The sequence below is a fragment of the Treponema sp. J25 genome (assembly GCF_004343725.1).
GTDB lineage: Bacteria > Spirochaetota > Spirochaetia > Treponematales > Breznakiellaceae > J25.
This window is the reverse complement of the sequence record NZ_PTQW01000020.1, coordinates 1-57,671: the sequence shown is the minus strand read 5'-3', so window position 1 is coordinate 57,671 and position 57,671 is coordinate 1. Positions and strand designations below refer to the sequence as shown.

45 protein-coding genes (1 of these 45 running past the window's edge) are annotated in these 57,671 nt (G+C 48.2%); 34 read left to right on the top strand and 11 right to left on the bottom strand.

Annotation, left to right across the window (positions count from 1 at the left end; translation table 11 throughout):
• From C5O22_RS07460 to C5O22_RS07430, 7 genes are all read left to right on the top strand, one after another.
• A protein-coding gene (locus tag C5O22_RS07460; RefSeq protein ID WP_132780589.1) for a hypothetical protein crosses the window boundary here: on the top strand, positions 1 to 703 show its 3' portion. 146 nt of this gene lie to the left of the window's left edge; the window shows 703 of its 849 coding nt (coding positions 147-849); the start codon falls outside the window, past its left edge; it ends in the stop codon at positions 701 to 703.
• A 241-nt stretch (positions 704 to 944) separates the two neighbouring features.
• A complete protein-coding gene (locus tag C5O22_RS07455; protein ID WP_132780588.1) occupies positions 945 to 1,943 on the top strand; it encodes a metallophosphoesterase in 999 nt (332 codons plus the stop codon).
• On the top strand, positions 1,936 to 2,853 hold the full coding sequence (locus tag C5O22_RS07450) for a hypothetical protein (protein WP_132780587.1): 918 nt from the start codon (positions 1,936 to 1,938) through the stop codon (positions 2,851 to 2,853). The genes C5O22_RS07455 and C5O22_RS07450 overlap by 8 nt, the downstream gene beginning before the upstream one ends.
• Before the next feature lie 100 nt (positions 2,854 to 2,953).
• On the top strand, positions 2,954 to 3,652 hold the full coding sequence (locus C5O22_RS07445; protein WP_132780586.1) for a hypothetical protein: 699 nt from the start codon (positions 2,954 to 2,956) through the stop codon (positions 3,650 to 3,652).
• Positions 3,653 to 3,667: 15 nt separating this feature from the next.
• Entirely contained in the window at positions 3,668 to 4,414 is a 747-nt protein-coding gene (locus C5O22_RS07440) for a hypothetical protein (RefSeq protein ID WP_243692905.1), read from the top strand.
• Positions 4,415 to 4,505: 91 nt separating this feature from the next.
• On the top strand, positions 4,506 to 5,207 hold the full coding sequence (locus tag C5O22_RS07435; RefSeq protein ID WP_132780585.1) for a hypothetical protein: 702 nt from the start codon (positions 4,506 to 4,508) through the stop codon (positions 5,205 to 5,207).
• A gap of 36 nt (positions 5,208 to 5,243) precedes the next feature.
• Positions 5,244 to 7,163 (top strand): serine/threonine-protein kinase, encoded by a 1,920-nt coding sequence (locus C5O22_RS07430; RefSeq protein ID WP_132780584.1) that lies wholly within the window; start codon positions 5,244 to 5,246, stop codon positions 7,161 to 7,163.
• Here C5O22_RS07430 and C5O22_RS07425 read toward each other — a convergent pair.
• Positions 7,141 to 7,899 carry a GGDEF domain-containing protein gene (locus C5O22_RS07425; protein WP_132780583.1) on the bottom strand — a complete coding sequence of 253 codons (759 nt, stop codon included), beginning with the start codon at positions 7,897 to 7,899 and terminating at the stop codon, positions 7,141 to 7,143. The two genes, C5O22_RS07430 and C5O22_RS07425, sit on opposite strands and share 23 nt — an antisense overlap.
• A 169-nt stretch (positions 7,900 to 8,068) precedes the next feature.
• On the opposite strand from C5O22_RS07425, the gene hflX reads away from it, so the two are divergent.
• On the top strand, positions 8,069 to 9,340 hold the full coding sequence (gene hflX / locus C5O22_RS07420) for a GTPase HflX (protein WP_132780582.1): 1,272 nt from the start codon (positions 8,069 to 8,071) through the stop codon (positions 9,338 to 9,340).
• A 4-nt stretch (positions 9,341 to 9,344) separates the two neighbouring features.
• Here the strand turns inward: hflX and C5O22_RS07415 are convergent, their stop codons facing one another.
• The 3 genes from C5O22_RS07415 to C5O22_RS07405 form a co-directional block, all read right to left on the bottom strand.
• Positions 9,345 to 10,319 carry a peptidoglycan DD-metalloendopeptidase family protein gene (locus tag C5O22_RS07415; RefSeq protein WP_243692904.1) on the bottom strand — a complete coding sequence of 325 codons (975 nt, stop codon included), beginning with the start codon at positions 10,317 to 10,319 and terminating at the stop codon, positions 9,345 to 9,347.
• Between the two features lie 194 nt (positions 10,320 to 10,513).
• A complete protein-coding gene (locus C5O22_RS07410) occupies positions 10,514 to 11,149 on the bottom strand; it encodes a bifunctional nuclease family protein (protein ID WP_132780581.1) in 636 nt (211 codons plus the stop codon).
• 18 nt (positions 11,150 to 11,167) lie between these two features.
• A complete protein-coding gene (locus C5O22_RS07405; RefSeq protein ID WP_132780580.1) occupies positions 11,168 to 12,241 on the bottom strand; it encodes a polyprenyl synthetase family protein in 1,074 nt (357 codons plus the stop codon).
• A gap of 191 nt (positions 12,242 to 12,432) precedes the next feature.
• Here C5O22_RS07405 and C5O22_RS07400 point away from each other — a divergent pair, with 191 nt between their 5' ends.
• Complete coding sequence (locus tag C5O22_RS07400) at positions 12,433 to 13,071, top strand: SAM-dependent methyltransferase (RefSeq protein ID WP_132780579.1); 639 nt, start codon at positions 12,433 to 12,435, stop codon at positions 13,069 to 13,071.
• A gap of 101 nt (positions 13,072 to 13,172) precedes the next feature.
• Here C5O22_RS07400 and C5O22_RS07395 read toward each other — a convergent pair whose 3' ends face one another.
• Positions 13,173 to 14,804: a methyl-accepting chemotaxis protein gene (locus C5O22_RS07395; RefSeq protein WP_132780578.1), complete on the bottom strand. Its 1,632-nt coding sequence runs from the start codon at positions 14,802 to 14,804 to the stop codon at positions 13,173 to 13,175.
• Positions 14,805 to 14,846: 42 nt separating this feature from the next.
• Positions 14,847 to 16,010, bottom strand: a complete 1,164-nt coding sequence (locus tag C5O22_RS07390; protein WP_207895361.1) for a glycoside hydrolase family 5 protein — start codon at positions 16,008 to 16,010, stop codon at positions 14,847 to 14,849.
• A gap of 232 nt (positions 16,011 to 16,242) precedes the next feature.
• Here C5O22_RS07390 and C5O22_RS07385 point away from each other — a divergent pair, with 232 nt between their 5' ends.
• Both C5O22_RS07385 and C5O22_RS07380 read left to right on the top strand, forming a co-directional pair.
• The gene (locus C5O22_RS07385; RefSeq protein WP_165910450.1) at positions 16,243 to 17,391 is read left to right on the top strand and encodes an SGNH/GDSL hydrolase family protein; all 1,149 of its coding nucleotides are present in this window, start codon (positions 16,243 to 16,245) and stop codon (positions 17,389 to 17,391) included.
• Positions 17,388 to 18,545, top strand: a complete 1,158-nt coding sequence (locus C5O22_RS07380) for an SGNH/GDSL hydrolase family protein (protein WP_165910449.1) — start codon at positions 17,388 to 17,390, stop codon at positions 18,543 to 18,545. Before C5O22_RS07385 ends, C5O22_RS07380 begins: the two co-directional genes overlap by 4 nt.
• 37 nt (positions 18,546 to 18,582) lie before the next feature.
• Here the strand turns inward: C5O22_RS07380 and C5O22_RS07375 are convergent, their stop codons facing one another.
• From C5O22_RS07375 to C5O22_RS07365, 3 genes are all read right to left on the bottom strand, one after another.
• Positions 18,583 to 19,587: an LCCL domain-containing protein gene (locus tag C5O22_RS07375; RefSeq protein ID WP_132780575.1), complete on the bottom strand. Its 1,005-nt coding sequence runs from the start codon at positions 19,585 to 19,587 to the stop codon at positions 18,583 to 18,585.
• Positions 19,588 to 19,793: 206 nt separating this feature from the next.
• Positions 19,794 to 20,507, bottom strand: coding sequence for a hypothetical protein (locus C5O22_RS07370; RefSeq protein ID WP_132780574.1), 714 nt, complete (start codon positions 20,505 to 20,507; stop codon positions 19,794 to 19,796).
• 220 nt (positions 20,508 to 20,727) lie between these two features.
• Positions 20,728 to 21,555, bottom strand: a complete 828-nt coding sequence (locus C5O22_RS07365; protein WP_132780573.1) for an AraC family transcriptional regulator — start codon at positions 21,553 to 21,555, stop codon at positions 20,728 to 20,730.
• Between the two features lie 63 nt (positions 21,556 to 21,618).
• Between C5O22_RS07365 and C5O22_RS07360 the strand changes: the two genes are divergently transcribed.
• From C5O22_RS07360 to C5O22_RS07295, 14 genes are all read left to right on the top strand, one after another.
• On the top strand, positions 21,619 to 22,785 hold the full coding sequence (locus C5O22_RS07360; RefSeq protein WP_132780572.1) for a glycoside hydrolase family 27 protein: 1,167 nt from the start codon (positions 21,619 to 21,621) through the stop codon (positions 22,783 to 22,785).
• 52 nt (positions 22,786 to 22,837) lie between these two features.
• Positions 22,838 to 25,774: an extracellular solute-binding protein gene (locus C5O22_RS07355; RefSeq protein ID WP_165910448.1), complete on the top strand. Its 2,937-nt coding sequence runs from the start codon at positions 22,838 to 22,840 to the stop codon at positions 25,772 to 25,774.
• The gene (locus tag C5O22_RS07350; protein WP_132780570.1) at positions 25,767 to 26,711 is read left to right on the top strand and encodes a carbohydrate ABC transporter permease; all 945 of its coding nucleotides are present in this window, start codon (positions 25,767 to 25,769) and stop codon (positions 26,709 to 26,711) included. Before C5O22_RS07355 ends, C5O22_RS07350 begins: the two co-directional genes overlap by 8 nt.
• Positions 26,708 to 27,580, top strand: a complete 873-nt coding sequence (locus C5O22_RS07345) for a carbohydrate ABC transporter permease (RefSeq protein WP_132780569.1) — start codon at positions 26,708 to 26,710, stop codon at positions 27,578 to 27,580. Before C5O22_RS07350 ends, C5O22_RS07345 begins: the two co-directional genes overlap by 4 nt.
• A 3-nt stretch (positions 27,581 to 27,583) precedes the next feature.
• On the top strand, positions 27,584 to 29,683 hold the full coding sequence (locus C5O22_RS07340) for a YIP1 family protein (RefSeq protein WP_132780568.1): 2,100 nt from the start codon (positions 27,584 to 27,586) through the stop codon (positions 29,681 to 29,683).
• Positions 29,680 to 32,007, top strand: a complete 2,328-nt coding sequence (locus C5O22_RS07335; RefSeq protein ID WP_132780567.1) for a DUF5696 domain-containing protein — start codon at positions 29,680 to 29,682, stop codon at positions 32,005 to 32,007. The genes C5O22_RS07340 and C5O22_RS07335 overlap by 4 nt, the downstream gene beginning before the upstream one ends.
• 5 nt (positions 32,008 to 32,012) lie before the next feature.
• Complete coding sequence (locus C5O22_RS07330; RefSeq protein WP_132780566.1) at positions 32,013 to 32,930, top strand: carbohydrate ABC transporter permease; 918 nt, start codon at positions 32,013 to 32,015, stop codon at positions 32,928 to 32,930.
• A gap of 8 nt (positions 32,931 to 32,938) precedes the next feature.
• The gene (locus tag C5O22_RS07325; protein ID WP_132780565.1) at positions 32,939 to 33,913 is read left to right on the top strand and encodes a carbohydrate ABC transporter permease; all 975 of its coding nucleotides are present in this window, start codon (positions 32,939 to 32,941) and stop codon (positions 33,911 to 33,913) included.
• A gap of 287 nt (positions 33,914 to 34,200) precedes the next feature.
• Positions 34,201 to 35,916: an ABC transporter substrate-binding protein gene (locus C5O22_RS07320; protein WP_132780564.1), complete on the top strand. Its 1,716-nt coding sequence runs from the start codon at positions 34,201 to 34,203 to the stop codon at positions 35,914 to 35,916.
• Positions 35,917 to 36,026: 110 nt separating this feature from the next.
• The gene (locus tag C5O22_RS07315) at positions 36,027 to 37,532 is read left to right on the top strand and encodes a glycosyl hydrolase (RefSeq protein WP_165910447.1); all 1,506 of its coding nucleotides are present in this window, start codon (positions 36,027 to 36,029) and stop codon (positions 37,530 to 37,532) included.
• Positions 37,533 to 37,935: 403 nt separating this feature from the next.
• On the top strand, positions 37,936 to 38,475 hold the full coding sequence (locus C5O22_RS07310) for a hypothetical protein (protein ID WP_132780562.1): 540 nt from the start codon (positions 37,936 to 37,938) through the stop codon (positions 38,473 to 38,475).
• Between the two features lie 12 nt (positions 38,476 to 38,487).
• Positions 38,488 to 39,975: a hypothetical protein gene (locus C5O22_RS07305; RefSeq protein WP_132780561.1), complete on the top strand. Its 1,488-nt coding sequence runs from the start codon at positions 38,488 to 38,490 to the stop codon at positions 39,973 to 39,975.
• Positions 39,976 to 40,296: 321 nt separating this feature from the next.
• Entirely contained in the window at positions 40,297 to 40,917 is a 621-nt protein-coding gene (locus C5O22_RS07300) for a hypothetical protein (protein WP_132780560.1), read from the top strand.
• 164 nt (positions 40,918 to 41,081) lie between these two features.
• Positions 41,082 to 41,915 carry a hypothetical protein gene (locus C5O22_RS07295; RefSeq protein ID WP_132780559.1) on the top strand — a complete coding sequence of 278 codons (834 nt, stop codon included), beginning with the start codon at positions 41,082 to 41,084 and terminating at the stop codon, positions 41,913 to 41,915.
• Between the two features lie 124 nt (positions 41,916 to 42,039).
• Here C5O22_RS07295 and C5O22_RS07290 read toward each other — a convergent pair whose 3' ends face one another.
• Complete coding sequence (locus C5O22_RS07290) at positions 42,040 to 44,673, bottom strand: beta-mannosidase (RefSeq protein WP_132780558.1); 2,634 nt, start codon at positions 44,671 to 44,673, stop codon at positions 42,040 to 42,042.
• A 43-nt stretch (positions 44,674 to 44,716) separates the two neighbouring features.
• Positions 44,717 to 44,932, bottom strand: coding sequence for a ferredoxin (locus tag C5O22_RS07285; protein WP_347812558.1), 216 nt, complete (start codon positions 44,930 to 44,932; stop codon positions 44,717 to 44,719).
• A 190-nt stretch (positions 44,933 to 45,122) separates the two neighbouring features.
• On the opposite strand from C5O22_RS07285, the gene C5O22_RS07280 reads away from it, so the two are divergent.
• The 9 genes from C5O22_RS07280 to C5O22_RS07245 all read left to right on the top strand — a co-directional run bounded on the left by C5O22_RS07280 (position 45,123) and on the right by C5O22_RS07245 (position 57,208).
• Positions 45,123 to 46,289 carry an ROK family transcriptional regulator gene (locus C5O22_RS07280; protein WP_132780556.1) on the top strand — a complete coding sequence of 389 codons (1,167 nt, stop codon included), beginning with the start codon at positions 45,123 to 45,125 and terminating at the stop codon, positions 46,287 to 46,289.
• Positions 46,290 to 46,389: 100 nt separating this feature from the next.
• A complete protein-coding gene (locus C5O22_RS07275) occupies positions 46,390 to 47,685 on the top strand; it encodes an ABC transporter substrate-binding protein (protein ID WP_132780555.1) in 1,296 nt (431 codons plus the stop codon).
• Positions 47,686 to 47,766: 81 nt separating this feature from the next.
• Complete coding sequence (locus tag C5O22_RS07270) at positions 47,767 to 48,681, top strand: carbohydrate ABC transporter permease (RefSeq protein WP_132780554.1); 915 nt, start codon at positions 47,767 to 47,769, stop codon at positions 48,679 to 48,681.
• 1 nt (position 48,682) lies between these two features.
• Positions 48,683 to 49,792: a carbohydrate ABC transporter permease gene (locus C5O22_RS07265; protein ID WP_132780553.1), complete on the top strand. Its 1,110-nt coding sequence runs from the start codon at positions 48,683 to 48,685 to the stop codon at positions 49,790 to 49,792.
• A 3-nt stretch (positions 49,793 to 49,795) separates the two neighbouring features.
• Entirely contained in the window at positions 49,796 to 52,261 is a 2,466-nt protein-coding gene (locus tag C5O22_RS07260) for a glycoside hydrolase family 94 protein (RefSeq protein WP_132780552.1), read from the top strand.
• A 346-nt stretch (positions 52,262 to 52,607) separates the two neighbouring features.
• Entirely contained in the window at positions 52,608 to 53,078 is a 471-nt protein-coding gene (locus tag C5O22_RS13680; RefSeq protein ID WP_243692903.1) for a glycogen-binding domain-containing protein, read from the top strand.
• Positions 53,079 to 53,446: 368 nt separating this feature from the next.
• Positions 53,447 to 54,703, top strand: coding sequence for a hypothetical protein (locus tag C5O22_RS13675; RefSeq protein WP_243692902.1), 1,257 nt, complete (start codon positions 53,447 to 53,449; stop codon positions 54,701 to 54,703).
• A gap of 21 nt (positions 54,704 to 54,724) precedes the next feature.
• Positions 54,725 to 55,297 carry a hypothetical protein gene (locus C5O22_RS07250; RefSeq protein WP_132780551.1) on the top strand — a complete coding sequence of 191 codons (573 nt, stop codon included), beginning with the start codon at positions 54,725 to 54,727 and terminating at the stop codon, positions 55,295 to 55,297.
• Between the two features lie 615 nt (positions 55,298 to 55,912).
• The gene (locus C5O22_RS07245) at positions 55,913 to 57,208 is read left to right on the top strand and encodes an endonuclease/exonuclease/phosphatase family protein (protein WP_165910446.1); all 1,296 of its coding nucleotides are present in this window, start codon (positions 55,913 to 55,915) and stop codon (positions 57,206 to 57,208) included.
• The last annotated feature ends 463 nt before the right edge of the window (positions 57,209 to 57,671 follow it).

Sequence of the window (57,671 nt, the reverse complement as noted above, 5' to 3'; positions counted from 1 at the left end):
GGAACATGCCATTCAAATTCGCGATGCCCTCTTTGGCTGTACTACCGAGGTTCAGGTAGAAGCCTCCGCTGCCTTTGCCCGCTACCTGAGCAAGGTGGGGATAAACCAGGATAATTACTGGCTTTTTATGCGTCTCCTCATGACCAATAATCCCTGGGTCGTGGATGAATTGCTCCACGATCGGGAACCCCGGCTCCTGTTTTCCACCATTTTACCCACCAAAGAATTGATAGATGCGGCTTTCGAAGCCCTGTTTTCCCGTCACCCCGACGAAATCTATGTCCCCGCCCTGTTAGCCTTTCTTGGAATTATCCAGAACGCCTATTTTGATCCCGATGATGGTTATCGCCTCAGGCGTATCACCATTATGGACATCAATGCACTGGGTAAATTCCTTTTAAAAAATGAAGGCCAGGACCATCCCCTCAACGCCTTGATTCTTGATATTCTTGATAGGTTAAGTCAAATAGGTCGCTATTACCCTGAGCCGGACAAAAACATCCTTTCTCAGCAGGCCTTTAGTGTCCGCTACGCCTATTTTGATAAAACCCGGGACCTGGTCGATGCTATTCCGGAACCCCTCCTGGTGCGGGTTCCCGATAGGCTGGGGGTCCCCCCTGAAGAGGATTATCAAGAACTGGCAAAGAAACGAAAAGAACGACGTCGGGATGCCCGGGGAAGGTTTGTGAAAGAAAAGCCCTAAAAACGAGGAAAGAACGAGCCAGTCCTCTGGGAGAGGGGGAATCTCAGGGGGGACAAAGGGAAAAGGCGGGGACGCCGAAGACCTATCCTATTGAATGAGGGGACTGTAAAGAAGTCGGCTTCTCCCCACCTTTTTACTGTACCGAAGGGGCGGGGAAATCCGGGGGACGTTGAAAAGAAAGGGAAAAAAGCCTTTCTTCCGGACCGAATAGATACTTAGGTACCCCCAGGAGGATAATTCGATGCCTAAAAAAAAGAATCTTGGAATGGAAGCTCCTCTTACCACTACAAAAACCAAGGAAAACCGGAAAGGGACCAGTAGTACCATCGAAGGTGTCCCACTGTCTGGAGTGCCCCTTGTTCGTTATGTGATTGATTGTATCAATAACCTGTCAGGACGGCTTCTTGATGAGGAAGGTAAGCCGGGAGGTCTGGTTCTTTTCCCACAGAATAAGAAACCTATTATTATTGGGGACCTTCATGCAAATCTAGAAAACCTTCAAAAAATTCTGGACCATGGTACGAATCGCGAGGATTTAAAAAAAGGAGAAGCCGCATGTGTTTTTCTTGGAGACATTCTGCATGATGACCGAACCGGATATATGAAGGACATGAAAAGCTCGGTGGCTATTCTGGATGCCCTCTTTGAACTTTTTGTACAGTATCCTGGTCAGATTTATTATATTCGAGGGAACCATGATTCTTTTGATGAACGATTACGAAAAAGTGGTATTTCCCAGGGGGTAGAATTTAAAAATGAGCTCATTGCCCAAAAGGGCGAGGCCTATGCGGAAGCGGTGGGGGAATTCTTCGAATGTCTGCCGGTTTTTATTATTGGAGAAGGTTTCGTTATTACCCATGCGGGCCCCCCCCGGGGTGGTGTTGTTCGGGAGGAGCTTATCAATATCAAGAAATATCCTGAAAAATTACACCAGCTTTTGTGGAATAGGGTAAACGAATTCCATGGGAATCCGAGCCTTAAGGAATATGGCGAAAAGGATATTCGTCTCTGTCTTGAATTATTAGGATTGCCCCTGGATACCCACTTTATCGTGGGGCATAATCCTCTGTGGAACGATGGTAACGAGACAGGGGTGTGGATGAATGTGATAGGTATTAAAAACCATCACATTTTGTATTCGGGATCAGGGAGCAGGGCCCCCTATTTTACTTTTGAAGAAGGGAAATTGGTGGTCCATTTTGCGATTCCTAAACCGGCGGAGGTGTATTACTATGGATAGTAGGGAACAACTGAGCCAGGAAATTGGTGATCCATCACTTATTCGATATTATTATTTGGATAGAACCACAAAAGAACTGGGGTTTTTTTTAAACAACCTGCATCTTACCCTCTTATCTGCCCAAGATGAGGTTCCTTTTAATGCCCAGGTAAAAAGTTACCTTGCTGCCCGGGACGAAGAGAATCACCTGTGGCTTATTAAGCCGGTTCTTTCAAAAGAAGAGATGCTCTTTCATCGATCTTGTGAACTGGCCTACCTCCTGGATCACCGAACGGGAACGCTGGCGGCCCCCACTACTGCCCTTTACATTGAAGGGAAGCCCTATCGGGCGACTAAGGCGGTTCAGAAATTCATGCAAATCAGTTCCTACGATTATCTGGAAGAGCCCTTTATCGGTATCCTGCGGCTCGATTTGATTAACCGCTGGATCTATTTTGATGAAGACCGGAATCCCAATAATTATCTTGTTATTACCAATACTAAAAATCGTCCGTTTATTGTAGCCATCGATTATGATAAGGCGGATATGCTGGCGGAATACATGAAAATTACCGGTACTCCCGAAAAATTCGGCTGGATCCGGACCGAAAAAACCCGTTTTCTAACCCTTCTCCGGCCCGATAACTTTGAACGCCTTTCCATAGAAGATTTTTCCAGTCGTCTTAGCGCTTTTGAATCCATTACCCTGGAAGAGCTTCGGGAGCTTGCACTCATCGTATTTGATGGTTTTTGTGATGAACCAGTAAATCGGGCAGAAACGGTAGCCCGTCATCTGATTGAACGCCGAGACTATGTGCTTTCCTATTTTCGAAGCATGTTTAAACCACGGTGCGAGACCCCTTCTTGCCAGGATGATGAATACGCAGCCCTAGGAAAGAGTTTTCTGGATATGCATAAAAGAAAGCTTTAAAAACTCAGAAAATTTATGATTTTCCTCTTGACAGGTCGTTTTGCTGTTTTAGACTTTAAATGGATGTGCCATCACTTCTAGATGAAACAAGGAGGTTGTAATGGACAAACAAACTGAACGGGTTATCGAGCGGACCTGGTCAAAAGAAACCATCATGCAGGTAGAACTCGGGATCCTGCAAAACATGCTGGCATCCCGGACGGAGGAGGCGGTGGAGGGGGCCATCAGCTTTGCCCGGTTCTTAAGTCTTTCGGGGCTCAATAACGATAATTATCCGGTGTTCCTAAAGATGCTTGAGATTGAAAACCACTGGGTAATTGATACCCTGGTAGGTAAGAAAGATCCCTTCCTGCTCTTAAGTCCCATCCAGCCGAACAGTTATCTTTCTTTCACGGCCTTTAAGCTCCTTACCAACTGGCATCCGGGCGGTATCTACCCCATAACCCTTTCTATTGTACTGGGTATCCTTCAGGCGGCCTATGCATCTCCCAAGGATGGGTACAAGATTTATGCGGTATCTATCAACGATGTAAATAACCTGGGGAAGCATCTGAATAAAGAGCTTGGTCAGGATGATCCTAACAATCGGTGTATTCTGGATATTCTAGATAAGCTTGGATCTCTCGCGGGAACCTCCAACGATCCCGACAAAGAGCAAATGGCCCGACAGGCGAATAATATCCGAACCTACTACTTCGATAAGCGGAAAAAGATGGAAGATATTATTCCGCAGGTCTTACTGGTTAAGTCCGACTATGTGGCGAAGGAAACGGCGCCACGGATGCTCTATGTGGACTAAAAAAGGAGGTGAAGGATGAAAGAATTATTTGAAAAGAAACAGGACTGGACCGAGGCGGAGGTTCAGCAGATTGAATATAATATGCTCAAGGGAATTTTAGGTTGCCGGAGTGTGGAGGCCGTAGAAGCCGCTATTACCTACGCAAGCTATCTTAATTTTACGGGTATTACCAATGGCAATTATCCCGTTTTCTTGAATATCCTGACGGTGCGAAACCATGCGGTCATAGACGCCCTTCTGGGAACCCGGGATCCCTTCCTCTTTATGAGTTCTATCCAGCCGAATTACTTTATTGTGGCTACCTGTTTTTCTATTCTTACTAAATACCGGAAAGCCGAGATATATCCTAAAACCCTGGGGATTATCCTGGGTGTGTTCCAAACCACCTACAATTCACCGCTGGATGGATACAAAATTTATCCCCCCACAGTGGCGGATGTGAATGCCCTGGGTAAGCATCTAAACGAAGAAAAGGGGCAGGACGATCTTCTGAATCGCAGCATTCTGGATATTCTCGACAAACTTGCTTCTCTGGAGGGTCAGAACGTGGATGAAGACATGGAAGATCTGGCAGTGCATGCCCATAACATCAGGAATAACTTCTTCGATTCAAAGAAACGTCTGGTGGATATCATTCCCGAAGTACTCCTCCGTTTGGAGCCGAATCTTGAAAAGGATGTAATGCCCCGGCAGCGGAAACCCCTGGCGGAGGTTGAAGGGGCTGCCCGGGCTGCAGGGAGTGGGGCCGAAACAAACGGCTAAACCTTTTACCAGAGGCTGAACCAATGGGGGGAGGGTGAGAAGTATGGACAATTTCTCTCCTCCCCTTTTTTTAGTAATCAAGGAGGTGAACATGGCAAAAGCAGCGTGGCCCCTGTGGTCCGATACTGAAATAGATGCCCTCGAGCTTTCTTATTTAAACGATATTATCCAGTGTAGGGATGGATACAGTACCTTTGCAGCGATGGGCTTTGCGTATTACCTGGTAAATCGCCAGGGCCTTACCCCTGACAATTATCCCGTGTTTTTCAGACTTATTGAATCGGGGAATCCCTGGGTAATCGATGCCCTTGTGGGAGATAAAGAGCCCGCTAAATTTTTGGGGAGTATTCAGCCAAACACCTTTATGTTGCGGGAATGTTTCCGGATGCTTACTACCTGGAAGGCCGGCGAAATATATCCCAAGGCCCTGGAAATAATCTATGGACTCATTACCCTCTGTTATCAGGTGCCCGAAGAAGGGTATCGCCTGTATCCTTTAACGGTCACCGATGTGAACAACATGGGTAAGCACCTGGATAAATCGAAGAATCAGATGGATCCCCTTAACCGAACGATTCTTACTACCCTGGATCGAATTGCCTCTCTGGTGGAACCCCAGAAACCCATGCCCTCTGAGGAAATCAAGGATGTGGCCCTGCAGGCGAACAACATCCGGGGTAAATTCCTCGATATGACCAAGCAACTCAACGAGGCCATTCCGGATATACTCCTTGAGCGGGGGAATTACGAAGATCGGGCGGTAAAGCCTATCGTGCCAGAAATCAGAGTTTAGTAATGTAAAGGGCGGTAAGGAGGGGGCCGCCCGCCCATGGAAAATGATATGTGGCACGCACATGATGAAATTCTGGGAACCTATATCCTCCAGGAAAAATTATCCGATACATCCTGTTTTGAACAGTGGGTTGCCCTGGCGATGTATTCGCCCCATCGTTTTTTGCTGCGGTTCTTAAAAAAAGATGTCCCTGATCATTGCACTGGAGCGTTAAAAAACGAAATTTTCTCCCTCTATCACTATTCGGCAGAAGGAATTATTCCTATTGTAGAGGTAGAAACCGTAGAAACCCAACTGGTGATTTCCAGTGAATATCGGGATGAACTTCCCTTAAGAGATGTGGTCCCCTCGGACCTTCCTCTTGATGAGAAATTTCTCTTTGCCCTTGCTCTGCGGCTTGCCCGGACCCTCTCTTTTTTTCATAGCCACGGGCTGTACTGGGGGGGGCTTTTGCCAGAGGGCCTGTGGGTGCGAAAGAAAGTCCCCCGGCCAGAGGATTTCTTTTTCCTTCCCCCGGGCTATGCGGTGCTTCTCCCATTTTTACTACAAAAAAATCTGATAGGATCTGAGGATTTACCCTTATTGGCGCCGGAAATCCGGGAAGGCAAAGCAGTTTCGGTGGAGGGGGATATCTATTCCTTGGGGGCTCTCTTGCGCCTCTTTGGACTGACTGAATACCTCCATCCAGAATTGTTTGCCATTCTTTCTCGCTGTAGCGAACCTAACCCTTCTCAACGGTATCGTTCCCTGGAAGATATGATCCGGGATCTGGAAGCTTGGGGCGAAAAGCAAGGAATAGTGCAACCATATGGTTCCTTCAATAGCTATCAAAAGGAAAGGGATGGGGGTGATAAAAAGGAAAGAGGAGGGACCACCCTAGTGCAAGAGGGGGGATATCCTCTGCCCCAATCGGAACCCCGAACAGAGGTGCTCCACTATTTTCAGGCCCTTTCAGAGACCTATCGTTCCCGTTATGGATATGAAGGGGAGGAAAAAAATGTCTTGCCCACAGCGCCAATCCAGAATAGGGCGTTAAAATCCCTTCCCCCCAGGGCCCCGCAGAACGTGGTCCTGTCCCATCAAGAAAAGGGGCCCCATCCGAAGGAGGAGCCCCCTCCTTCCGGCTGGGAAGACCCTGAAATAGCCGATACGAGGACCATGGAGAAAGGGGGTATAAACGGCGGGACTTTGCTGCCCTCCGCGGAAAACCCCTCTTCTCGGGAAGGGACCACAGATGGTGTAGTTTTCTCAGCCAGCGAACGGGTCTCTTTTGTAGAGCAAGGGGGAATGCCTTTTGCGCATCCTTCGTCAGAGGGAGAGTTCATCGCATTTCGCTGGGAGCGGAATCGGGTACTTCTGCAGGAGATAGAAAAGGTTCTCGAGGGGGTAGTACGCCGGGCCCGTTCTGGGCGGGGAGATCTACGATTCATCGTTACGTCCGATGTTCTTTTTCTTAAACAAACTATAGAGGCGTCCGATTTTTGGTCTCAGTTTCGGCAAAAGGTAAGGCTTATTGTGATAGAACCTGCCTCGCCCTCTGAAAATACCCTTACGGTACCTGATTTTGTTCGTTCCCTCGTAGGGGGTATAGAAAGATTTCTTGCCCAGGAATCCTCTCGACAACGAAAACATCTTGCAAAGGTTCTCAGAGAAGCCTGTGAAAACTCTGAGATAGAAACACAGGAGACAACGGCGAAAGTTGCCTCTCCTCTTGTTTCTTCGAATGGTTCATTTTCTTTGCAACGATGCTCAGAAATTTTTCAGGATCCCCGCTGGGTGGCTTCCTGTCTAGTTCCCCTTTCCACTCCGAGAAAACCCCTCTTTTTGATGTGGTGGTGCCCTATCGCATGGGATAGCTCCCTGGCCTCTTATATACAAAAGCTCATTCCTTTTGTTCTCGAGCGACCTCTTTGTTTCTGGGTATGGACCGAAACTACCCCTTCTGGGATCCCGTAAAATCTGCAACCACGTAGTGACCAGCTCCTTCTTTTTTTGCCTCTTCAAGGGCTTTCCGGGCCTTTTCAAGAATGGCTGGCCCTTCTAAGGCTCCCCCACGGGCTGCCCCTACCGACCCTCCAATCCAGATTACCGAACCGCCATATTCGATGGGACGCTGCAGGACTTCCGTCAGTTTACCTGCCTGCTCAGCCACCAGTTCCAGAGAATCCCGGGGAAGTATGGTGGCCACCACCGCAAATTCATTGCTACCCGTACGGGCGGCAATACCTTCGGCCCCCGCAAAGGTTGCAATTCGGCTTGCCACTTCTTTTAGGATGGCGTCTGCCTGGCTTTGTCCCCTGCTTCGCACAAGATCCTGGTAGTTTGCCAGGTCCGCCGCAAGAATCATCAGGGCCCGGTTATTCTCGGCAAGTTTTTTCCCCCTTTCGGAAAACCATGCCATGAGCCCATTGGTGTTAGCCAGGCCGGTAACGGGATCAATCCGATCGGGGGGAATTTCCTGTGGTTGTCCCGGATGCTCTTCCACAAAGTTTTCTGGGTTGGATACGGACTTTTTGCGGTAGCGGTACAGTGCATATCCATAGGTTACAATAGCGATAAGACCTGTTATACTTACCACACCCCATACCCCCGCAATAAGACCCGCGAGGCCTCCGAGGAGACTGACGAAGGGCATGCCCAGCACTAAGAAAGGAGCAGCCCTTTCAGTTTTAAGGAAATCAAGCCATTTCATATTAATTACTATCGGAGATATGGAATGAAAAATCTAGAGGGCCCCTCTATATCACACAAAACTAATGGTCCGTCCCTACTGTTATAAAAAGACAGGGGACCTTTTGTTTAAAAGTTGAGTAAAAACTCCCCCATTGACGAAAAAAGTATCCCATCGCATAGTGGATGGGATGTCTGATACTTTAAACACAACCGATCTTGAAAAGCGGGCCTTTCTGGTAGGAATCAGGGATAATGGGGTGAGCGAAGAGGAAGCTCAATCCTTAACGCGGGAACTTTCGGAACTCGCCCGTACCCTGGGGCTCCAGATAGTGGATCAGGAATTGGTCCGAATTCGAGAATCCCATCCACGGTATGGAATTGGGAAAGGCAAGGCTGAGGAAATCGCCCGTCGGGTTGCGGAACAGCCCGTGGATTGTCTTATTTTTGATACGGATTTAACTCCTTCCCAACAGCGAAACTGGGAAGAACTCTGTGGGGTAAGTGCCATTGATCGACAGGAGTTGATAATTCAAATCTTTGCATCCCGGGCTCAGACAAAGGAAGCAGAACTTCAGGTGGAGTTGGCCCGGTTAAAACATCGTTTACCACGCCTTAGCCATACGGAACTCGATCTTTCTCAGCAACGGGGTGGACGCTACAGCACCCGCGGGGCAGGCGAAAAAAAGCTGGAACTCGACCGTCGGGCTATTCTTCGAAGAATTCATCAGCTTGAAAAAGAAATAGAAGCAATTCGCCAGCATCGGGCTACCCAGCGTAAGCGTCGGGATCGGGTGCCTATTCCCTCCTGTGTCCTCGTGGGCTATACCAATGCGGGAAAATCATCGCTGCTGAATGCGCTGACCAATGCCCGGGTGCTGGTGGAGGATAAGCTCTTTGCCACATTGGATCCCACAACCCGTCGCATAGAGCTTCGGCGGGGACGTCCCTTACTTTTAACCGATACGGTAGGGTTTATTCGCCGTCTTCCCCATCATCTGGTAGATGCCTTTCAGGCTACCCTCGAAGAGGCCGCCCGGGCAGATCTGTTATTGGTTGTCCTGGATGCCTCCGATTCAGAGCGGGATCGACACTATCACACTACCTTGGACGTCTTGTCCCAATTAGGGGCCCACGATATTCCGCGGCTGGTGGTTTTAAATAAAATTGATCTTCTGGAGAATCGGCGAGAGCGACAGGAATTACAACAACAGTATGGCGAGGCCATTGCTGTCTCTGCTCAAACAGGGGAAGGGCTCGAGGATCTACTGAGCCGAATAGAGGAACTCCTTGGGGGAAGCCTTTGTGAGGTGCGTATCCCCATACATCGCTACGATCTCGTGGCTCGCTTACATCAAGAGGGATGTATCCTAGAGGAACACCACGAAGAAAAGACGATTTTTCTGCGGGTCCGCCTTGATAAGCGGACCGCAGGACAACTCCGGGAGTGGATTGTGGGTTAAGGGGTTATCGCAGGAGAGATCGGGGATTTACCGTTACCCCATTTTTATACACCGTAAAATGGAGGTGGCTTCCCGTGCTTAAGCCGGTGCTCCCCACATCACCGATCCGATCCCCTAATTTTACGTATTCTCCCACTTTTACGCGGATAACACTTAAGTGGGCGTATAAGGTTTTATATCCCCCGTGATGGGCTATAACAATGTAGTTTCCTGAATTAGCATCGTAACCTGTGGCCTGGACTCTCCCTGCCATTGGGGCTCGGACAGGGGTTCCTTCTGGAGCAGAGATATCCAATCCTGAATGGAATTGCCGGCTCCCCGTAAAGGGACTGGTCCTCCATCCGTAATAGGAAGAAATATATCCCCGCACCGGCCAGGAAAAGAGGTCCCCATTTATTTCCTGGATGGTGGTCGAAGACAAACGCGCCCCCGGAATAAAAAGCCGTTCTCCCACCTGTAATTCATCCGAAGAATGCCCATTTACTATTTTCAGGGCTTCTTCGGTTACCGAATACTCTTTTGCAAGAGAAGAAAGGCTGTCTCCTTTTTTTACCGTATGGAGAATCCCATCCTGATTGGGTATTTTTATAAATTGACCGATCTGTAAAAGCCGGGAATTTTTAATTTCGTTAAATGAAAGAAGGGTATCCTGATTTAAACCAAACCGCTGGGCAATTTCGCTGATAGTATCTCCCTTTTCGATCTGGTAGGCTAAATAGGTGACCAGTTGAGGGCGAGAAAAAGCCGCCGGTTCTTTTGTTTCTTCTTCCATGAGGATTTCCGGAGACGTTTCCTCATCCCCTGGCGACTCCACACTTACCATCCCCATGCCCAACTCCTCAGGGTTATTCTCCGAAGGGGGAAATGAGGTTCGTAACAATTCACAATAGGTAATGCTTACCATAAGAGAAATAAGAGAAATTCCTCCCCATACTCTTAGTTGCCGAACTGTCGCTGTCCATATATTTCGTACAATCACCTTTTTCTCCACTACCAAAATCTCAAAACTGGCTATATCTTACATCGGTTTTATTGATCTGACAATTAAGAAAAGAATCAAAAAATGCAATTTTTGAAAAATATAACCTTCTCTATATTGCGGAATGTTGAGGATAAAAGACCTTTTGTCGGAATCCCTATGAAATAAAGCGCAGGAAAGGTGGTTGGGTCTCTTTAATTGTCCATAGCAGCGAGCATATCTCGAATCTGGGCGGCCCGCTCATAGTTTTCTTCTGCAATGGCCCGCTTTAGTTCTTCTTGTAAGGCCTGTTTTTCCGCTTCTTTGTTCATAGAAAGGGGCGGCCCACCTGGCGTGCTCCCCTGAGGTTTGTCTTCGTTTAGGGTGGGCTCTTCTTGTTCTTCCGGGGATGCATTAGCGGTGGCCGCATCTACAATGAGGTTCACCGAAACACCCGCTTCGTCCACAACCTGTTCGGCGATATACACAGGACATTTTTTACGGACCGCCAATGCCAGGGCATCCGATGGTCTACAATCAATCGTAAAGTCGCCGGGTCCAAGCAGGTCTCCATGCAGAACAAGCCGGGCATAAAAGGTCCCTTCTTTGAGATCGGTAATCTCAATCCGGAGCAGTTCTACCTGTAAGCGCTGAAGAATGGAAAGCATAAGGTCATGGGTAAGGGGCCGGGGGACTACCACATCCCCAAAGCCAATCAAAATAGATTGGGTTTCGAGTTGGCCGATAAAAATGGGAACCGCTATTTCTGACCCTATGGGACGAATAAGAACCGCATTCCCCTGATCGGTTCTGGCGATGGTCCAGATCTCCGCTTTTACAAAGGTTTGCATAGGCGCACCCTCCTTCCTCTAACCGAGTAAGGAAACCATTTCAATAAGCAGGTGGTGAGCTTCTTCGTCCTGGATAAGGGGGCTCTGTTCTTTTTTATAGGTTTCGATGGCGTTATGAATTAACTGATATCCCCGTTTCCGGGCGCGCTCAATGACCCCCGTAGCATCCAGTTCTCCGATAAGCTCTTCCACCTCAGGAACCGCTGTTCCTCCTGCCCGGGCGGCAGAAAAACAGCGTTTTACAAATTCGATCCGTCGTGGATCCTCTTGTAAATATAATATAATTGGCAGGCTTTTTTTACCCTCCACGATATCATCTCCCCGTTTTTTACCGGGGTTGCCGGTGGTAAGGTTCTTTACATCGTCGAGGATCTGAAAACCGACTCCGAGACTTTCGGCGGCTTCCCCAAAAGCGGTGCGGAGGGCATGTTCGGATTGCTCTGGGGGGAAGGTTACCCGATTGGCGGCGGCGTACACCCCTAGTTCAGCGGCGAGACGGGCCAATACCCCTGTCTTAAGACGGCACATCTGTTCGTAGAGGGCTTCGCTGGGGAGGGAAGAAAAGTCCCGGTGCCAGTAGATATCCATGGCCTGGCCTAAATGGATGCGCCTGAGGTGTTCCGCCCAGCACTGCATTACCTGCAATTTTCTGGAATCCGGCGCTTCCCAGGCCGCCAGGCAGGCGAGGGGTAAGAAATAGAGAAAACTTCCCGAATTAACGCCCGTATCAAGGCCATATAGAATATGAATGGCCGGTTTTCCCCTTCGTTCATCCGAATTATCTTCGATATCATCATGAATAAGACTGCCGTTATGAGGGAATTCCACCAGGGGCACCAGGGGAAGGGCCTCTTCTTTTCCCCCCAGGCTTTCGCAAATAAGGGTCATAAGAAGGGGGCGCCACCGTTTACCCCCGCGCTCTAAAAGATCCTTCCCCGGTCTGGTAAGGGATTGGACGAGTCCTGCGGGGATATCTTTTTCGGTAAGAGTCCCAAAGACGTTTTTGATCCATTCTTGAGAGGGCTCTGTGGGAAGCCAGGCCTCAAGGACTGCTTCAATCTTTTGTAAGCGTTGTATATAGGCTGCTTGCATAAGGCTACTGTATACTGAGGGAACAGAAAAAGTCCACCATATTTTTAGGAATTTGTATTAACTTATCACGATTCTATTGTAGAGGAGTTAATTATACGATACATTACCCCATAAGAATCAGGTTTTGTAGGTTTTTTTGTAAAAAGCATCGAGTCTAATCTTTGTTCCGGTGTTTTCGGTGGAGGTATAGGGTGTCTTCGTACGAAAAGCCCGATTATTGGGCCCTGAAGGCCCAGAAAGAAGGCTATCCAGCCCGGTCAGTGTATAAACTTCAGGAGATAGAAGAAAAATTTAGTCTGTTTAAGGGCGCGGGTACTCGAAATGCTGACCAGCCCTTCCGGGTGTTAGATATTGGGGCTGCCCCGGGGAGTTGGAGTCTTTATGTGCTGCGTCAGTTGGGGAAACGGGTCCGTCTGGTGGCCATAGATTTAGCGCCCCTCTCTCGTCAGCATGACCGGGGGCTGTTTGATGGGGAGAATTTCTATTTTATCCAGGGAGATATTATGGATAGCTCCGTGCGAGAGACGGTACTTGCTCGAGGTCCCTATGATCTCGTGATAAGCGATGTGGCGCCCGCCACAACGGGGAGTCGCACCGTGGATACCCTGCGGTCCCAGGCGTTGGTAGAAGAAGTGGTGGCTTATGCGCTGGCAGGGCTCGTTGCAGGGGGAAACCTCGTGGTAAAGGTGTTTCAGGGGGGCAATACGGTGGAACTTCTAAAGGTGATCCGAGAACATTTCTCTCTCGCTAAAAGTTTTAAGCCCCAGGCGTGCCGGGCTGAGTCCTTTGAAACCTACTATATTGGCCTTGGATATCGAGGGAAAGATTGAAGCGTCGCGGGGCAATAGGGGTCTCGCATTGCTCATTCTTTCTAGTTTCGCTTTAGGAAATTAACAACATCACAGAGCGCCCCTCGCACATGGAGAGCCCCTTACTTTTCTTTCTGAAGAAGGGCGGCTATCGTAGCGTTGACGGATGCGCTTTCTTCTTTTGCCTTTTGGGCATTGCGAAGTGTTTCCTGGGACCTGATGGAGTAGGAGTGGAGTTCCCCCGCATTATCAAGTACCACCTTAATGTTGTTCGTAAGGGTTGTGAAGGTTTCTTCGAAGGTTTGGGAAATGCTCCGCTGGTGTTCTACCTTTTCCTGAATGGTGTGGGCAAGCTGGGCGATGATTTCGCTTTGGTCGCTTAAATTTTTCTGTTCTTGAATAAAGGTTTCCATCGTCTCTGATACATGGGAAATACGATTGTATGTTTCCTGGGTTTCCGAAATCATCTCATAGAGGGACTGGGCCACTTCTTTAATGTGGGCCACGGACTTTTCTATTCCTTCATTCATGGTTTTGATGATGGAGGCGATTTCTTTCGTTTGCTTTCCTGACATGTCTGCCAGATCGCGGATCGATTCGGCTACCACCGCAAAACCGGAACCAGCGCTTCCTGCGTGGGCTGCTTCGATGGCGGCGTTCATTGCCAGAAGGTTCGTCTGGTTCGATACCTTAGCCAGGGTACTGATGATTTCTAAGGTTTTTTGTTGATATTGAGAAAGGGCCTGGACATCGGCGACGGCCGTTTCCAGAACTGTTTTCCCCCCTTCTGCCCGATTATTCAGTCTTCTGGTTGCCTCGGTGGCCTGGCTCATATCCTCATGGATAGACTGAATCCCTTGAAAGATATGTTCCTGCGATGCCGCCTGTTGAATGACCTGACGGTTCTGTTCTGACACCGCTTGATGAATTGAGTCAATCGTATTCAGAAGGAAGGTAAGATTCTCGGAAGCCCCGTGCGAAGCCTGTGATAGGTGAGTCGTGGCCTGGCTCATTTCGGCACATCGACCCAGGAACGATTGAAGGGTTTCTTCAATGTTATCCAGGGTTTCCGCGATAACCCGGGAACTTCTGGCGGCCTCTTGCTGCAGAACACCGATTTGAGACATCAATCCGTTAAGGGCCCTGAGGGTAGAATTACTCCGTTGCCATTGTTCGATGCTTATCGTAAGAAGGTTGTTCTGAATACGGGTAAGGAAGGCGCAAAGACTGCTGGCGATAAGGTAAATCACCGCTACCAGACTTCGGCGGCTCATGGTAAGGGGATCGCCACTGAAGGTGGTGATAAGGGTGCTTGCGATGGCAAAGAAAAGCCCCTGGGCAAAAACGAAGGAGGCAGAAACCATAATACCCGCAGGCATCATAAGTAAGAGGGATAGGCCTAAAATAGAAGTAAGAACCGCAGGATACGTGGCCGCTTTTTGCAGGGCCGGCACCAATAAGATTCCCATGAATATGAGAGATACCACCGACAGAAGAATCGCCGACCCCAAACGGTCATACCCCCTGACAACGAGGACAACACTGAACAATGCCACGGTCCCTACGAGGGAGGCCCCGATCCCGGCGCTGCTATTGCGAATAACAAAGAAACAAATAGGGATAAGAATCGCTACCGAGGCGGTAATGATAAGGACAAATACCAATGACACCCGGCGGCGCCTCAGATTAAAATAATTTTCTCCGTCCAGATCCTCCGGCATTCGCCGGAGGAGAGATAAGAACTTTTGTATCATAGATAATGAGTATAGGGGATATCAAAAGAAAATCAACCCTTTTTATTTTTTTTGAAGTGTCGCGGCGCTTTCGGGTATTAACGCTTCTATGAGTTCGGGGCGCCACTCGTTTTTGGCTAAATCATAAGCCCCGAATCCTTGAGAATATTCCCAATAAGCCCAGCTCATACCCCGTTTTTCTGCTTCCCGGGCTACAAAGGCTGTCCAGGCCCGGCGGTCCGCTGGTCGGGTGTATTTCCCGTAGGCGCCAAATTCTCCCATATATATTTCAAAATTACGCCCCCCCTGTTTGTTCCATTTTTCTACGGCTGCTAAAAGCTGGAGTAGTTCTTGCTTGTCCTGGGAAGTCCCTCTCCAACGTTGTCCTATCCACTGTCGAGAGCCTTCAACCCATTCGGCCCCCTGATGGGTAAATTTGAAGGGCTCATAGAAATGGATGGTGATAATGGTATTGTCTCTGTTGGCCCCTTCAGGCAATCGCAAATGTTCCAACCCATGAACTCCTCCCCAGTTAGCCGTCCCTACCATGATTTTTCGTTCCTTTTGTTCGGGTTTATCCCAGATAAGGCTGGTGAGCTCTGCGATAATCTGATTCCATTCGTCATAGCCGACGGTTCCATTGGGCTCATTCAGGAGTTCGAATATGATCTGGTCCCGGCTGTATCGGGAAAGGGGAAAGAGTTCGCATATTTGTGCCCAGATTGCCCGGAGCCGTTCCCGGTGATAGGGAAGGCGGGTCTTGCCCTCTTTCATCATCTCTTCGTAATGGTGAACATTGATTACCACCGTAAGGTCCGCCGCGAGGGCCCAATCCACTACTTCTTGTACCCGCTGTTTAAATGCGGGGTCTATCTGATAGGGGGCTTTAGTGTCCGTGTGGTCGGACCATCGAATGGGAATTCTTACGTTGGTAAAGCCTGCGGCCCGAATAATCTTAAAATCTTCCTGGCGGATCAAGACGCCTCCTGTCCAGGCTCCTTCTTTTCCTGCGGCTTCCAGGTAATTACCCATGTTGATACCCCTTCCCAGGGTTTTTACCGGGTCCAGGGGATGGGTGGTGGTAAAATATTCGGCTCCTAGAATGATGTCATCCTGAGAGGAACCGCCAGTTGGAACTGTGCCCCTGTCGGTTTGACATCCCGTCAGAAAGGTGGTAAAGACCAGGGATGTCATTAAACAAGTAAGATACGTAAAGCCATGTTTCATGGAGCTACCTCGGATTGACAGATATGGTTTCTCTCCTGTAGAGTATATAGAGAAAACGGTTTCCAATCAAGGAAAAGAGGAGCCTATGAGGAAAAAAATCGAAAAGAGGCTAAAAAGCTTTTCGGGGCGCATATCATATTGTTTTCTTTGTAGATTTAAATCCGCGATATTTTTGCTGCTCCTATTTTTTGCCGGCCAACCTGCCCCTCTTATAATCTTAGGAGAAACCTTTATGGACAAGGAGACCTCAACAACGTCAAACAGTAGCCTCGTTCCCCTCATGAGAGCTATGAACAAATTACAGCGGGGAGAGATCCTTTCGGTTGTTACCCTCGGTGGTTCCATCACCACCGGCTATGCGGCGAAGGACCCTGCTGCCGAAGGCTGGGCAGGGAGAATCCAGCAGTGGTGGGAACAAAAGGCGAGAGAAAGCGGCGGGACTGTTCTGTTCCATAACGCAGGGCTCAGTGGTACCGATTCAGCGTGGGCCACGGTTCGTGTGGCAGATCATGTGCTCATCCATGATCCTGACATAGTATTTGTAGAATTTGCCATCAACGATCAATGGCTCGATAAAAAGATTCGTCTGCGTAGTTACGAGGGACTGCTGCGACAGCTTTTGGCTTCTTCGGATCGGGCGGTAGTACTTCTGTTCCTTAATGAAAAGGGACAACCAGAACGGGGGCAGGGGAAAGAACAGTCAGAACTCGGCCGCTACTATAACTTACCCATGCTTTTTTGGGCAGATTGGGTCAAGGCCGATGAATGGAATCGATATTTTTCAGGGAACGAAACGATACATCCAAACAATGAAGGTCACGAAAGCATTGCCCGGGGTAGTATCGATTTTTTAGAGCGCCTCTGGGGAATGACACACAGAACAGGTGATGTTTCCTCTGTGGGGAAAAATGTCCTGCCGCCACCTTTGTATTCCGATGAGTTTCAGCATGTGCGCTGGATTCATAGCGGAAATGCGGAAATACTCTCTAATACGGGCTGGATCGTTGGCAGTGACCTTCATCCCGAATGGTTCCGTCGAGGTGGCTCTATGCCTGCAGGATGGCAGAGTAACGATAAAAATGCCCACCTGGTTATTCGGGTCCGGGGAAAATCGGTCGGGATTCTCTATTCTGAAAGTGATCAATATAGGAATGCTCAGGCCTGGGTGGAATCCCCCGACGGGAAAATAGGGAAAAAGGTTTCGATTGATGGTTATGTTTCGTATCGAACCGGATATTTAGGCTGGGCTTATCGAGAATTGGTCCAGGGGGAAGTAGTGCAGGACTATCTTGTTCATGTGGAGATAAAGAAATCCCGTTCCAGTGATGACGGAAAATGGGCAAAAATCGCCGGTGTTGTGGTTACAGGAGTTTCAGAATGAGAAGACCCGTGTATGGTATGATAGCCTGTGCCTTTGGGATTGCTACCCTTACTTCGGCAGAGGAACTGACCTCGGTGATTCAACGGCTTCAGGTTCCGGGTAATTTTACTTTGGAACTTATGGAAATCGCTTTAGAAGAACAGGGCTTCCAGATGATAAGACCCGATCATCCTCATATCTGTTATACCGGTAGGATTGATTGGACCGATGCAAAAAGGCCAGTTATTATCTGGCAGGGTACAGAGATTCGACTCCGATTCACCGGCAGCCAGGTTGGTTTTGTGTTTTCTGAAGGCCGGGATCGAAACTTTTTCAATGTCATAGTAGATGGAAAGGTTCGCTCCTTTAGTCTAGTGGCGGGTGAAAAACAGACCTATCTTGTAGCAGGTTTGGAACCCGGCGAACACGAGATATCCCTATTCAAGCGGTCCGAAGCGATGTTTGGAAATAGCCGTTTCGAAGGTTTTCTCTTGCCTAGCGGAGAAAAATCGCTGGCCCCTACTCCCCGTCCTTTCAAAATAGAATTCTATGGGGATTCAATTACCGCTGGCGCCTGCAACGAAATTGAACCTTCTGTGACTGACCATTATGAAGATCTTATGCTTCATAATAATTATACTTCCTACGGTGCTCTCTGTACCCGTCGTCTGGGGGCTGACTATGTGAATGTGGCCTATAGTGGCATAGGGATTTCTCTTTCCTGGCATCCCCTCAGAATGCCTGAAGTATGGGATAAGCTATATCCTCGGGATGATAGCCCTCGCTATGATTTTTCTACTCCTGACCCTGATATGGTAGTGGTAAATCTTGGACAAAATGATTTTGGATATGCGGAACATATCAAAGTTCCTTTCCCCGCCGATTTTGTAGACCGATATGTTGCCTTCCTCCGGGCCCTGAGAAAACAATACCCCCATGCCTGGATTATCCTGGCAAGCGGCGGTATGAGCGGGGTAAAGTCTTCTCGACCTCTTCTTAAAGGATTGCAGGATGTGTACAAAGCTCTTTCGAAAGAAGATAATCGGCTTCTTACCTATACGTTTAAGGCCTTTACGTATGCTCACCCTCGGGTGGAAACCCATGAAAAACTTGCCCATGAATTAGAGGAATTTATTCGAAAAAGTGGAATTATAGAGAAGATTGAAAGGGAGTAGTCAAAGGATGCCCCTTTCAATCTTTATCATCCGTGAATTAAGGGAGTCTGAGGGAATAGCTTAAGGGAAAACTCCCCCAGTTTGAACTTTGTATGCCGTTTCGGAGACTTCCAGTATAGCTGGATTGACCGGGAAGAGTCTGGAGAAGTAAAACCTTTGCCTCATTGGGTTTTAGTAACCCCATATGAATTGCAGCGGCTGCCGGATCTGAGTCGGCCGTATATATGTCTGTTCCCCAAATAGGTCGGTTGGTTTTACCTATGGTCCATACATAGTATGACTGGCCGGGAGCAACCCCCGAAAGGGTATCTATCCTCTCAGGGTTAGCTATTGCCCATATTACTCTTGTATGAACTGGCGCAGGAGCAAGTCGATAGCTTTTTCCCCATGAGCCATAATCTCGAGAATTAATACCATTCCGTAACGAGCCTTTGTACGCATTTTGCCCTTCCAGCATGGTTAATTGGATAATACCCTTTTGTCCTGGTTGTAAAAGTCCTGCATGCACTGCTGCAACAGGAACGGCAGAATCGTGAGTATAAATATCAGTTCCCCACACAGACCCTTCAGTAGAACCAGTTACTTCAATATATACTGAAATCCCCGGTATCCATGGTAAATCATTTAAGGGAGGAATTGTTCGAAGCACATATATAATTTGTTCACTTTGAGAAGAAGAAGCTTCAGCTTTTGATAGGGGTAAAAAACGAAAACTTAAGGGATAACTTCCATAATCACTGGAACGGACTCCATTCCGAGTGCTGCCCACATACCGATCCTGTCCGGGGAGAACCTCGATTCTCACTTTACCCGTTTCTCCATGCCGTAAAACTCCTGCGTGGACTGCGGCGGTGTTCACATTTGAATCGGCGGTATACATGTCGGTTCCCCAGACGCTTCCATAGGCATAGCCGGTAATGGTGGCCTCAAAAATCTCGCCTACCGGGTGATCTGAAATGAATACAGGGGTTTCTGCTAGTAAGGGGTATGTTACAACAATAAAAGTAAGGAAGATACAATTAAAAAACGGTATTCGTCGCATATCCCTTCTTCTCCTTTTTTCAAAGAAAGGTATAAAGTATAAAAAGAAATTTCTTTATTAAGAATAAATCTTAATATATCTCTTTTCAAGGTTATTGATCATAGCGGAAGTCTTGTGAGAAGGGATGGTATAAAGATAAAAAAGGAAAAAGACCCCCTTAGAAAAGAACATATTACTTCCCTAAGGGGATGATGTTTTTACTCCTTTTACTTTATCACCCGCACATTATCTACATAGAAACTTTTGATATCTTTAAATTTTACAATGTTGAACATGGCCCGTTTTACCTGGTGAAGACCGGGAATTTCTTTTATCTTTTGGCCGCTCCCATCAAAAATATCTTTCGTAAGATCGAACACCACGGTGCTTACCCCTGGAGGTACCTCATAGCCCTTAGTCTGGCTCCAGGTCCAGTTGTCGGTGGTCTGGCAACTGAATACGAGTGTAAAGGGTTCTTTCCCTGGGTTGTTTACGTCTATGACAAAATATTTTACCCCCGTCCAATCCGGTTCAAGGAGTTGGTCGCAGAACCAGGTGGCCATCTTTCCATCCGGGAATGGTTCGAAGACACACTCCATTCCATAGGTCCCTTCGCTTTTCCAGGTTTCGGTAAGCTCCGCTTCCAGGGAATAATTGTGGGACCCCCACTGATCCCAGCTATCCCCCACCGCATTCCAGAACATCCCTTCTTCAAAGTTATCCAAAAGGATGACTTCTCCTGCTGGAAGGGCCTGTCCCTGGGAAGAACCCTCAGCGGATTTGGCTTCTGCTTTCGGTTGGTCGCCTGAAGCGGTGCTTTCGGGCTTAGCCGTTTCTGCCGGTTTTTGTGCCGCTGCCGGTGTGCTTGAACAGCCACTTGCTATGGCGATTATCATGAATACTCCGATAATCGTCATCCCGATGGATATGAGTTTTTTCATACCCTCCCTCCTTATGTCTAAAGTGTTATTTTTGGGCCCCGGTATATTACCCTGTATTGCCAGGGTGGAGGCTGTACAAAAGATTTCTTTCATCTTTATGACACGACAATAGCCCCCCTTTTTCTATCTATCCCTTGGCTTACTTCTACATAGCAAAACCGGTTTCCTGTCTGTTGTAAAAGTAGTATATCACAGTTCTCCGGGGCGTCAAGCGAGAATTTTATTGTTTCTGCCTTAGCTTTTTAGGGCTCTTCTTAAAGAAACGCTTGAATTGCCGGGAAAATACCAGGGGATCCTCATACCCTACTGATCGAGCAATATCCCCAACTGGCAGAATAGTAGTTGTTAAGAGTTCCCTCGCTTTAATCATTCGATATTCGATAAGAAGATCTCGAGGACTTTTGCCATATTTTTGACGGACCACAGAGCTTAAATGTGTTCTGGATAAGCCTATCCAGCGGGCCATCTCCTGGATCGAAGCGTTGGGGTTGCTGTAGTTCTTCTGGATATAGTATTCTACCGCCTCATAATAGGTCGTAAAAAAAGAGGCTTCCTTCCCTGGGGTTTTCTTGATTGATTTATTATCCTCTGCCAGCTTGGAAGAATCGAGAAGATACCAAAGATAATACCATGTGGCTAATTTTAAATAATGATGAGGGGCCCTGGCTATGTCGTTAATGAGTCTTTCTACCTTGCGAATAAAATTCTTTGTTGGTTGAGCCGTGTAAATGGTATTCTGCCGGTCCAGGCCGATTTCCTGGAGCAGTGATTCTGCCTTTTTACCTGAAAAACCTACCCACCCATAATACCAGGGATCTTCTTTATCAGCCTGGTAATCCGTAACTATGCCTGGAAAGAATACAAAGCCCTGTCCGGCGGTAAGATGGAAGTCCTGACCATTGACTCGTACTACGCCTTTACCTGAAAAAACAAGGTGGAACAAAAAGTGATCTCGGATACTTTTCCAACTGTGGAGAGGACTGCACTGTTCGGTCCCTGCATAATATAAAACAAGATCCTCCTGATCTAACTGCATGATTTCGTACATAATACTATATTAAGAAGACAAAATGCTATATGGGCATTCCTAAAAGCGGCGTATGATATCATCATGAATCAACGACGAACGCCAGGGGATAATCTTGCCCTTACCCCTCCTATGGGATGGAATTCTTACAATACGTTTTGTTGTGAGCCCACCGAAGATTTACTGAAAGAAATCGCCACTGCGATGGTGGATCAGGGCTTAAAAGATGCGGGGTATATTTATGTCAATATTGATGATGGGTGGATGACAGATAAGCGGGATAACTCTGGAAACTTAACAGTAGATCCGCACAAATTCCCCGCCGGTTTATTGCCAGTTACTCGCCATATCCATTCCTTGGGTCTTAAAGCGGGGATTTATTTAGGGGCGGGGTTACGCACCTACGGCGAAAAAATGGGAAGTTACGGTCATGAAGCGCAGGATGCGGCCTTTATCGCGGCGATGGAATTTGATTTTCTTAAATATGATTACCGCTCCCTTCCCGATGAAGATCCCCCAGGTCGGGATGTCCGCCGGGAATACGAGTACATGCGGGACTGTCTTATCGCAACGGGGCGAGCTATGGTCTTTAGTATCTGCGAACATGGTCGTTCTAATCCATGGGAATGGGGGCCTTTTGTAGGACACCTCTGGCGTTCGACCCCGGACATAAAAGACGGTTTTGATGGAGAGATAAAATGGGGCTGGGGGTTCAACAAAATCGCGGATATCAATGAAAGGCTATACCCCTATGCGGGGCCGGGACACTGGAACGATCCGGATATGCTGATTGTAGGACTCAATGGTAGACTTGAATGGCAGGGACCGGGGTGTACCTACGAAGAATATCGTAGTCACTTTGCCCTCTGGTGTCTTATGGCGGCCCCTCTTATTATTGGCTGTGATGTTCGTTTTATGGATACCGTGACTCGTTCTATTCTTCTGAATCGAGGCCTTATTGCGGTGAACCAGGATCCCCTAGGAATACAAGGTCGTGTGGTCCAGCGAGGGCAGGGATACGATATATGGATAAAGAAGCTGATGAACAACGCCTGGGCCATTGGTTTGTATAATCGGTCTGAAGAGGCCCGCATTATTTCGGTAGACTTCCGGGATCTGGATTTTTCTGCAAAAAAACTTTACAAATGCACAGACCTGTGGCAAAATACCGAGGTAGGTATAGTGAAAGAGGGGCTCAGCCAGGTCGTGGGTTCCCACGATTGTCTGGTTTTTCGGCTGGAAGCGGTGTAGAAAAATTCCGGCCTTCTCGATGGCCCCGTTACGAAAGTGTATGAGAGGTGCTATGAAAGGTAGAGAATGGCAAATCTCTTTTTCTTTTTATAACAAGAAAAAGAGAGGGTGGTTTGTTTTTTTGCTTTTAATGGAAACCGCTTTCTCTAAAATCGGTTTCTGTGAGGCTGGCAAGGAATTGCAGGTGCTCCGCTGGTCCCGCTCTGGATCTATTCGATCCTATCTTGAGGCTCATCAGAATGAGGAGCGGCCGCTAATGGAAATATCTTTCCCTGCTGTGGCCTATGATGCGTACGCTTCTGAGGCGGATCTGAAGAAGGTAGCAGAATTTCAGGGAAAGCAGGATGTTCTTTTGTGGCGGGGAGAAGGAAGTTGGGTGGAATGGCAATTTTCGGTGCCCCAGGGGGGGCTCTATTATTTGATCCTTGACTATTTCCCTCTCCCGGCAAAAGGCATGGAAATAGAGCTGGCCGTGTACCTTGATGGTCGGCTTCCCTATGATGATTTGGGTACGGTGCGTCTTCCTCGTGTATGGAAAGACGCTGGGGAAATACAACGGGACGACCTGGGGAATGATCTTCGTCCTGGCCAGATTGAAGAGCCTGTCTGGTCACAGCGGATCCTGACGGATACCCAGGGGTTTTATAACAAAAAATTGCCCCTCTTTGTATCAGCGGGTTCCCACCGTATCAGGCTGGAATTAAGACGGGAAGCCCTGGCCCTTTCTCGCATAGGGCTCTCTAATCCTCCGGAGCCACCCAACTATGCGACATACCTCACCTCAGTCCAGGCACCGCCGGCCCCAGGACAGCATACCAGGGCTTCCTCGTCTTCCAGCCTTTTAATAAAGATACAGGCAGAGCGGCCTTTTCGCAAGTCCGATTCTACCCTTTCGGCCACCTATGACCGTTCTTCAGCGGCGACGGAACCCATGGACCCCGCTAAAATTCGGCTTAACACCATCGGTGGTTCCTGGAGTTGGAAATTACCGGGCCAGTGGATCGAGTGGAAGGTGGTTATTCCTGAAGATGGCTGGTACTACTTTTTTGCCAAGGGGCGGCAAAATTTTCAGCGGGGGATGGCGGCTACCCGCATCGTTTCTATTGATGGTGTTGTCCCTTATAAGGAACTGGAAAATCTAGAATTCCCCTATTCTCTTAAATGGCAGATGGTGTATCCCCGGGATGAGAAAGGAGACCCTTGCCGTATCTATCTTTCCAAAGGGGAACATACTATTCGGCTGGAGGCAAGCCTTGGCCGCCTTTCTCCTATCCTTACGGCGGTGGATGATCTAACCTATGAGGTAAACGCCCTTCGTCGTCGGTTTATCATGATCATGGGGGCAGAACCGGATTTATACCGGGATTATCAATTGGAAAAAGAGATTCCCGGTCTTTTGGAGTCCCTTGAGGATCTATCCCGTCGTTTTACTGAACAGGCCGATGAATTTGAGCGAATTACCGGTCAGCGGGGAAGTGAAGCGGCCACCCTCCGCCGGATTGCCGCCCAACTTGCGGAATTTGCAAAGCATCCTGAATATATTCCCCACCGGCAGGGAAGCTTCCGGGATAATATTGCAAACCTGGCAAGCTGGATTCTGTATCGAAAAGAAGTACCCCTGGAATTGGATTATCTGGGGTTTGCCCCTGCGGGTGCGACCCTTCCTCCTGCGATGCCCTCTTTTTGGGCCCAGCTTAAGATGTCGGTCCAGTCGTTTTTTGCCTCCTTTTTTGAAGATTACACCAGTATAGGTAAGAAGCAGAAAGGTAATGTCATAACCGTATGGATCGCCTCGGGGCGGGATCAGGCCCAGATTCTGCGGGATCTTATTATCAACGATTTTACCCCCAAAACAGGCATTAAGGTGAATCTCAGTTTGGTCCAGGGAAGCCTTATCGAAGCAACCTTGGCAGGCCGGGGACCGGAAATAGCGATCAATACGTCCCGAGGACAGCCAATCAACCTTGCGGCCCGGAATGCTCTTTACGATTTGAGTAGCTTTTCTGATTTCCCAGAAGTTGCCCGGCGTTTTGCAGAGACAGCCCTTGTTCCCTACACCTATCGAGGCAAGGTATATGCCTTGCCCCTTACCCAGGATTTTCATGTGCTTTTTTATCGTAAAGACATTTTTGCTGAACTGGGTATAAATCCACCGGATACCTGGGATGATGTGTATCGAATCCTTCCTATTCTCCAGCGAAATAACATGCAGATGGGGCTTCCCTATCAGGCAACGGATGCGCTGGATCTCATCGATGCAGGGATGGGGGCCCGAAATATCTTCCCCACCCTTTTGTTGCAGAATGGAGGGGCCTTCTATACCAAAGATTTTACCAAGACGGCCCTTACGGAACCTGCAGCCTATGCGGCCTTTAAGCAATGGATCGATTTTTATGCGGCCTATGGGTTTACCCTTAAGTATGATTTTTATTCTCGCTTTAGAACTGGAGAGATGCCTATCGGTATTGCTTCGTATGGGATGTATAACCTTTTTATGGCTGCGGCTCCTGAGATCCGAAATGCTTGGGAAATACGTCCTATCCCTGGAAAACGACAAGCGGATGGTTCTATTAATCGGAGTGAAGCAGGCAGTGGTAGTGCGGTAATCATGTTTAAGCATATCAAAAATCCCGGTGCTGGATGGGAATTCCTGAAGTGGTGGACCAGTGCGACTGTTCAACTGGAATATGCCCGACGTACTGAAACAATAATGGGGCCTGCAGCTCGGCTGAACACGGCTAATCTTGAAACCTTTGAACAAATGCCCTGGGCAAAGAAAGAAGCGGAGGTGATAAAGACCCAGTGGGCCCATGTAAAGGAGGTCCCCGAAATACCAGGAGGATACTATACCATCCGAATGCTCGATACGGCCTTTAGTTTAGCCTACTACAACAACGAAAATCCCCGGGCCGTTTTATATAAATATACAGACATGATTAATGAAGAACTGGCAAGAAAACGAAAGGAGCTTGGACTCGATCATGAATAGAAATGAAAATGTGGTGGCAAGACCACAAAAAAATCCCTCCTATAAAAACCTGGGGCTTTTTCACAGAATTTGGATACATCGGGAGAGTTATCTTCTCATGTTACCTTTTCTGGTTCTTTTCTCGGTGTTTACCCTTTTGCCTATCTTTTCTGCTATTGCCCTGAGTTTTACCAATTTTAATATGCTCGAAATGCCCCGGTGGGTGGGGTGGCTGAACTATATTCGATTGCTTCTGGATGACCAGATCTTCTTACAGGTTCTTAAAAACACCCTTGTCTTTGCCTTTATTACGGGTCCTATCAGTTATGTGTTGTCCTTTATGCTGGCCTGGTTCATTAATGACTTTGGACCAACCATGCGTTCTTTTCTGACCCTGGTTTTTTATGGTCCTACTCTGGCAGGAAATGTGTTTTTTATCTGGACCTTTATTTTTTCAGGAGATTATTACGGGCTTCTTAATGGATGGCTTATCAATCTTGGTATTCTACGGGAGCCTATCGATTGGATCGGGGATACTAACTATGTTCTGTCGGTAGTGCTGGTTGTCCAGATTTGGCTCAGTTTTGGAGCGGGGTTTCTGGCGTTCATTGCGGGTTTCCAAAGTATTGATCGAAGCCTGTACGAAGCGGCCGTTATTGATGGGGTCCGCAACCGTTGGCAAGAACTCTGGTATATCACTTTACCAAGTATGGCTCCGCAACTCTTGTTTGGGGCGGTAATGCAGATTGGGGCTTCCTTTGGGGTAAGTGAGGTAATAAAGGCGGTGGCAGGGTTCCCTTCTCGTGGATATACGGCCGACACAATCGGTACCTATATAAACGATTATGGGGTGGTGCGCTTTGAAATGGGCTACGCCTGTGCCATCGCGGTGGTCCTGTTTCTCATGATGGTGGGGACCAACAAGGTAATCATGAAACTATTAAAGGGCTTGTTATGAAAGTACGATTCCATCGACTCCGAACTAACCGTAAACTAAATCGTTCTGCGGGGGGTAACTTCCTGCTTTTTCTTGTATTGGCTTTGCTGGGGGCCTTCATGGTGCTTCCCTTGCTGTATGCCTTTGTGTCGGCTTTTAAGCCCATGGAAGAACTTTTTATTTTCCCACCCCGCTTTTTTGTGGCAAATCCGACCCTCGATAACTTTATTCATTTATCGCAAATACTCTCGAATTACTGGGTTCCCTTTAGTCGCTATCTTTTTAATAGCGTTTTTGTGTCGGTGGTAGCTACCTTTGGGAGTGTTATGGTGTCCAGTATGGCGGCCTATCCGATGGCAAAGCATAGCTTCCCGGGCAGGAAGCCCCTCTCTGATGTGGTGGTGCTGGCTCTCCTCTTTACGCCCCAGGTTCTCTATATTCCTCAGTACATCATCATTGCCAAATTGGGCCTTATCAATACCTATGGAGCCCTCATTCTTCCGGCTATCCAGAGTCCCCTCGGAGTCTTCTTGATGAAACAGTTTATGACCCAAATTCCTACTAGCCTGCTGGAAGCCTCCCGTATCGATGGGGCTAATGAATTTACTACCTGGTGGAAGGTGGTTATGCCGTCGGTAAAACCCGCCTGGCTTACGCTTATTATTTTTGCTTTCCAGTCTATATGGAACCAGCCGGGAAATTCCTACGTATATGACGAGGCTATGAAGGTTCTGCCTTCGATCATGGGTCAGATCCAGGGGGGAGGTCTTGCTCGGGCAGGGGTGGTGGCGGCGGTTGCTCTGGTTATGATGATTCCTCCCCTCGTGCTGTTCCAGCTTACCCAGCGATCGGTGATCGAAACCATGACCACCTCGGGAATTAAGGAGTAATCCATGAGAGGGCGTGCTATCCTTTTCATCCTTATATTGAATTTTGCTGCTAGAATTTCCCTATATGCGGCTCCCCCCACTCAGCCATCGGTGCCTTACCATTCTTACACCTATGGGGTATGGGGCTCTAGCACCTACGCGTTCCCTGCGTATATGCCAGCGGAGATTGTAACTGGTTTTGATCTTGGGGTAGGAGCGTTTAAAAATCCGAAGGATCTTTTTCGGGGACCCGATAGGACAGTTTATCTCTTGGATACAGGTAATAAACGTATCCTTGTCCTTGATGAACAGCTTCGGCTCATTAAAACGATTAGTACCTTTTACCGGGCTGGGGGGGCCTTTGAGTTGCAGGACCCTCGAGGGCTTTGTCTTGATAATGCAGGACATTTGTATGTGGCCGATCGGGGGGCCGGGGCGGTATATGTGTTTGATGAAAAGCTCAATCTTCTTACGGAAATTCATAAACCCCAGTCAGATATTGTAGACCCCACGGTAGAATTTTTGCCCGAGAAGGTTCTGGTAGATCATCTTGGTACGGTGTACGTCCTTGTTTTTGGTTCCTATCAAGGGGCATACACCTTTTCTGCAGATGGGGCTTTCCTGGGCTTTTTTGGGGCCAACCGGGTGCAGGTAAGTGCCCGTCTTCAAAAGGATCGTCTTTGGCGCATGTTCATGACCAAGGAACAACGAGAACGGATGTACCGCTATGTACCGGTAGAATATGTGAATTTTGCCCTGGATCAGGAAGGTTTTATCTATACGGTCTCTAACTTTGGAGATAACGAACAGCCAGGACAGGTTCGAAAACTTAACTCCCTTTCAGAAAACATCCTTTTTGCAGGGCGAAAACCCCGTCAGGCCTTCTTTGGAGATCTAGAACAGGTGTGGACTAACCGGATCGAAAAATCCCTTCTTGTGGCAGTGGATGTGGATGAAAAGAACTTTATCAATGTGCTGGATTCTGAGCGGGGGCGGGTATTTCAGTATGATCAATCCTGTAATCTGATCGCTATCTTTGGAGGGCCAGGAGATCAGATGGGGACAAGCCGGAATGCGGTGGACCTGGTAAGTCTGGGAGAGCGGATTCTAGTATTAGACGAAGTAAAAGGGGCTATTACTGTTTTTGCTCCGACCTATTATGGAAAGGCCCTTCGGGAGGCGACGGTTCTATATGAGGATGGACGTTATCAAGAGGCCCTTCAGCACTACCTCGAAGCCCTTCATTATGACAGGAATAATTATATCATCCAGCGAGGTATTGCTCGAGCCTACGAACGGATGGGGCGATACGAAGATGCCATGGCGTATTATCGCCTTGCCCAAAACCGAGAGGGCTACTCCAACGCCTTCCGAGAGTGGCGGACCCGTTTCTTACGGCAGCACTTTTCTCTTTTTATGGGGATTCTTGTAGCGTTGTTTGCGCTGCCTTCCCTGGTGTTACGATGGTATCGACGAAAACACCCGCGGTCGGTTGAGCGGGTACTGTATGTTTCAAAAGAATGGTTTCCCTTCTATCTCTTACGACATCCCTTTAAAGGGTGGGATGAACTGAAACGAGAGGGAACAGGATCCCTGGGAATTTCATTTGTTATTTTAGGGCTCTGGTTCCTCTGTAATGTCATAGAATTTCAGTTTACGGGCTTTATTTTTAATCCCAACCGCTTGGACCAGATGAACCTGTGGATCATCATGGCTTCGACCTGGGGCGTATTTATCCTTTGGACGATAGCGAACTGGGGAATTTGTACCCTCCATGACGGCAAAGGTACTTTCCGAGAAATCTGGATTTTTACTTCCTATACCTTGGTTATTTATATCCTTGCCACCGTACCCCTTGTCGTTGTGAGCAATCTCCTCACCCAGGAAGAAGGGGCTTTTTTACAGCTTGCCCGGTCAGTAGTTTCCTTGTGGTTCGGTATCGAATTCGTTATGGCGGTGATGGCGGTTCATCAATATGACCTGAAAACAACTTTCTGGTCTATTTTTCTTACCATTCTTGGAATGCTTCTTATTGTTTTTGTGGTGGTGATGTTTGTTTCCCTCTTTAATCAGGGCTATGACTTTATTTCTACCATTATACAGGAGATTTTGTTACGCCTATGAAAAAACATACATGGATAACTGGCTTATTGATACTCATGTGGTGGTTAGCGATGGGGAACTCCCTTTTTGCAATCTCAGAAAAGAGCCGCCCCTCGGGGACCCAAAACGACAAGGAGAAGGGACTGACCTCCTTAGTCGGTTTTACCCTATACGCCGAGACCCCTGCATTGCAGCTTTTTGTGAATGAAGGGGAGGGACTCTTTGCGGTTTATGTAAAAGCATCGAAGGCCCTGTGGTATTCTTCGCCGCCGGGGTGGCAAACCGAATCCTTTGCATCAGGGTTTAATAAGAACACCCTTCCTTCGATGCTAACTATCCGTACGGTAGACGTAAACAGTTCCATTTTTCCAGCCAATGGGTATACCAATGTGGTGCGCCGTTCGGGGCTTGCGGTCTCGGCTATTCCTGGTGGGGTCCGTTTTGAACATACCTTTACCAGGGAAGGAATCACTGTACCGGTGGATGTGCGGCTTGAAGGGAGGGACCTTGTGGTATCGGTCCCTTTACAAGAAATTAAGACCGATCCGGAGGTGGGACTTAGGCTTATCGATTTTACCCTTCTTCCGTATTTTGGGGCCGCATCTTCGTCGGAAGAGGGCTATTTGCTGGTTCCTGATGGATCGGGGGCTCTTATCTATTTTAATAACCGGAAGTCGAAACAACCCTACCAACAGTACGTGTATGGTCGGGATCCGGTTATTCAGCCTTTGATGAAAAAAGAGGTTTCTGAAAAGGTTTATCTTCCTGTGTTTGGGCTTAAGCGAAAGGATGGTGGTTTTTTCGCGATTATTGAAGAAGGAGCAAGTCGGGCCTGGATTAACGGGGAAACGGCATATCAAAGGACTTCGTACAATGCAGCAAGTGCTAGTTGTATTGTATTGGATTCGGACGTAGTTTCTTTTCGGGAAAAAACAGGAACCCCTCGTGATATTCTTATATTCGAAAATGTTCCCTATGGGGGGAATTTCCAGGTTCGGTATATCTTACTATCCCCAGAGGAGGCGGATTATGTTTCGATGGCTGAGATATATCGGAACTACTTAATAGAGAAGAAAAACTATACCCCCAGCTCTTTTTTAAAATCGGAACCTTCTCTTTTGGTGAACTTTATTGGTGCAAGTCCCAAGGTAAAGCCCTTTTTAGGGTTTCCTAAACGGCAGCAGATTGCTTTTACTTCTTTTGGGGTAGGGAAGGCGGTTCTAGAGCAGTTACGTACGTTGGGGGTAGATCATCTTGTGGTCAAATACGATGGCTGGGAGAAAGGAGGTCTTTATGGGGACTACGCTACATCGCCTCTTCCTGCTTCGAGCCTTGGAGGAGAAAGGGGGCTTAAAAATTTTCTGTCCTGGACCGCTGCCCGCCAAATTCCTTTGTTCTTAGGTACCGAACCGGTGGCCCTATATCGTTCGTCATTTTCTCTTATACCAGAATTACACACCAATAAAACAGTTAATCGGGCGCCCGCCCAGGTGTTCCCTTACCGTATGTCTACGTTCGAAAAGCTTACCACTAACAAGGAGGGGGCTTTCTGGTTTCTGAAAACTTCTGTCATTGAGAGGACCTATCAAAAGTATTTGGAACGTTTTGTAAAGAGGTGGCAAGACGAGGCTCTTCTATCCATAGGCTCTTCGTTGTCCAGAAGTATACAAGAAAAAATCCCCGAGGCTCCCCCTATGCAGGAATTTCTCGGCCTGAGCCCCGATTCGATGGGTAATCTTTTGGCTTCAGATTTTACGCCCAAGGGGTATAATCGAGAAGATACCCGTAGGACCTTTGAAACGCTCTTACAGCAGACGGCTCAAAAGATGCCGGTGCTCCTTTCCCGTCCCTTTGATTATGCTTTACCTTATGTGGATTTTGTCTGTGATGTGCCGGTTACTTCTAGCATGTATGAGATTGAAGACGTGGCTATTCCTTTCTATCAAATGGTGCTCAAAGGTTTTAAACCCTTTACAAATATCGCCTATAATCAGGCCCTCGATCCCCTCGAGGCAAAGCTCTTTATGCTTGAGTCAGGGGCCTACCCTTCAGTCTTGTTTGTTGGGGAACATCCGGAGGAGTTGCGGGATAGCCTTCTTGAGCCCTACATGAGTAGTTATGCCTATGACTGGTTGGACAAAACCGCAGCGCTATACCGGGAACTATTTCCGCTGCTTCGACAAATAAAAGACGTTCCGATTCGAGAGCACCAGGTCCTTTCGAAGAAGGTCCGTCGTGTCGTCTATGCTAACGGAATAGGTTTCTACATCAACTATGGAGAACGGGCAGAGACTATAGGTAGTATAACCATTCCTGCCCGCTCCTTTGTACGTATTGGGGGATAATCATAATGAACGGTGATACGCTTTATCGACCCCGTCGGGTTTATCGACGTCGTAAAGGAAGCATTGAACAGCGAAAAGCCATGTATGGACGGATATTTATCGCACCGTGGGTGTTTGGCTTTATCGTGTATTTTGCTCTTCCTCTGTTTACTGCTGTTTATTACACCCTTACCAAAATATACATTGATCAAGAGGGACTTCATTTTGAATGGGTTGGTTTACAAAATTACCTGTATGCTTTTTTGCAGGATCCTGACTTCACTCGAAACCTGGTGGAATCAATTTTAAATATTGTCTATCAGGTGCCGATTATCGTTTTCTTTAGCCTTTTCATTGCCAGCATTCTAAAAAACGATTTCCGAGGAAGAACATTGATGCGGGCCATTTTCTTCCTGCCGGTGATTATTTCATCAGGGGTGGTAATCTCGGTGCTCAAAGAAAACGTCCTTAATACCTTTAGTTCCGAATCCACCTTTCTTTTTCAGGCCGAAGGGCTTAATGCTATTCTGGTTCGGGCAGGACTAAATGTGGCCCTGGTAAAGGCCATCGTTTCCACTATCAGCCAGATTTTCGATTTAACCTGGAAATCAGGGGTCCAGATACTGCTGCTTTTGTCTGCCCTTCACGCCATCCCTGACAGTATGTATGAGGCTGCAAGCATCGAAGGGGCCACGGGGTGGGAAAAATTCTGGAAAATTACCTTTCCTCTTATTTCGCCCAGTTTTATGCTTTCTATCATCTATTCGATAATCGATTATTTTACTGATTATTCGAACAAGGTAATGCGGATGATTGTGACCACCGCGAACCAGGGAAAGTTTGAATATAGTACGACGATCTCCATCACCTATTTTGTGGCGGTGATGATCATTATTTTGATAGTGAATGCTCTGCTTTCGCGGCGGACATTTTACATGGTGTAGAGGGGTCTATGAAATTCAGTATTCCGAAAATAAATCAGACAAAGCTTGCCAACCAGAGTCTCCTTGTTATTTCCAGGATTCTCCGGGCCATTTTTTTGCTGGGTATGACCTATGTTCTGCTATATCCCGTATTGTTCCTGGCTTCTAACGCTTTTAGTGATTATATGGATAAGCTGGATCCAACGGTGATCTGGATACCGAAGCATCCTACCCTTAAGAACTTTATCCTGGCCGATCAAGTTATTGGATTCGCTTCGTCCATCTGGAAAACCCTTACGATGATGGTCCCCTCGGTGCTTATCCAGGTGGTGGTATCCCTTTTTGTGGGGTATGGGTTTGCCCGATTCAAGTTTAAAGAGCGGGAACTCCTTTTTAGTTTTCTTATTTTCACGATTATAGTTCCGGTCCAAACGATTATTATTCCCCTCTATGTGCATTTCCGTTTCTTTAATTTCTGGGGCCTGGGGAATTTTCTTGCCCTTCACACGGGAGAACCACTGACGTTTAATCTGTTAAATACGAACTGGCCCTTTTATATCCTTTCTGCCTTTGGGGTAGGAATCCGTTCGGGCCTGTATATCTTTATGGCCCGTCAATTTTTCCGGGGCATGCCTGTAGAGCTTGAGGAAGCCGCCTGGGTCGATGGATGTGGACCTTTTCGTACCTTTTTTACCATTATGGTTCCTAATGTGGGAAGCATTGTGATTGTGATTACCCTCTTTTCTATCGTATGGCATTGGAATGATTATTTTTTGTCCGTCATGTTTTTTGTGGAAGAATACCCTCTTACGGTGGCGGTTACGGTACTTCAGGATCGGCTTAGTGTGCTTACCCAGAATATTCGCCCTGAAGATATGGCCCTGGCCCAGTCGGCGGTTCTGGAGGCGGCCTGTTTTGTGGTAATCGTACCACTTTTGATTTTGTATATCTTTGCCCAGCGGTATTTTACGGAAAGTATTACCCGAACAGGAATTGTGGGGTAAAAAGCGGGGAACGCCTGGTGGAGGGTAAAAACTAGGGGCTAGAAATAAAATGAAAAGCGAACGGAAGGGATAGCCCAGGCCGCGGAGGCGATAAAGAAAGCACAACCGGAGCGGCAAGCGGCCCCAAAATTATGGGGAGGGGGAAAAATCCGGCATAGCCAGGGGCCTAAGGCTTTCTCAGGAGGCCCTGAGCCCTGCTTTAAGATTGTAAAAAAAGGGGAAAAATAAATACCCCTTTTGTAAAACCTGTGCTATAATAGGCAAAACAAGAAAGGGGAGGTTAGTCTATGTTGAAAAAGAAACCGGTTTTGTTGTGGGGTTTGGTACTTCTCACAGCTACTTTAGCTAGCGGGGCCGAGAGTCCTAATATCACCGTTTTTCGGCCGGGGGTAAATCCACGGGATAAGAACGATGTGATGGTGCGGGCCGCCGAAAAGTACAGAAAAGAGACCGGCGGAAAGGTAACCTTTGTCATTTCCGACTGGGTAAACTGGCAATCGAAAATTCTGACGTATATGGCGGCGGGGGAACCCATCGATGTCATTTTTGCCCGGGATGCGGATTTCCCCCTGTTTTATACGCGGGGATATGTACAACCAATTGATAAGTACGTGAACCTCAATGTTCCGTATATTAACAAAACGGGGATGGACTTGGCCTTTAAATATGATGGGAAATACTACGTGGCTTCCCATGTTACTTCCAATCACCCTTGGATCATCATTTACAACAAAACCTTGATGGAAGAAGAAGGGATCCCCGAGAGTGAACAGCCCCTGGCGCTCTATAAGGCTGGCAAGTGGACCTGGGCAAAACTTCGGGAATTAGCCATCAAACTTACCAAGGATACGACGGGCAGTGGCAAGATAGATCGTTGGGGCTTTGGAAACTGGTGGACCCGGGGCTTTGTGTACATGAACGGGACAGGTTTCACCGTCAAGGATGCAAAGGGGAACTTTAAATTGAATTTTGACGACCAACGACTGTTAGAGGCCCTTCAGTTCCTGGCGGATGCTAAAAAAGAGGGCTGGTACCAGCAGGACTACAGCATGACGAGTATGGGACTCCAGCGGCGTACCATCGCCATGTATATGGAACGGGAATATTTCCCGGTCCAAATTATCCAAAATACCCGGGATGAACTTGCCTACGTACCACTCCCGCGGGGTCCAGGAAACAAAGAACAGGTAAACATCTTTGAATGTGACGGCTATGCCATCGGGAATGGCTCCAAAAGTCCCACCTATGCGGGAAAATTCATCGATATTTGTCTTAAAGAATGGTACGAGGAAGATCTCAAGGGACGCCAGAAGTGGCCCAAGGAAATCTTTCCCATTGTAGATGAAATGGCCAAAAAGCCCTACTATCCGGGACCTTCTAACTCGGTGCTTGATCCTATGTTGGATAACTTCCTTGGAGAAATTGTCTGGACCGGTAATAGTCCCGCCGCTGCCATCGCGGGATACAAGGCTCAGGCGGAAACCCTTATTGCCGAAGCCGCCAAGCCCTTTGAAAAGCCCGTTAAGTTACCGTTTAATCCCATAACGGTGGATTTTGAAAATGGAGACATCTCTGCTTTTAAGGTGGGTAAACCCGAGTATAAGAGCGTAAAACTCCAGATTGTTTCCGATTCCCGGGCAATCAAAGGCAAATCGCTTTTAATAAGCATGGATAGTAAAGTAGATGGAGAATGGATCGATGCGGTGTTTACCGACCCCGAAAAGGTTGGCATTGTAGGATGGCGGAACTATACCATATCGTTCGATATTAAGCCCCTTAAAATGCCAACCCAACCAGACGGATATCTGTACTTCCAGGTGTGGCAGGATAGTCTCCGAAATTGGGGCTGGACCACCCAGAAGATTGATGCGGCCAATCAGGTGTATACCGTAAAGGTCAATATAAAAGATGTCCTTGCCAATGGGAAGTTCCCCTTGAAGTTTGGTGGACGTTTTGCAGGGGATTTTGTTATTGATAATATTTCTATACAGGAAAAAAAATAAGCAATTAGATTGGGATGGAAAATGCTGTGAGGCATGAGGGAAAGAGGATGAGAGCGCAAGATACGATGAGATATATGAGGGAATGGCAGCGAATCATAAGGATTGTGAGCATGGTAGTGAGTATTGGAACACCCTTTGTGGCAATTGCGGAGGATGTCCCCTTCCCCCGGGACTATCCGGTAATTCAATCTCAACAAGGGCGACGGCTTCCCCCTCTTTCTTCTCGTGCTTTGATGTATGAAGCGGAGGATGGAGACTTTTTTGGGGTCCGGCAGGAGAAGGACTACCAGGGCTATACCGGATCAGGGTATGTAAAGTTCCCGGTGATTGAAGGGGTAAGCCTGGCAGTAACGGTAACGATCCCTCAGGAAGGCTATTATGCTCTTCGTTTACGAAGTATGGTAAAACCGGGGGATACATCACTTGCCCAGGTACAGATAGATGTGGAGGAACGGTCTGTGGGGGCCCAGCGTCTTACGGTAACGGGGATTTTTTCTGATGTACTTTTCTATTATCCCCTCTGGCTTAGCAAAGGAGAAAATCGACTTTTTATAAGTTCCCTGCAGGGGGAATGGTATCTTGATCGTCTTACCTTAGAGCCCCTGACAAAGGAACTCTATCAGACTATGCTCCCCCGAAGAAACCTCGTGACCCCTAATCCTCTCCCTGCTGCTCAGGCGGTGTATCAATATCTGCTTGACATGCAGGGGAAGGGAATCCTTTCGGGACAGCAAATCTACGGTCGGAGTGTAGAAATCAATACTATTTTTAAGGAAATCGGGAAATATCCTGCTATTCTTGGTATAGATCTCATCGATTATAGCCCTTCGCGGGTGGAACGAGGGACCAAGAGCTCGGTAATCCAGGAGGCGATTAATTATTGGAAGAAAGGGGGCCTGGTGACCTGTGCCTGGCACTGGAATGCCCCCACGGGATTAATTGACAAAGAACCGGATAAGCGGTGGTACTCAGGATTTTATACCAAGGCTACTACCTTTGATTTTGCGGCGGCCCTGGAAAATCCTAAGGGGCGGGAGTACGCCCTCCTTCTTCGAGATATTGATGCCATTGCGGTGGAATTAAAAAAATTACAGACCGCTGGTGTACCGGTACTCTGGCGCCCTCTTCACGAAGCTTCGGGAGGATGGTTCTGGTGGGGTTCTAAGGGCCCAGAACCGTACAAAAAACTCTATATGCTTCTTTTTGATCGACTAGTGCGTCATCATGGTCTAACCAATCTGATCTGGGTTTGGAACGGCCAGGATCCCGCATGGTATCCCGGGGACGATGTGGTGGATATTATCAGTGTGGATCTGTATCCCCCGGAGCGGGATTACCGGGACCATGAAAAGGAACTCAGAGCCCTGCAGGCTTCTTCCTTTGAGCCAAAGCTCTGTGCCATTTCTGAGAATGGTACCCTTCCCAATGTGGAGGCGATTGCCCAAAAGAGGCTCCCCTGGGCCTGGTTTTGCACCTGGAATGGGGAGTTTGTTATTGATGGTTCAGGGAAGTTCTCGGAGCGCTACACGGAACGGGGGGTGTTTAAGGCGTATTACGAACATCCCTGGCTGATTACCCGGGATGAAGTTCCTTCCTTAGGGAGGGATATCCAGTAAGAAAGAGGGATCTAAGAGGGAAAAAGCAGGGGCCCCATACTTCTCGTTAGGCAGGGATGTGGCGAGGATAGGCGAGCGGCGAGGATGTGCCTTTGCCTGGATTCCTTGTCACAAACCACGAACGGACCGATGGTCCGGGAGATGGACAACAATACATTATTTAGAAGGAGGTGATGAAAAGGCTCGGTGGATTATTGATTGAAAGAGAAACCGGTTGCTCTGTTGTGGGCGAGGAAGAAACCTCCTCATTACAAAGCTCGGTTCTCCAGAGATCAGGGTGGTGCCGGGACAGAATGTGGCGCACCCTTGTCCCGGCACCGGTTTACGAAGGCCGTCCGCTACCAATCGTAGCGGCCCATCGTTGATGGGGGCCTATCCTACAGTGTACCAAAAGGAGACCTGTATGGAAAGATACAAAAAGATTTTCTGTGTCATTTTTGTGATGGTCCTCGGGATACTTTTTATGGGCTGTCCCGTGGAATACACGATTGTGAGTCCTATTGTCGGGGCTAGTAGCGGTGTTACTCCGGCGGAAAATAAGTTGAGTGGTGATACGTATTCTGATGCACCTGCAACTTCTCTTTGGACGCATGCCGATGGTGGCTCTTCTCCTACTACCTATACCATTAATGTGGCTAATTTAGCGACCGCAAGCCTCATCTCCCAATCCTGGATTACCAAATTGGTACTCCACTTTACCATTCAAGATAATAACTGGTGGATCGAGTTAAAGGATTTTACCTATACCGTAGGTTCTGGAACCCCTCAAGGATTTAAGCTCTGGGATTGTAGCTCCGGGGATGCACAATTCAATGGGACCAAAAAGGTAAGTGTGGAAATTCCCTATGGGGGAAGTGGGGATATTGTTCTGGGAGCGGCCAGCGCCAAAATTTATGGCTATGTGGTATCCCTGGACTCGGTGGATATCTATTTCAGTAAGTAAGGGAGGGCAGATATGAAACGGATGGTGAATGTTCTTAGTATGCTCCTTGTGGGCGGAACTCTTCTTATGGCCCAAACCTTTTCCGCCACTGGTTATGTGAAATGGGACTGGGGCTATGATGTGGACCATCGGACCAGTGGTTTTGAAGTTACCTTTAAAGACATGCGCTTTGATGTCTCCCTGGCAGATAAGACCACGGTCGAAAAAACCGGCGACACCGCCCCGTATGGGGAGATCAGGATCACGGGGCTCCGGGTTGGAACAAATGCGGACAACAGCAGTACCAGTGACTATATTACCCCTGTAAGTACCATCGGTGATAGCTGGAGAAGCGACTGGCAAAAACGCCCCATCTACCTTTTGTGGGATCAACTTTCTTCAAAGCTGGTGTTCACCGACAACTTCAATATCGTTCTGTGGTACAACGAAACGAATAAGTACCAGCACAGCATGGCCTTTACCCTCTACAATGGGGATAGCTACGGAATCAGCAATGCCTATGCGTATAGCCTCTACAGCGGTCAATACGGATCCACCGATGTGGCGGGAAGCCTCTATAACAGCTGGGAAGTAACCGGCGATGAAGGCACGCCTACGAACAAGGTCTTCTTCAAAGCATCTAACTACGATTGGAAAGAACCCACCAACAATGCCTATGTGCAGGTGAATTATTCTCTTCCCTTTGCGGATTTGAGTGCCCTCGTGGGGTCTTACAAATCCTACAAGGATGCAAGCCGCTTTGTGTATGATGCAAATGGAAACATCGTGGATAACGGAAACAACGGTTATACGGGGATTTTCAGTGTTTCTCTCACGGCGATTCCTAACCTGACGGCGGTGGTAGCGGGAACGGCAGACCTGGGTATCCCGGATACGGTGTATAGCCCCCCTGCCTTTGGTGGTAAGGTCCAGTACAAGTTTGCCTTAAACGATGATATCGCCATAAAACCGGGGGTGTATTTTGATGGCCAGCTTCCGGATATTGATTCCTATGCGGGGGCCGTTCCTTCCACCGATGGTTTTGATTGGGCCGTAGCAGGGGGGCTCCAGGTGGATTTCCTCAAGTCGGTCTTTACTACTAATGTGGGATACGGAAACGATGCTTCTAAAACGAGTACGGTAAATTCTTTACGGGCCACGGGGGCCCTGGACTTTAAGACGGTTCCCAATCTGATTGCTCGGGCGGCGGTGGAATATATCAAGGATGATCTTAAGGCGGAAGGTGATGGCTCCTATTCGTTGGGGTTCCATGGCTATGTTTCCTATGACCTACCAGTAGGGAAAGGTACAGTAGCCCCCTATGTAGAGGGTTCTTCCAGCAACAAATCCAACGGCAAAGATTTCGATCTCTATATGAAGGCCGGAGTAAGCCTGAGTGGTTTTATGGCAAATACCATCTTTACCGTGTTCTGGGATTCCAATGATCTGACCAACAAGTTCAATACGTATAAGGATGCGATGTTTGGCCGGATTGTTTTCAGGACGGCGGTAAAGTTCTAAAGGGATAGAAGGGATTTCAGCGCTGGGAGTAGAAAATGGGGGCATGGGGCAGGAAGTGTGTCGTATGCCCCCATTTAAGAGCTGTTTCCCATTGATGGCAGGGTCGAAACTCGGTGTTCAAAAAAATACCAGACCCTGTTTAAGGAGGGGGCGGGATAGAAAATAAGTAAGAAGCCTTTTCTTACCGCAGAGGATTATATGGATGTAAGAGCGAAGTTTTTAACATTTCAGAGAAACCGGTTCCTAATAAAAAGAGAAGCTTGGTTGCCTCTTGTTATTTCTCTTGGAGGGATTCTTCTTTTTCTAAATTTTTCCTGTAGCATGGGAGATAGTTCCTCGTATAACACGGAGATATGTCAGGAGTCCTTTGCGAATAATACTAATGGATGGACTACCACAAGCGGAGGAGAACAAAGCGCCACTATTGCAAATGGCTTCCTTACCCTCACCAACAGTAGCACCTCTGTTCCGTGTATTCTCAGGGTTGTCCAGAGTGGAAGTGCCTTTTCTCTCACTGGTCCATACAAACTAGAAGTGACTTTTTCTTTTCCCTCGCAGCCCGATAGTACCTATGCCAAGGCTCTTATTCAATTCAATTATTACACCACGAACAATGGCCCCGTCTTTGATTATGTGAGTGTTACGAGTTCAGGCTATTACCTTGTAGGGCACTACCCCTCGGAAGAAGGAAACTACTACTACTACACTGGTGGTTATGTTTTCTCCGGGGCGATCAACCAGGAAGGGAAGAATCTATTGAGTATTACCCAATATGGGGGAGGTTTTTCTCTGGCTATCAATAGTTCGTTTATAGGTTTTTATACCAATACTTTTTATTCGGGCATGCCCTATCAATTTTGGCTTGGCCTTGAAAAGGGGGCTAATAACAGTGCCCTGGGGAGTGTTAGTATACAATTTGATGAACTTACCATTTATCAGTGAGTCGCTTCTTATGGGCCGTCCTCTGCCAATGCGCCCAGAACGGTCCCCATCAATTTGAAAGGGAAGAGAGCCGTTCAATAAGACCTGTAAAAAGAGGGAAATACCGCTTTTAATTTGAAAATTTCAGGTCCTGGACCTGAATAGATACTGTAAGGAGGTGTACTATGAAAAGAAATTGGATGAATGGAGTAGCGATGGTAATGGTCGTTTTTGCTGCAGCCCTGACAACGGTTACCTGTGCTTCTACTCCGACGGCGAGTAGTAATTCTGGAACCGCTCAAAAGACAGAGCAAAAGGCAGAACAAAAAGGTGGAGCCCTCCCTCCCATGAATATGGGAACGAACCCCTATGTCTTTGAATCCTTTGAACGGATTACCGAGGATGGTAAGATTTACGTCGGTATTAATCCCAAGAAAACCTATGTGAATCTGACCAACGAAGGCTGGGGCGGTAATAAGGGGCTTAAGATTTCCAGTTCTACCGAGTATGTAACCGAAGGGAAATACTCCGCCAAGATTGAAATCGATTTTAAGATTACTTCCCGTCTTCAGACGAATGGAGCCTGTTTTGGCCTGGGGTGGGATAATACGGGGGCCATCGATCCTGCCTATGCCAAAAGGCTGGTAAATGCCGAATATATGCTCATTGATTATGTGTGGATCCCTGCCCCTGAGTGTACCATTTCTAATCCGAAGGTAATCAATCTGGGAATTCATCTGGCTGGCCGGGATGATTCAATTTCGGACAAGTCGAAGGGTGAACTGGGTGATATGGCGAATACGGATCCCTCCGGAAAGGGAACCCATGTGGTGCGGGTGAAAAACAAGCTTTCTTCCCTTACCACGCTGGTACCTCAGTTTGCTATCAAGGTATACCATCCTTCGGATGATCAGGATCCGGTAGGACTTAAGGCAGATGTGGGTAAGGTGATGAAAGGAACCCTGTACCTGGACAATCTCCGGTTTGCCGATAAGGATGGGAATGTGATTCAAAAATAAGGATTTAAAATTATACGGTCTTCTCCTGCAAAACGGAGAAGACCTGCGCTTCTAAGAACAGCAGGGGCGAGGCGCCCCTTAGTCTTATGGTGTTGATGTAGGGGGAACGCCCCTTCTGTGTATATTATTCCTGATAGCTTTCCCACAAATCATATACGCTACATTGCTCTTTAAACTCGATTTCTGAAGGAAGAGCGGTGCCGGGACGAGGGATATAGGTAATTCTTCGAGGTCCTCCCGGAAGAAGGGTAAAACAATTGTCTTCCCAATAGCCGGGGAATCCTTCTACGTCCAGGGCCACAAAAAATGCGGGGCGTTCTACCGACAGAACCGCCTGCAGGAGACCGGTCTTTGTTTTTTCGATGGTAAACGTAAGGACAGGATCCTGGAGATAGCATTTTTTAGGCAGGGTAAAAAAGGAGGTTGTTTGCAGGGCCTCCTTAACAACTGGGGCCTTCAGAGAATCCTCAGCAAGAGAGCCTTTAAACGTTGCATGCATAAAGTATTGCTCGGGCTTACTGGTAAAGTTTTCGATAGATTCTTGAAGTATTACGGTGGCTCCTTCTTTTTTTCCTTCACAGGGATATACCCGTTCTAAGAGGGGCTTCCCTGAAAAGTCAAGGACCCGCACTGTTACATCACCCAATATATCCTGATCGGTATCGTTTAAGAGAATCACAGAAAGTCGCCCCTCTTTTATGTATGAGACGAGGGCTACTGGCGCAAAGAAACGGCGGGCCCGGTAATGCAGAAGTTTCCACTTTCCTGAATATTCAATGCTGGACCAGGAAGCTACCGGCCAGCAATCGTTGAGTTGCCAGTAAAGGGCCCCCATACACCGGGGCCGCTGGCTCCGCCAGTATTCCACCGCCGTTTGTATGGCCATCGCCTGTTGGACCTGGCTGAGGTAGAGCATGTTTTTAAATCCCACGGGAAAACGAAAATACCGAGAAAAGTTTTCTATGATGAGAGAATTTCCCCGGGGACTTTTTTGGTGGTGTTCCATAATAGGAGATGTCAGGTTCCATTCTTCCTGGGGACAATAGGTCTTTACCGTTTCCAATGAAGGAAAGGATTGGTACCCAAACTCAGAACAAAAGCGGGGGACCACCTCGTAGTAGGCCTCAAAGGGCTTGCCTTCGTGCCAGACACTCCAGTAGTGCATATCACCTTTTGCATCGGCGTGCCAGTTGTCAGAAAAATCCTGAGGACCACCGCTGGGTGAACTGGGCCAAAAGATATGGTCCGGATCTAGAGCGCGGATAGTATTTCCCACTATTCCTTCGTTTAATCGATCATAATCGATGATGTAGCGGTCCCGGTTCTGCTTGGTCTCGGGGAACCACGTAAGGGCCCCGAGATTTTCGTTGTTTCCACACCAGAGAGCAAGACAAGGATGATCCTTAAGACGCAACACCTGGTAGGCAATTTCCTTTTGAACATTACTCAGAAACTCAGGGGTAGCCGGGTACATGGCGCAGGCAAACATGCAATCCTGCCAGACTAAAATTCCCAGTTCATCGCAAAGATCATAAAAGATATCCTGTTCGTACTGGCCCCCGCCCCATACCCGTACCATGTTCATATGGGCCGCTACCATATCACCTAACAATTGCCGATATCGGTCCGGAGTTTGACGGCTGGGTAGGGCGTCCAGAGGGATCCAGTTAGCTCCTTTGACCCATATATCCCGGCCATTTATACGAAAGGTGAGGGGACGGCCTATCGAATCTTCCTGAGTAAGCACTTCCAGGGTTCTGAAACCAATTCGTTTAGTGAGAGTCTCTGAGGGTTCCCCGGAGACTGAAAAACCCTGCGAGGCCGAAGAAGCATAAGTTTGTTCTAAATCCTCGGGAAATACCGAACAGGCAGAGACCTGTACGGTAAGAGTATACAGGGACTGTTTCCCATATCCTGCGGGCCACCAGAGATGAGGATTGGACACAGTAAAATTCGCCGTAAGCAGGTGTTCTCCGGGGCCAGCCACCGGGTAGTGTCGCTCCTCTTGTGTAACGACCTTGCCATCGGGGGCTACCAGTTCGTAGTAAACTGCCAGTTCCCACTGAGAAGAACCGACGTCCCTTTTACTTTCAGGGATGATGTAATGGATAGTTGTTTCCACATCCCAGAGAGATTCGGTTCGCCGCAGGGGGCGACAGGTACAATGACTGATATGTCCTGGCCGATTAAAACCAATATACGCTTTTCCGTATATACCGCTTACCATAAGGCATGGCCCCCAGTCCCAGCCTGAGTGGCACTGAACCTTTCGAACTAGATTTCGATGGGGAGAATGAATAGGAGCTGCCCCGTACGGAATAGGGTAGGGAAGCTCTTCGGCCCTTTCCATCGCTTTCTTCTCTGCAGAATAACAACGTACTTTGATGGTATTTTCTCCTTCCCGGAGTATCCCGTTGAGATCTGCATAAAAAGGGTAGAACATATTCTCATGGTGCCCGAGATAGCTGTTATTGAGATAAATGTCCGCTACGGTATCCACTGATTCTAAAAAAAGATAGGGATCCCCTTCTTCGAGCATATGGGAAGATACCGAAAAGGTATAGGAGAGTTCTATATCTTTCTGATTTAAAACCTGCCAGACCTCTTCATTTTTACCATAGTAAGGATCGGGCAGGATGTTTTCCTTTAAAAGGGCGGAAAAAATATCCCCCGGTATAATGCAAGGGATATCTCGTATTCCCTCTGTGTCTCCGTCTACGTGCAGTTGCCATGGTCCTGCAAGGTTAATACGCTCCATACCCCACGTTCTAGGGGATTTGGCCTGTTTTTTCAAGTCCCGTTTATTCGGCCTTTATGACCCCGGTGGGACAGGATTCCACCGCTTCCCGGATTTTATCCTCATATTTTGAAAAATCCACGCCCCCTTTTACCACCATTTTGTCGGGAACTTCGAAGACCTCAGGGCAGATTGCCTCACAATTGCCACAGGAAATGCACTCATCGTTACTTTCATCGAGCCATACCTTAGAAATAGCCATGGAAAACCTCCTGGTGATTATAAGGGAATGAGAAGTTTCCCTATTATACCACTATGTTGCAGGTTTGGGTAAAAACCCCAAAAATTTTTCTTGACAGTTTAAATAACCAGTGATATACCATAGTTGATTTAATATATCAATTAACCTGATGAACGGTGGCGGATACTGGCCGTGGAAATACGGTTAGTTCACAAGGGGCATAAACGAAGTGGCGAGGAAAGGGCTTAACGAACAGACCGAAAAGGCGCGCAATGCGGCCCGAATTGTCCGCTGTATCTGGAAGCATCCGGGTATCAGCCGGTATGAGATTGCGGAGCAACTCCACCTTGAACGGTCCACTATTACCCATCAGGTAAATCGTTTGCTGGATCTGGGGCTTATTACTGAAATTGCCGAAGGTGAAGCGGGACCCAGTGGTGGCCGAAAACCGATTCAACTGGGGATAAACAAAAATTATGGCTACATTATCGGGATTGAGCTCCAGGTGGAAACCTATTCGGTGGTGGTGGTGAATTTAGCGGGGGAGGTACTTTCTTTCAAAAAAGTAGAGAAGGTCATGAAACCCCAAACCTTTATTGATGATGTAATCCAGATTGCTTCTGATGCGGCCCAGACCATGGGGGGCTTTGAAAAATTTCTTGGCGTTGGTATCGGCATGGGAGGGATTATCGACTCGGATCAGGGGATTATTCATTATTCTATTCCCCTCCATGTAACAGAGCCCTTCTATTTTTCCCGGGAAATTACCGCCAAAACCCATATCCCCTTTTTTATCGGGAACGACGCTAACTGTTGTGCGTGGGGAGAGTTGGCTTTTCATAAAGCGGATGGGCTAAAAAATTTTCTTTTTACCCTTGTTCAACTGCGAACCGGCGAACTGGCAAAGGAAAACTACGGAGGATTGGGGGTTGGTTTTGGTATTGTCATCGATAGCAAGGTGTACACTGGCACAAATTATACGGCTGGCGAATTCCGGAGTGCCTTCTGGGAAGAGGGGCCTCAGGCCCAGTTTTCTATACCCTATGAAGAAGTGGGAGAGCTTCTCGAGGAGCCTCAGCTTCTTGAGCGATTCATTCGGGAATTGGGACGGAATGTGGCCCTTTTTGTGAACACCTTCAATCTGAACAAGGTGTTTATTGGGGGGGATATCGAAAATTGGCCCATCGATGCTCCCCGGCTGTTTCAGGAAGAAATTCGGCGCAACTGGATGTATCCCATGGAGCCCGCATGCCTTGTGATGTATTCCACGTTGGGAGAACAGGCCGTTGCTTATGGGGCGGCGGGGATGTTGTTGTACAAAATTTTCACCTCTACCCACCTGCCGGTAGATGTGTTGGATGACCAGGACCCCCTGGTCCTGGCCTTGCATTTGTAAGTATCCCCGTTGGGGAGAAGGGTGCATTGCACCGCCCGTAAGGAAAGCGGTTCTCAAAGGAAGCCCTTCTTTGCGGGTATAGAGAAAAGAGGAGGTCTTTATGAAAAAGACTCTATCTGTACTAGTAGCATTCCTGGCGATTGCCGGTATGCTCTTTGCAAGCGGTCAGAGCCAGAGCGGCCAGGCTGCAGGTGGGAAGCAGGTCGTGGTAAAAGCCATGGCCTATGGGGACAACTCCAATGCCGAAGGGGTTAACTGGGTTCGCATTGTGAAGGCCTTTGAAAAGGAAAACCCCAATATCAAGATTGAGTACGAACTGCTCTACGACGAAGCCTATCATCAAAAGGTTGTGGCTCGGCTTGCGGCAGGTGATGTGCCCCACCTGGCGTACATGGGTGCTGATGCCCGTTGGGGTAAACCATGGAAGGAAGCCAATCAGCAGTTTGATCATCGCCCCTATATCGATGCAAACTACTTTGATCTGAACCTTATTCCCCCCATGGGCCCCAACGGAGAAATTTATGAAATTCCTCTTGGCACCAGCAATATCACTACGGTTCTATATATGAACGAAGAGCTGGTCAAGTCCCTCGGATTTAGCGAGCCCAAGACCTACGAAGATCTGGTTGCCATGGTTCCCAAGGCAAAGGCTGCAGGGCTTGATGTGGTCAGTATCGATGGTGCCGATGGCTGGGCCTGGGGTTCCTGTTTAATGTCCGCTATCATTGCTCGGCTTTCAGGGGATGCTAACTGGGTATCCAAGGCGGTAGAGGGTAAGTACAAGTTTACCGATCAGGTCTTTGTGGATTCCCTGAAACTCCTGCAGCGCATGGTAAAAGATGGGGTTATCTCTGAAAAATCGATACTCGTTGATTACGGAGCCAATCTCTCTAATTTCAGCAACAAAAAGGCCTTGTTCATGATTCAAGGTCAGTGGGCTGCCGGTTCTATTGATCCTGCGGTGGCTGAAAAAACCAAGATGCTTGCCTGGCCCAAATTGCCCGGTGAAAAGCCCGCTATGGCTGGTTCGGTAGCGGCAGCTATTCAGGTTGGCTATGGGCTTACCCAGGCGGGTGCCAAGGATCCGGCGGTACGGGATGCAGCACTTAAATTCCTTAAGTACTTCTATAGTTATGAAGAAACTACCCAGCGCTTACGGGATGGGGCCATCGTGGCGCCGATCCTTAAGAACTACAAAGTGCCAGACGATCTTCCCAGTATTGTGAAGCAGAAGGTGGTGCTTGCCCAGAGTGCAAAGAACACCGATGTTATCGATGCCTACTTAAGTGGTGCTCCCAATGATGCTCTGAATGCGGGGATGCAGAAGATTGTCGCAGGAACCGCTACCCCTGAAGAGGTGGCCGCGGAAGTAGAAAAATTGCTTCGGGGTAAATAAAAACTAGGGTGAATCTAAAAGTATAGTGTTGGGCCCCGGTAGGGAAGAATCCTGCCGGGGCCTTGGATAAAGGAGTGCGGAATGAGAGGTCGAAACGGAAGAAATCTTCCGGCATACTTAGGAATGGTGGGACCTGCGACGGTGTTATTTCTTTTTATCGTTGCCTATCCTATTGTCTATTCCTTTTGGTTAAGTTTTACCGATTTTAATCCTAACAAGGGAGGAGCCTGGAATTTTGTGGGCTTTGCTCAATACACGAAGATGATTCAGGACCCCAACTTTTGGCACTCCCTTAAGAATAATCTCATTGTAGTTTTTGTTTCGGTGTTTGGGCAGATCCCTATTGGGTTTGCATTGGCCTATATTCTGTACCGAAACATGGTTCGATGGAGTAAATTTTTTCAGTCCATGGTGTTTTTGCCTAACTTTTTATCCACCATCGTAATTGGTATTTTGTGGAAGCGGCTTTTTCAGGCCGATGGTCCCGTGTCTCGCCTGATTCAACTAGTAACGGGAAATCCTCAGGCTCAATTTGACCTCATGCTTAAGGCCGAGACGATCATGTATCCCATCGGTTTCGCCCTTATCTGGATGTATACGGGGCTGTATATGGTGATTTTCCTTGCAAACCTCCAAAAGATTGACAGTGCCATGATCGAGGCTGCCCAGATCGATGGGGCCAATGAGTTCCAGATTTTTACCCGAGTCATCGTTCCCGTCCTTTCAGGAACTATTTTGGTGTCGAGTATTCTGGCTATCGCAGGGTCTCTGCGGGGCTTTGATCTTATATTTTCCATAACCACCCAGGGGCTCCAGCGGAATAATGCGATGGTTCTTGCTATCTATATGTACCAGACCGCCTTCCAGGATTACAACAATCCTGAACGGTTTGCCTATGGGGCGGCTATTTCCAATGCCATTATCGTGATTAGCGTGCTCCTTATTCTTTTAAGTAATTACATCGGCAAAAAACTCAATGCCGGAGAGGAGTACTAATATGTGGCAACAGCATGACTCCTCGTCTCGAATAAAACATTACTTTGGGAAAGTTATCTCCTATGTGGTATTCATTGGGTGGACCTTGATTACGGTTATTCCTCTGGTGTGGATGGGCTATTCATCGTTTAAGTCGAACGAAGAACTCGTCCGAGATATCTATGCACTTCCCCATGACCTCTTTTTTAATAAGGATGATGTCTATCAGGTGATACCGAAGGCTCTTAATGTGCTGATCCCTGAGGAAATCCAAAACGATCCCCGGGAACGGCTTATCATAGAATCCACCGAAATTGCTCCTACGCGGCGACTCCATGTGTTCTTCCTTTTAAAGGAAGAACTTCCAGAAGAGATTGCCCGCCTCCAGCCGGGGGATACCCTGCGGGTGTCTCAACTTCCTCAAAAAATGCAATGGGAAATTCACTGGAAAACCGTATTCTTTAACTATATTTCTGCCCTGGAACGGGGCAATCTGGTGGGCAAATTCTTTAACAGTGTGCTGTACGCAGTGGTTTCCACCTTTTTTATTGCCCTTTTTGGGGTGATGGCCGGTTTTGGGCTCAGTAAGATGGATTTTAAAAAAATCTCTCTTATTATTGGGGGACTTATTGGTTTTGGGTATCTTATCAGTAATAACTCGGTGATTGTCCCCCTCTTTTTGATGCTTTCAAGCCTGAAACTGACCGATACCCATCTGGGGATAATTCTCGTGTATATCGCCTTTGGACTTCCCCTTTCGGTTATGCTGGCAACCCAGTTTATTCGGGATTTGCCAGATAGTCTTATTGAGTCGGCCTTTATCGATGGGGCGGGTTACTTCCGAATGTTTTTCAGTATCATTGTGCCTATGACGGTGCCCGTTATAACGACGATTTCCATTATATCGGGCCTGGGAATCTGGAACGAGTTCCTGTTAGTGTTGGTTATGGCAAGTTCGGAGCTTACTAAGTCCTTGCCTGTGGGAGTGTATTCTTTCTCTAGCCTTACGAGTACCCAATTGGGCTGGCAGCTTGCCGCCCTGGTGATAGCGGTGTTACCGGTTATGATTATCTATTTTATCTTTAACAACAAACTGACCCAGGGTGTGGTTGCCGGGGCAGTGAAGGGGTAAGGCATGAAATTTGGTCATTTTGATGATGCAACGCGGGAGTATGTAATTGAGACACCCAGAACCCCCCATCCGTGGATTAACTATTTGGGGGCAGAGAGTTTCTTCTCTCTTATTTCTAACACCGCCGGGGGCTATAGTTTTTATAAGGATGCCCGGCTTCGCCGGCTTACCCGGTATCGGTATAACGATGTACCCCTAGATGGTAATGGACGGTACCTGTATATCCAGGAACGGGAGCTCGCGAGTGGCAATAAGCGGGGAAAGCCCAAAGGCACGGTCTGGAATCCCGGCTGGAAACCTACTAAGACGGAACTGGATTTTTATGAATGCCGCCATGGCCTTGGCCGGACCACCATCGTGGGTGAAAAAAATGGTCTCCGAGCTACGGTTCGGTACATTGTTCCCCTGGGGATGAACGCAGAAGTTCAGGAGTTGGTCCTGGAAAACACGAGTCGTCAGGAGAAGGCGGTTTGCATTCATTCCTTCGTGGAGTTTTGTCTGTGGAATGCGTTGGACGATTTTACGAATTTTCAGCGGAACCTTTCTACCGGCCAGGTAGAGGTGGAGGGCTCCGCCATCTATCATGTCACTGAGTACCGGGAACGGCGGAACCACTACGCCTTTTTCTGGACCGATGCGGAGATTGCCGGTTTTGACACGGACCGGGAAACCTTCGTTGGCCGGGATGGGGATTACGCCCATCCTGCGGTAGTAGAAACCGGTGTTAGCTGGCAATCGATGGCGGATGGCTGGTCCCCCGTAGCCTCCCATCGAATCGAATGGGACCTGGCTCCTGGCGAAAAAAAACGGGCCGTCTTTGTGTTGGGCTACATCGAAAATCCCCAGGACGAAAAATGGGAGAAGCCCGGGGTGGTGAATAAAAAGCGGGCTCGGGAGATGGAGCGGTATTTTGCCCGGCCTGAGGCGTTTCAGGAAGCCTGGGATGCCCTTGAGCGGTTCTGGGATGAAAAGCTCTCCCATTTTTCGGTACAGACGGGGGATGAAAAACTGGACCGGATGGCCAATATCTGGAACCAGTATCAGTGTGTGGTAACGTATAACATGGCCCGCAGTGCCTCTTATTTTGAAAGCGGCATTGGTCGAGGAATCGGTTTCCGGGATACCTGCCAGGACATGCTGGGCTTTGTGCACCTTATGCCCGAAAAGGCCCGGGAACGGCTTTTTGATGTGGCTTCTACCCAATTCCCCGATGGGGGGGCCTACCACCAGTTCCAGCCCCTTACCAAGCGGGGAAACAGCGATATCGGCGGCAATTTTAACGATGATCCTCTGTGGCTCATTATGGGAGTCGCGGGCTATATCAAGGAGACCGGCGACTGGGCTTTCCTTAAAGAATCGGTCCCCTTTGATAATAATCCGGCGGATACCGCAAGCCTCTACGAACACCTGAAGCGCTCGTTTCACCACGTCACCAATAACCTGGGGCCCCATGGGCTGCCCCTCATTGGCCGGGCCGACTGGAACGACTGCCTTAATCTGAACTGTTTTTCTATGGATCCCAACGATTCTTTCCAGACCTGTACCAATAAGGATGGAAAGAACGCTGAATCGATTCTGATTGGCCAGATGTTCCTGTATGTAGCCCCCGATTACATTGAAATCTGCCGGCGCATGGGTGATGAGGCAGAGGCCCAGTGGGCTCAAGAGGCTGCCCGTGCGATGGAAGAGGCCCTGCTTCGTTATGGCTGGGATGGTCAGTGGTTCCTACGGGCCTATGATGATGCGGGGAGAAAGGTCGGTTCTGCCGAATGTGAGGATGGTAAAATCTTTATCGAAACCCAGGGATTTGGGGCCATGGCCCTGGTGGGGAAAGAAAGGGGCTATCCAGTTCAGGCCCTGGATTCGGTGGCAAAGCACCTGGACACCCCCCATGGCATTGTTATTCTCGATCCGCCCTATAAGGAATACCATATAGAACTGGGAGAAGTTTCTTCGTATCCGCCGGGGTATAAAGAAAACGGGGGAATCTTCTGTCACAACAATCCCTGGGTGATGATCGGAGAGATTCGAGTGGGGCGTCCTGATCGGGCCTTCACCTACTGGAAAAAGATAGCCCCCGCGTATCGAGAGGACCTTTCGGAACTCCATCGGATGGAGCCCTATGTCTATTCCCAGATGATTGCGGGGAAAGGGAGTAAACGCCACGGGGAAGCAAAAAACTCCTGGCTCACCGGGACGGCGGCCTGGAATTTCGTGGCCCTTTCTCAGTGGATCTGCGGCATCCGCCCTGCTTTTGATGGACTCATTATAGAGCCCCGCCTCCCTTCCCATGTAAAACATGCCACCATACGCCGCTGGTTCCGGGGGGTAGAATACCATATTGAAGTAGAAAACCGGAACAACCAGGGAACGGTTCAACTCCAGGTGGAAGGCGCTTCCTGCACGGGAACCCTTGTTCATGGCGCCCGTCGGGGTGTTCCTGTTATGGTAAAGGTGGTGGTGGGGTAAGTACAAAAAAGAACTGAGTCTCCTCATTTAAGATAAGGCAATCCACCGATGTAAAGGCCCGCCTTCCCCAAAAGGCGGGCCTTTTAGTTTAAGAGGCGGCTAACTACGTTATAAAGCCTCTACAAAACGGCGGGAACTCATACATAGCTTTTCTGCCAAGTTTTTTAATTGTAAAGATATTAAAACGGTTTATTTGAAAATAAGGGGTTGGAGGGTTGTTTTCAGAGGTTTTTCAAAAAATCTTAAAAAAATTCTTTACAAATCTTTAAAAGCAGTGGTAAAATAAAATAAATCGGTTTAGTAAAACGGTATATATAAACCGAAAAAAATTACAAGGAGGATCGTGATGAAACGGCTTGTAGCTTTCATCGGTACCTTACTGGTCCTCGGCGCTGCGTTGTTTGCCGAGGTGACCGTAAAGGATTTAGGAGATGGTACCGTCGAGGTTACCTTCTTCTTTGGGAGCACCACTGCTAAAGAAGTCCTTATAGCAGGGGATTTTACGGATTGGCAGAATGGCTGGCTCCCTATGACAAAGGTTGCGAATGGCTGGGAATTTAAAAAGGTGTTCCCCCGGGACGCTACCATTAAGTACAAGTTTGTGGCTGATGGGCAGTGGATCTTCGATATTAAGGCCCCTGATAAGATTGATGATGGATTTGGGGGTTTTAATGGTCTTGTAGATGTGGCGGAGCTATTGGCGGCGAAAAGCGGTGGAACTGCGGCCAGTAGTGGTGGAGGGGCCGCTTCTGCCAAATTAAAGTTCCAGACCTGGAGTATGATTGGTCTTCAGGGTAAATTTAACACCAAAACCTAGACCTTAGAAAGTGCCGGTATTGGAGCAAAGTCCTATGCCAAATTTTCTGGGGATGCCCTTCCCAATCTCCCTGTGTATGTGGAAGTAGCCCTGTTTGAAAACGATGGCTTTGAAAATCTGTACAAGAAAGATAGCCTTGAATTCTCGAAGGGGCTTACGAATTTCTTGGTTGATACCTTCTTTGATCCTATCCATTATTATAATGTAATGGCCAGAAGACCGCAGGAACCTATCTTGGTCACTTTAAGGCTGGCTTCAGTAGCCCCTATGTCAACTATCTTACCGGTTACAAGTATGCAAAACTTCCCTCTCACACAAACGTAAGCTGGACCACGGTAGATCAAGAATGGGAAGCGGGATATGCCCAGGTGGGTGGCTTTAGCCAGTTTAGCCTTGGTCAGGCCCTCCAGAATATTGGGGATAACATTACTATCAACGCAGTCCTGGGGCCCAACCGCAGTGCCGATCGGGCAGGAAATCAATATGGTTTGTATTCCTATGTGACTGCCCAGATCGGGGACCACTATCTGGATTTCCAGTACAACGGAGCCTACGGGAACACCTACGATACCATTTTTGATTCTATTTATGAAGCAGACTTTATTGGTGGATACAAGGGACTTTTTGGCCCCATTACCGTTAAAGCCAATGCCCTCTTTAATGTCTGGGGATCTGTCAAAATTAATGACCTTTATAAAACTGCCTATTCTCCTTCCAGTTCTGATGTAAGCAGCGCGAAGGAAGGGCTTGGATTCCTTCATAACTTTGCCACGAATCTTCAGGTAAGCTACACCGCCGAATCCTATGGGATTACTCTTGGCTATCGAGCTCGCGGTACCCAGGCAAGCATGATGTATGTGGAAGAAGGGGCCGATGGACATACCAACATCAGTGATCAACTTGGTGCTCTGAATACCCAGCGCGTTTGGGTCGATGGCTATGTGAAGCCAATCGATATCCTTACTCTCAGCCTGAACCCCTATGTCCAGACGGTCTTTATAAAAGATGATTATGCCTCCCTTGCCTCCTGGCAGCGCCCCTACGTGAATAAGGATACGCTGGAATTCTACCTGAAACCTTCGATCGATCTAGATACGGAAACGCTCCTGGCTGGTATTCCTTCGAGTTTATCTCTCTATGCAAAAATGAAATATGTTAACACCGCCGAAGATCAGTATAGCCGGGGTACCAATAAGGGTTCCTTCCTTCTGAGCGAAGGGGGAGCTAAGTTTACTATGAAGGATATTACCGATATCTTTAAAGGGATCGAAGTCTATTATGGCTATGACAACACCAATACTAACCAGCTCTTTAATACCCTTATCGGTGCTGTGACCTTACCCCAGAGCTTTACGGTCCAGGCCGGTGCGGGACTCAGAACCGCACACGAAGGGGTTACCGCCTCTGATGCGCCCTTTGGATTCTTCCTCGGCATAGTAAAGAAAGTAGAAAAGGTCCTTTATAAACCGGTAGCCTATGCCCAGTTTATCTATAATATGGATCCTTACAAAGGTTTCGGTGATGGGCAGGACAACTTTAACCTGGATGGGTACATCCTGGATAACGGGGTAGGGGCCTATGAAAATTATGGCGCCTTCCGCATTGGTTTGCGCTGGGATCTCTAAATCATAAGGGAGGAATAAACGATGAAACGAGGTACTGTTATATTACTGGCTCTGGTTGGGGCCTTTCTGCTCCTGGCCTGCCCTATTGAGCGGAGTCAGAAATATCCTGATTATACTTTACCCATAAAAGTAGATGTAACTACTACGACGAATACTGCTGCTATACAGGTAAGTGCTACCTCCACAAGTAATGCTTATTGTACCTATACTATTACCATTACTGGTTTGGTAGCCGATATTGGGAAGAAACTGGTGGTAGCAGGATCTCAGATTGGATCTACTCCCACCAATATAGGAGATAACTGGAATGTGACTGCGGACACCGTTACTGATACAGGACTTGTGGGAACGGTTGACAGTACGGGAACCTTTGCTATTACCTTTTATGGGAAAGCTCCTTCGTGGGGAAATGCAAATGATGGGGCACAGTTTAAGATTTGTTACTACGATGATGCGAGCTGGAAACTTGTTCTAGGAAACAGTACGGGGGATAACTTCTGTGTAAGTGGGGCCACTCCGACGACGACTTCGGGTGGGACGACGACGACGACGTATCAGGATATTACTCTTACCATAGATCCCAATAAGCTTTAAGCGCAGGAGATAACAGGTGCCGCCCATCGTACAGGAAAGGGGAAATCCCAATGTAGATGGGCGGTCCTTCAGAATTACTAAAGGGGTCGGTCCCTTTACCAGAACCGGCATGGGACAGGGTGAAGCGAGGAAGAGGAACTTCTATCGATTGGGGTATTGTGAAATAAAATAGGCGTGTTTCTTCGCCGTGTGCCATGCACGTTCTGGGGTGCATTGTGCTTCTTGGAAGACAACCAAATACCAGAGCCTTCTTCATGGGGGGAGTCAATCTCAGGGCCGATTGACTCCCTTTTTTATTTGTTCTTTCCTCAGAGCCATATCTGCATATCTTTAGAATTATAGCAAGGGAACCTCAGGGTATCCCCTCTTCTAGCCCCCTTACTCACTGGTAGGTGGCAGGTAATGATACAACCTTGTGTTCAAGCAACATGCATAATTGGCGCCTTCTTCTAATGAGGAGGTTTTTAAATGGATTCTGGTTGGTATTTGGGGAGAGGTATTTCTTCTCCTTCTAAAAAGGAACTCCCGGGATTGATATGTCCGGCCTTTCCTGGGAGAACACCTCAGGGGGGCCGAAAACGCCGTGGTTTATCAGCCATCTCAATATCAACTTTTGTGGCTTTTGTATGCCTCTGGATCTGTTGTTTTGTACTCCTTAGTTGCGATATTGGGCAAAACTTCCAGACCAAACAGCCCCAGGAACAGCTTACTCTGGTAACCTGGAACCTCCAGGCCCTTTTTGATGGAAGTGAAACAGGCACCGAGTATGCTGACTATCGCCACAGCAAAGGATGGACACCAGAAAAATACCTTGAGCGGATTAGCCAGATTCAGGAAGCCCTCGCTGGCTGGCTTCCCCAGGGACCGGACATCCTTGCCCTGGAAGAAATAGAAAACAAGGAAATTCTTGAAGCCCTCAATGGCTGTTTTAAAGAAAAAGCCTATCCCTACGCTGTTTTTTCTAAAAATGCCGATGCCGCCCTGGGTATTGGGGTCCTGAGCCGTTATAGAATTATTGACCAGCGGTCCCATTTTGGGTATCGACAGGGGGGCGAAGGTCAGCGTCCTATCCTGGAGCTTATGCTGGATACGGGTAAAGAACCCCTGGTGGTGTTCGTTTGCCACTGGAAAAGCAAGAAGGGTAAGGATGATACGGAACGTTTTCGTCGGGATAGTGCGGCCATCATTCAACGACGGATCCGGGAACTTCTGGGGACCATCGACAACCACGGACTTATTCAATCCCCTGCGGCAGGGACCGTCAAAAATAAAGAGGATACAGGGCTGAAACAGGGATATCCTCAGGAGAACCAAAACAGGGAAAGTGAAGCTATCGCCGGTCGCCGGGACGATCCCTCCCTGGGGGCTATCCTTGTGGTAGGAGATCTCAACGAAAATTACGATGAGTTTGAGCGCCAGGGAAAAACCCGGATAACCGCCTTGCTTCCTACGACAGAAGAAGCCGGTCGCCTGGTTCAGCTTCAGCAGAGGAAAAAGGAAAGGCGGAGTTCTTTCAACCTCAGAGGAGGAGATTATCCTCTAGAGGGCCCCTCTTTAAAAGGCCCAGGAGAAGCGCCTCCTTTCTTCTGGCCAGAGGACGTACTCCTTTTACGGGATTCTTTCCAGATATCCCAGGATGAAACCCTAAGGGGCCTCACTTTTTATAGTCCCTGGCAAGAAAGTCCTTTTGCCGGTTCCTATTGGTATAAGGAAGCGTGGGAAACCATCGATCATGTGCTCCTTCACAGTTCCCTGGGAGATGGAAAAGGCTGGGAATTCGCCTCCTTTGGAGTAGCCCAACAGGCCCCCTTTGTAAACGAAGAGGGATATCCCGTAGTCTATAATCCCCGAACCGGCACAGGCGTAAGCGATCATCTCCCCCTCCTCGTGGTGTTAAAGTATGTGGAGTAAGTACTGCTGCAGTAAAAGATTAAGGAAGATCGTTGGAGGGGGAGCACCGCACCGCCCCCTCTCGGCTCAGCCCGCACCAGACTGTCGCTTCGGCCACCGCGGCTCCCCCCTCGCGCCTGCTTCCTTCGCCGCTTCCACAGCCCCTCCCCGGCCGGGCTTCCAGCCCGGCTCACTACCCACCCCCACGGCTCAGGCGATCAGGCGCTCCCCCCACTCCGGGTTCGCCCCCGGCGGGGCCCTTCTCAGGGCCCCGCGCCAGGAGCTTTTTTGCAGATGGGAGCCGTTCCTCTAAGCCCCGCCGGGAGGTTTTGGGGCCGCTCCCTCCAGGCCACAGCGGGCGTCTTTTGGCTCCTTTCCGGGTTACCCCGCAATAGCGCCAGTTTTTTGGGGGCCCAGTTCTCCACCCCAGAAGGTTTTTGGGCCCCTCTCCAGGCCCCCACCACACCCGATTTCCCCTCCCAGC

What these genes read in the sequence shown, in the direction of transcription:
- C5O22_RS07365 (WP_132780573.1), bottom strand. Translation starts at nt 21,555, where the DNA reads ATGTACGAAATCATGCAGTTAGATCAGGAGGATCTTGTTTTATATTAT.
- C5O22_RS13680 (WP_243692903.1), top strand. Translation starts at nt 52,608, where the DNA reads ATGAAACGGCTTGTAGCTTTCATCGGTACCTTACTGGTCCTCGGCGCT.
- C5O22_RS07315 (WP_165910447.1), top strand. Translation starts at nt 36,027, where the DNA reads ATGGTAGTGAGTATTGGAACACCCTTTGTGGCAATTGCGGAGGATGTC.
- C5O22_RS07435 (WP_132780585.1), top strand. Translation starts at nt 4,506, where the DNA reads ATGGCAAAAGCAGCGTGGCCCCTGTGGTCCGATACTGAAATAGATGCC.
- C5O22_RS07335 (WP_132780567.1), top strand. Translation starts at nt 29,680, where the DNA reads ATGAAAAAACATACATGGATAACTGGCTTATTGATACTCATGTGGTGG.
- C5O22_RS07405 (WP_132780580.1), bottom strand. Translation starts at nt 12,241, where the DNA reads ATGCAAGCAGCCTATATACAACGCTTACAAAAGATTGAAGCAGTCCTT.
- C5O22_RS07375 (WP_132780575.1), bottom strand. Translation starts at nt 19,587, where the DNA reads ATGCGACGAATACCGTTTTTTAATTGTATCTTCCTTACTTTTATTGTT.
- C5O22_RS07250 (WP_132780551.1), top strand. Translation starts at nt 54,725, where the DNA reads ATGAAACGAGGTACTGTTATATTACTGGCTCTGGTTGGGGCCTTTCTG.
- C5O22_RS07260 (WP_132780552.1), top strand. Translation starts at nt 49,796, where the DNA reads ATGAAATTTGGTCATTTTGATGATGCAACGCGGGAGTATGTAATTGAG.
- C5O22_RS07330 (WP_132780566.1), top strand. Translation starts at nt 32,013, where the DNA reads ATGAACGGTGATACGCTTTATCGACCCCGTCGGGTTTATCGACGTCGT.
- C5O22_RS07265 (WP_132780553.1), top strand. Translation starts at nt 48,683, where the DNA reads ATGTGGCAACAGCATGACTCCTCGTCTCGAATAAAACATTACTTTGGG.
- C5O22_RS07300 (WP_132780560.1), top strand. Translation starts at nt 40,297, where the DNA reads ATGGGAGATAGTTCCTCGTATAACACGGAGATATGTCAGGAGTCCTTT.
- C5O22_RS07440 (WP_243692905.1), top strand. Translation starts at nt 3,668, where the DNA reads ATGAAAGAATTATTTGAAAAGAAACAGGACTGGACCGAGGCGGAGGTT.
- C5O22_RS07370 (WP_132780574.1), bottom strand. Translation starts at nt 20,507, where the DNA reads ATGAAAAAACTCATATCCATCGGGATGACGATTATCGGAGTATTCATG.
- C5O22_RS07305 (WP_132780561.1), top strand. Translation starts at nt 38,488, where the DNA reads ATGAAACGGATGGTGAATGTTCTTAGTATGCTCCTTGTGGGCGGAACT.
- C5O22_RS07430 (WP_132780584.1), top strand. Translation starts at nt 5,244, where the DNA reads ATGGAAAATGATATGTGGCACGCACATGATGAAATTCTGGGAACCTAT.
- C5O22_RS07395 (WP_132780578.1), bottom strand. Translation starts at nt 14,804, where the DNA reads ATGATACAAAAGTTCTTATCTCTCCTCCGGCGAATGCCGGAGGATCTG.
- C5O22_RS07275 (WP_132780555.1), top strand. Translation starts at nt 46,390, where the DNA reads ATGAAAAAGACTCTATCTGTACTAGTAGCATTCCTGGCGATTGCCGGT.
- C5O22_RS07360 (WP_132780572.1), top strand. Translation starts at nt 21,619, where the DNA reads ATGAATCAACGACGAACGCCAGGGGATAATCTTGCCCTTACCCCTCCT.
- C5O22_RS07425 (WP_132780583.1), bottom strand. Translation starts at nt 7,899, where the DNA reads ATGAAATGGCTTGATTTCCTTAAAACTGAAAGGGCTGCTCCTTTCTTA.
- C5O22_RS07340 (WP_132780568.1), top strand. Translation starts at nt 27,584, where the DNA reads ATGAGAGGGCGTGCTATCCTTTTCATCCTTATATTGAATTTTGCTGCT.
- C5O22_RS07355 (WP_165910448.1), top strand. Translation starts at nt 22,838, where the DNA reads ATGAAAGGTAGAGAATGGCAAATCTCTTTTTCTTTTTATAACAAGAAA.
- C5O22_RS07410 (WP_132780581.1), bottom strand. Translation starts at nt 11,149, where the DNA reads ATGCAAACCTTTGTAAAAGCGGAGATCTGGACCATCGCCAGAACCGAT.
- C5O22_RS07385 (WP_165910450.1), top strand. Translation starts at nt 16,243, where the DNA reads ATGGACAAGGAGACCTCAACAACGTCAAACAGTAGCCTCGTTCCCCTC.
- hflX (WP_132780582.1), top strand. Translation starts at nt 8,069, where the DNA reads ATGTCTGATACTTTAAACACAACCGATCTTGAAAAGCGGGCCTTTCTG.
- C5O22_RS07345 (WP_132780569.1), top strand. Translation starts at nt 26,708, where the DNA reads ATGAAAGTACGATTCCATCGACTCCGAACTAACCGTAAACTAAATCGT.
- C5O22_RS07290 (WP_132780558.1), bottom strand. Translation starts at nt 44,673, where the DNA reads ATGGAGCGTATTAACCTTGCAGGACCATGGCAACTGCACGTAGACGGA.
- C5O22_RS07380 (WP_165910449.1), top strand. Translation starts at nt 17,388, where the DNA reads ATGAGAAGACCCGTGTATGGTATGATAGCCTGTGCCTTTGGGATTGCT.
- C5O22_RS07325 (WP_132780565.1), top strand. Translation starts at nt 32,939, where the DNA reads ATGAAATTCAGTATTCCGAAAATAAATCAGACAAAGCTTGCCAACCAG.
- C5O22_RS07445 (WP_132780586.1), top strand. Translation starts at nt 2,954, where the DNA reads ATGGACAAACAAACTGAACGGGTTATCGAGCGGACCTGGTCAAAAGAA.
- C5O22_RS07295 (WP_132780559.1), top strand. Translation starts at nt 41,082, where the DNA reads ATGAAAAGAAATTGGATGAATGGAGTAGCGATGGTAATGGTCGTTTTT.
- C5O22_RS07455 (WP_132780588.1), top strand. Translation starts at nt 945, where the DNA reads ATGCCTAAAAAAAAGAATCTTGGAATGGAAGCTCCTCTTACCACTACA.
- C5O22_RS07310 (WP_132780562.1), top strand. Translation starts at nt 37,936, where the DNA reads ATGGAAAGATACAAAAAGATTTTCTGTGTCATTTTTGTGATGGTCCTC.
- C5O22_RS07270 (WP_132780554.1), top strand. Translation starts at nt 47,767, where the DNA reads ATGAGAGGTCGAAACGGAAGAAATCTTCCGGCATACTTAGGAATGGTG.
- C5O22_RS07450 (WP_132780587.1), top strand. Translation starts at nt 1,936, where the DNA reads ATGGATAGTAGGGAACAACTGAGCCAGGAAATTGGTGATCCATCACTT.
- C5O22_RS07390 (WP_207895361.1), bottom strand. Translation starts at nt 16,010, where the DNA reads ATGAAACATGGCTTTACGTATCTTACTTGTTTAATGACATCCCTGGTC.
- C5O22_RS07320 (WP_132780564.1), top strand. Translation starts at nt 34,201, where the DNA reads ATGTTGAAAAAGAAACCGGTTTTGTTGTGGGGTTTGGTACTTCTCACA.
- C5O22_RS07350 (WP_132780570.1), top strand. Translation starts at nt 25,767, where the DNA reads ATGAATAGAAATGAAAATGTGGTGGCAAGACCACAAAAAAATCCCTCC.